The organism is Mycolicibacterium bacteremicum, assembly GCF_002086115.1.
Taxonomy (GTDB): domain Bacteria; phylum Actinomycetota; class Actinomycetes; order Mycobacteriales; family Mycobacteriaceae; genus Mycobacterium; species Mycobacterium bacteremicum.
The window spans coordinates 1-42,060 of record NZ_MVHJ01000037.1; the positions used below are offsets into that span (position 1 = coordinate 1).

Below are 42,060 nucleotides of genomic sequence, written 5' to 3' on the forward strand. Positions count from 1 at the left end.
AAGAGGATCTGGGTGCGTTTGGCCAGGGAGGTGTCGCGCCAGGCCGGGAACGCCGCGGCGGCGGCCTCGATGACCGCCCGGGAGTCCTCGACCGAGGCCAGCGCGACCTGACCGGTCACCGCACCCGACGCCGGATTCGTCACGGGGGCGGTCTGGGCCGAGGTGCCTTCGAAGAAGGTGCCGTTGAGCCAGTGCTGAATGGTGGCCTGCATCGCGATGCGCTCACTTTCTGTGGGTGGTGAGTTCAGTGTGGAACCCCGCAAGCCCACCGGAGCCGACAAACTGTCTCCGATTTCTCTCGGATCGATACAGTATGTAAATGCTGCTGACCGTCGCCGATGTCATCGGGTTGCCCGCGCTGCAGCGCGGACAACCCGAGGTGCTCAGCGCGCGCCGCTTCGACGAGCCGATCCGCTGGGTGCACGTCAGCGATATCGCCGACCTGTCCACCCTCGTCGAGGGTGGCGAACTGGTGCTCACCACCGGTGCCGCGCTGCGCGCCGACCCACGGCGCTATCTGCAGGGCATGGCCGCCGCCGGCGTGCTGGGGGTCGTCGTCGAACTCGGTACCGCCGTGCTGCCGCCCGAGGCGGGGCGCTACGCCGAGGAGTTCGGGCTGGCCCTGGTCGCCCTGCACCAGGAGGTGCGCTTCGTCGAGATCACCGAGGCCGTGCACCGGATGATCGTCACCGACCAGTTCGACCGGGTGGACTTCGACCGGCGCGTGCACGAGACCTTCACCGACCTCAGCATGAAACGCGCCTCCGTCGAGGGCATCGTCGATGCCGCGGCCGGCATGCTCGACGAACCGGTCGTCCTGGAAGATCTGGCGCACCGGGTGCTGGCGGTCGCGGGCGTCCCCGGTGGCGGGCCCACCGCGGTGCTGCTGCGCGACTGGGAGCAGCGGTCGCGCCGTACGGCCGACGCCGAGCACTGGACGATGACCGCGGTCGGCCCACGCACCCAGGAGTGGGGACGCCTCATCGTGCCGCGCCGGCCCGTCGACGCGTCGCGCACCCAGATGGTGCTCGAGCGCGCCGGCGTGGCGCTGGCGCTGCACCGCATGATCGAACGGGACCGGTCCGGTCTGACCCATCAGGCCCAGACCGGTCTGATCGACGATGTGCTGCGCAGCCGCATCACCGACGAGGGGGAGGCCGCCGCGCGGGCACACGCCCTGGGGCTGCGGTCCTCGGCGCGGTACGTGCCCGCCGCGGTCCGCATCGCGCGCACCGCGACGGCCACCGATCCCGTTGTCGGACAGCGCCAGAACATCTCCCTGCTGGACACCGTCATGCACGCCGTGAACGCCGCCGGGCACACCGGGCTGTTCTCCGTCCGGCGCGACGGCGAGATCGGGATGGTGCTGTCGCTGAGCGTCACCCGGCCCGCTGAGACGGCGCTGAGCGCGCTGGGCACCGAACTGCGCCGCGAGATCCGACGGGTCGAGGGCGTGCCGGACAGCACACTGGCCGTGGGGGATTCGGTGAACCGGGTGATCGACGCCGTCTACGGGATGGGGGAGGCCGCCCACATCGCCGAGGTGGCGCTGGCCATGAACGAGGCCCCGCGGCCCTATTACCGGGCCGCCGACGTCCGGCTGCGCGGACTGATCGCGCTGCTGCGCAGCGATCACCGCGTGCAGGCCTTCGCCGAGAGTGAGCTCAAGGAACTGTTGACCGGGGACCAGGCGAATCTCGCGGTGTTGCAGGAGTATCTGCGGCTGGCCGGGAACAAGGCGGCGGTGGCCGCCCGGCTGCACATCAGCCGGCCCGCGCTGTACAAGAAGCTCGCCGCGATCGGATCCGCCCTCGGCGTCGACCTCGACGACGGCGAATCCCGCACCTCGCTGCACGTCGCCCTGATGGTGCTCGACGCCCAACGGCTGCGCCGCCCGGTCGAGGTCAGCACCGAACCCGTCCCCGCCGTGATCGTCGATCCCTACACCTGACCGGCGCGCTGCGGCTAGGTTCGGGCCGTGACCATGCTGGACACGGCACGCAGAGTGCTCGGTTATGAAATGCGGATCGCGGAGTGGATCGGCCTGGCCGTGCTGCTCGCCCTGCCCTATCTCGGTATCGGAATCATCTGGGCCCTCACACATTCCGGTCCCGTCCTCGGCTCGGTGCTGGCCTGGCCGCTGCTGCTGCTGCTCTACACCTTCTGCGGATCATGAGCAGGGTGCTGGCCAAGCCCGTCAAGGTCGAGGCGATGATCGAGACGCTGATGTGGCTGTCCCTGCCCTATATCGTCATCGGCCTGATCTTCACCATCGCGCACCCCGATGACGTGCGCGCTCTGGAACGGCAGGTGCAGACCCAGTTGCCCGCGGGTGCCGATGTGGCGGCCTTCGGCGCGAGCACCCTACTGTGGCCGATGATGCTGATCACCGGCCCGGTAGAGGAGCACTGCCTTGTCAGATGACGATCTCGCCGATTTCGAGCGCGCGGAGTTCACCCACGACGGGAAGACGCGCACGGTGTACCGCACCGGCAGCGGGCCCGCCGTCATCGTCATCGCCGAGATGCCGGGTATCACCCCCAAGGTGGCCGCGTTCGCGCGGCAGGTCGCCGGTCTGGGGTGCACCGCGGTGCTGCCGCACCTGTTCGGGGTGCCGGGCCGGGATCCCAACGCCAGCACGCTGATCGGCCTCAAGACGCTGGCCTCGGCGATGGTGCCCGCCTGCGTCAGCAGGGAGTTCACCGTCTGGGCGACCGGGCGCACGTCACCGGTCGTCGGCTGGCTGCGGGCGCTGGCCCGCGCCGAACACGCGCGGTGCGGCGGACCCGGTGTCGGTGCCGTCGGGATGTGCTTCACCGGCGGCTATGCCCTCGCCATGGCCACCGACGACATCCTGCTCGCGCCGGTGCTCTCGCAACCCTCGATGCCGGTGGCCGCGACCGCGGCGCAGAAACATTCGATCGACATCTCCCCGTCCGACCTGGAGATCGTGAAGGGCCGCTGCGCCCGCGGGCTCACCGTGCTCGGACTGCGGTTCGACTCCGACAAGATGGTGCCCCCGGAGCGGTTCGACTTCCTGCGCGAGCAACTCGGTGACGCCTTCGTGGCGGTGGAACTGCGCGGCGCGGACGCCAATCCGGACGCGATGATGTCGGCGCACTCGGTGCTGACCGAGCACCTGATCGACGAGCCGGGCACACCGACGCGGGCGGCGCTGGATCAGGTGCTCGACCTGTTCCGCAGCCGGCTGCTGACCGCCTGAGCCGACGCGGCCTAGGCCGACCGACCGATATCGGGCCGGTCGTCGGGATCTTCGCCGTCGGTGCTGGCCAGCGCCGGCGACAGCAGCAGCCGGAACTGGTTGCCGCCGGACTTGCGCGCCTCGTACATCGCCCCGGTGCCGATGGTCAGCAGCTCGTCGAGCACATCGTGCGAGGCCTGCTCGGTCAGCGGCTTCAGCGGCGTGCTGACCACCCCGAGGCTGGCCGTCAACTGGAACGGCGCCGATTTGATGGTGCCGAGGATGCGCTCGGCCAGTGGCGTCGGATCGGGGGTGGTGAAGACATCGGCGACCAGATACTCGGAGTCACCCTGATGCCCGATCACCGCGTCGCCGCGCACCGTCTCGCGGAGCCGCTGCCCGATGGCGACCCGGGCCCGGTTGCCGCCCGTCTTGCCCGACATGGCGGTCAGCAGCGAGAAACTGTCCAGGTTGACCACGATCAGGATCAGGTAGCGGTCGTCGTAGCGACTGCGCGATCCGATCAGCGTCGCAACGCTGTCGTAGAACGCCTCCCGGTTGAGCAGACCGGTCAGCGGTTCGATCTCACCGTGCGGCTTCTCCGAGCCGATGATCCGCAACACCAGCTCGCAGGCAAACGCCATGAACACGCTGATGAGCGCCACGAACACCACGCTCGCCACCGCCAGCGTGTAGTTGATCTCGCCCAGTCGCCACGCCAGCACCACCAGGGTGGCCAGCTGGACCACCCACACCCCGATCAGCCACCGCCGGGAATGGAACATCACCGCGTACCCGGTCGTCACCGTGAACGCCACCGAACCGAGCAGGCCGAGCACCGGGTCGGGATCGGTCGCGCAGGTGACGGCGATCAGCGCGGTGCCGGCGATCAGACACACCTTGGACTGGCGTCGGGTCGGCCAGTCCGATCGCGACCACAGCGCGACCATCGACGCGCACACCACGAACAGGATGATCGCCAGCGCGAGCCGGAAGGAGTGCTGCAGGCCGGAACTGGCCGCCGCCACCAGCACCGAGATGATCCCGAGGCTGGCGATGATGCCGGCGACCACCCGCGAGGTGGCGACCTGCAGATCCCGGGCAGCCAGATACGCGGTCAGCCAGTCATAGTGATCGCGCTGGTCACGCCCCCGCCGCATCACCGGAACGCTACCAAATTCAGCCCGTCTAACCTGGCGTTCATGGTGAGCCAATGGAACCCGGCCCGGCTCGGGGATATGACCGGCAAACAGGTGATCGTCACGGGCGCGACCAACGGCGTCGGTCTGGCCACCGCGGCCGCCCTGGCCAAAGCCGGCGCCCACGTGGTGATGGCTGTCCGCAACACCGATCTGGGCGCGCAGCGCGCCGCGGAGATCGGCGGGCACACCTCGGTGGTGAAGCTGGACCTGGCCGATCTGTCCTCGGTGCGTGGCTTTCCAGGCCGGCTCGACGAGCTGGGCATCGACGGTGTCGACATCCTGATCAACAACGCGGGCACACTCACCCAGCACCGCACCGACACCGCCGACGGTTTCGAGGCGACGCTGGCCACCAATCTGCTCGGACCGTTCGCGCTGACCAACCTGCTGCTCGACCGGGTGCGCTCGCAGATCATCAATGTCGGCTCGCAGGCCCACGAGTCGGCGACCCTGCACCTGTCGGACATGCACCTGCGCACCCACAAGTGGACCGTGATGGGCGCCTACGCAGCGTCCAAGCTCGCGGTGATGCTGTGGGGGTTGGAGCTGGACCGGCGACTGCGCACGGCGGGTTCGCCGATCATCAGTCACCTGACCCACCCGGGCTGGGTCGACTCGAATCTGCCCGCACTCTCGGAGACCCCGCTGATGGGCGTGCTGGCGCGCGGGGTGAAGCTGGTCGCCGGTGCGCTGGCCAACGATGCCGCGGCGGGCGCGGCCACCACGCTCTACTGCATCACCGAGCCGATCCCGCCGGGCAGCTATGTCGGCGTCGACGGCCGGTTCGGGCTCAAGGGCGTTCCGGTGTTGATCGGGCGGTCGGCGGTGGCCTGCGATTACGCCACCGCGGCGCGGGTGGTCCAATTCGCCGAGCAGGAGACGGGGACAAGACTCTCCCTTCGTTAGCCGAAAGATAACGAAGGGGTCACCTGCCGATGCGACAGTGTGGCCGTGACGGTGGAATCGGCGCCGGACGGCATCGCCGAACGATTCCACCGGCTGTGTGAGCGGATCGTGGCCCGGCTTCCGTTCGGGCTGAGTTCGGTTGTGGCGCCGACCTTTCTGGGCTTCGCTCTGATCGCCGGCTGCACCTTCAGCATCGACATGGCGTTGTTGACGCTGCTGTACAGCGGGTTCGGGGTGCCGCTGCCGGTCGCGCTGACCGTCGGGTACGTCTGCGCCTTCGCGCTGGCCTATATCGCCAACCGCACGCTGAATTTCCGCTCGCACGCCACCGTCGGCCCGCAGGTCGCGGTCTACATCATCGTGGTCGCGGTGAACTACCTGTTGTTCATCGTCACGCTGCCCACCGCGCTGGTCGCCGCGGGACTGCAGTACCACCTGGCCCGCCTGCTGGCCGGCGGATGCGAGGCCGTCTACATGTACACCGCCATGCGGTGGGTGGTGTTTCGCCGCTGAGCTACCGGCGGCGGGCGCACAATGTCTGCCATGGCGATCGGGCGCAGGCGCATGTTGATCGGTTCGGCCGTCACGGCCGGTGTGGTGGTGGGGTGTTCGCGGGAGGATGGCACCGCCGCGGAGGAGGGGCCCGTCGAGTTGGCCAAGACCGCCGACGTGCCGGTCGGTTCGGCCCTGGTGGTCGACGACATCGTGCTGACCCAGCAACAGCCCGGGCGGATCCAGGGGTTCTCGGCGGTGTGCCCGCACGCCGGCTGCGCGGTGTCGAAGGTGGACGGTGCGAAGGTGGTATGCCCCTGCCACGGCAGCAGCTTCGGCCTGGACGGGGCCGTGTTGACCGGTCCGGCGCGCGAACCGCTGCGGCCGGTGGCGGTCACAGTCCGCGGGGATTCGGTCGTCACCGGCTGAAACGTGGTTACCATCAGCGCTCGTGGTAGACGACGAGGGCGGGACGGCCCCGGCTCCGTGGTATGAGGAGTCCTGGGCCGTCGTCACCGCGGGGGTGGCGGGCGTGCTGGCGATCGGCGTGCTGATCTACGCGGTGCTGCAGACATCGGAGAACTCGATCGACCCGTCCGGTGGCCCGCAGTTCTATCCGAGCACGGCGGCGCCGAGCACGACCTCGAGCTCGCGGACCACCCGGTCCACGACCACCACCACAACCACCACGACGACGACCACCACCACGACTACGACCTCGGAGACGACCTCGGAGACGACCCTGGAGGAGTCCACATCCGAGGACGAGACGACCGAGGACGAGACGGCCGAGGACGAGACGACGACGGAGCCCACCCTGGGCGAGGACAACCCGTTCATCCTCAACCCGTTCGCCACCACCACGACCGCCGGCCAGGGGTAGCCAGGGAGGGTTCGATTAGCTCAGGATGGGAACGTCTGACAGAATCGGCCCCGAGGGGAGTACTCCTGCGCTGCGGTGTCGCCATCACGTTGTCCAATGTCGGACGACCGGTGCCGCGGGCCCGCGCTCACGTTGCGCAGGCGGAAGAGACCTCGGCCGTTTTATCGACGACCGGAGGCTCTTGAATACATGAACGTGTCCACCCTCGAGTGGGGCATCACCCTCGCCGTCACCCTGGGCATCCTGCTGGTGGATGTCCTGGTCTTCGGGCGACGGCCCCACGAACCGTCCACCAGGGAAACCTCGATAGCGCTGACGTTCTACGTCGGTCTTGCCATCGCGTTCGGCATCTGGACCTGGACCTTCCACGGCAGCCAGTACGGTGTCGAGTTCTTTGCCGGCTGGCTCACCGAGTACAGCCTGTCGGTGGACAACCTGTTCATCTTCTTGATCATCATGGCCAGCTTCAAGGTCCCGCGGATCTACCAGCAGCAGGCGCTGCTGGTCGGTATCATCCTGGCGCTGATCTTCCGCGGCATCTTCATCGCTCTCGGCGCGGTGGCCATCGAACAGTTCTCCTGGGTGTTCTACATCTTCGGCGCCTTCCTGATCTACACCGCCATCAAACTGGCCAGGGACACCGACCACGATGACGACGGTGAGAACGGGGTCGTCCGGTTCGCGCGTAACTACCTGAACACCACCGACAAGTGGCACGGCCTGAAGCTGACGGTCAAAGAGAACTCCAAGCGCGTCATGACGCCGATGTTCCTGGTGATCGTGGCGCTGGGCACCACCGACCTGTTGTTCGCCCTGGACTCGATCCCGGCGATCTACGGGCTCACCCAGGAGCCCTACCTGGTGTTCACCGCCAACGTGTTCGCGCTGATGGGGCTGCGCCAGCTGTACTTCCTGCTGGGTGACCTGCTCAAGCGGCTGGTGTACCTGTCTCAGGGCCTGTCGTTCATCCTCGGCTTCATCGGCGTCAAGCTGGTGCTGCACGCGCTGCACGAGAATGAGCTGCCGTTCATCAACGGCGGCGAGCCCGTGCATGTGCCGACCATCCCGACGCTGGCCAGCCTGGGTGTCATCATCGTCACGCTGGTCATCACCACCGTCGCCAGCCTGTACAAGACCCGGGTCGTGGACAAGAAGGCCGACGAGCCGTCCGAGCAGAAGACCGACTGACCCGCATGTCGGGCGGCGGCGACAGCCCCGCCGCCGCCCGACTAAGCGGTTCGCTCAAACCCGTTATGCCGCGGGGTAATTCGTTAACGTAGGTCGGCATGCCGACTGCCGAGCCGTTTCCCCGTCGCTCAGCTCGCCCCGAGTCCTCCGCTGTCCGTCAAGCCGTCGTCGGCGCGTCCATCGGCAATGCCGTGGAGTGGTTCGACTTCGCCATCTACGGTTTCCTGGCCACCTACATCGCCGCGAACTTCTTCCCCGCCGGCGACGACACCGCGGCCCTGCTGAACACCTTCGCGATCTTCGCCGCCGCCTTCTTCATGCGCCCGCTCGGCGGATTCATCTTCGGGCCGCTCGGTGACCGGATCGGGCGGCAGAAGGTGCTGGCCCTGGTGATCCTGCTGATGTCGGCGGCCACCCTGCTGATCGGCCTGCTGCCGACCTACGCCGCAATCGGGGTGGCGGCCCCGGTGCTGCTGCTGGTGCTGCGCTGTCTGCAGGGCTTCTCGGCCGGCGGCGAATACGGCGGCGGTGCGGTCTACCTGGCCGAGTACGGTACCGACCGGCGCCGCGGCTTCGTGGTCACCTTCATGGTGTGGTCCGGTGTGCTGGGCTTCCTGCTCGGCTCGATCACCGTGACCCTGCTGCAGACCGCGCTACCCGCCGCGGCGATGGACAGCTACGGCTGGCGGATCCCGTTCCTGCTCGCCGCGCCGCTGGGACTGGTCGGGCTCTACATCCGGCTGCGCCTGGACGACACCCCGGAATTCACCGAACTCACCCATGCCGACCAGGTCGCCCGCCGACCGCTGCGCGAGGCCGTCACCACCTCATGGCAGCCCATCCTGCAGGTCATCGGCCTGTTCCTGATCTTCAACGTCGGCTACTACGTCGTGTTCACGTTCCTGCCGACCTACCTGATCAAGACGCTGGAATTCTCCAAGACCGCATCGTTCACCTCGATCACGCTGGCCAGTCTGGTCGCGCTGGTACTGACCCTGCCGCTGGCCGCACTGTCGGATCGCATCGGCCGGCGGCCCTTGCTCATCGCCGGGTCGGTGGCCTTCGCGGTCCTGAGCTACCCGCTGTTCCTGCTGCTGACCTCCGGATCGCTGGCGGCCGCGATCACCGCGCACTGCATCCTGGCGGCCATCGAATCGGTCTACATCTCCACCGCCGTCACCGCCGGTGTCGAACTGTTCGCCACCCGGGTGCGCTACAGCGGATTCGCGGTCGGCTACAACGTCTGTGTCGCGGTGTTCGGGGGCACCACGCCCTACGCGGTGACCTGGCTGACCGCTCAAACAGGGAACCCGCGCGCGGCCGCGTTCTATCTGGTGATCGCCGCGGTGCTATCGCTGGGCGCGGTGCTGACGCTGCGGGAATCGGCCGGCAGGCCGTTGGCCGCGATCAGGTGAACTGACCCGGGCGAGCGAACCGCCGGGAAGATCCGCCGGGCCTGCGATGATGTCCGGATGACCACGGGCCGCGAGCCGACAGCGCCGCAGAAGTCGGCTCGGCCGACGGTGCAGAACAAGTCGGCTCGGCCGACGGTGCAGAACAAGTCGGCTCGGCCGACGGTGCAGAACAAGTCGGCTCGGCCGACGAAAGCCGACGTCGCGCGGCTGGCCAACGTCTCCTCGGCAACGGTCAGCTACGTGCTCAACAACGTCAAGGGCCAGACCATCTCGGCGCAGACCCGCGCCGCCGTGCATGCCGCCGCCCGTGAACTGGGCTACCGGCCGAATCTGGCCGCCCGCAACCTGGCCCGGGGCGGCAGCGGCGTGGTGCTCTACGTGGTGCCCCGGTTCTCCCTCGGCGAGCTGCTGCTGGAGGTCGGCAGCAGGTTGACCACCGAACTCGGCAGGCACGGGATCGTGTTGTCGCTGCAATTCGAGACCGACGACGGCCGCAACGTCGTCGACGCCGTCGGCGACCTCAACCCGATCGCCGTCACCAGTGTGTTCCCGCTCGGCGGGGCGGCGGCCGAAGCCGTGGTGGCGGCCGGTGTTCCGCAGATCCACCTGGGCAGCGCGCAGCTGCACGCGATGGGGGCGCTGCATCTGAGCGTCGGCGAGATGCGGGTGGCGCACCTGATGGAGCGGGGGCATCGCCGGCTGGCATTCGCCTATGCCGAGGCCCCGGCGCTGCGCCCGCTCGGGGACTACTGGCTGGCGGGTCTGCAGGTGGCCGCCGCGGAGTTGCCCGAGATCCTCACGGCTGCCGTCGCCGCCGACGGCAGCGATGCCGCCGCGGTGGTGTCGGCGTGGGCGCGCGACGGTGTGACCGCGGTGTGCGCGCAGAGCGATGAGGTGGCGATGGTGGTGCTGCACGGGATCCGGGAGGCCGGTCTGCGCTGCCCGCAGGATCTGGCCGTGATGGGCGTCGACGCGATCCCGCTCGGGGCGGTCGCCGGGCCGCCGCTGACCTCGGTCGGATTCGATGCCAAGACCATCGTCGAGGTGTCCGTCGCGGCGATGATGTCCGAGCTGGGCTACCCCAGCGGACACGAGCCCAGCAGCGCCGACGTCGCCCACCTGATCCAGCGCTCCTCCACCTGACGCGAGCCGAGCTTGCCCAACCTGCTGTGACCCGCGTAACTTACGCGAGTAAGTACCGGTGTGTGAGAGGTGGCAGCAAGGTGACAGTCGACGCGACCCGCGAGGTCTACTTCGATCCGTACAACGTCGAGATCAACGCCGACCCGTATCCGGCGTTCGCCCGGCTGCGCGAGGAGTCGCCGCTGTACTACAACGAGGAGTTCGACTTCTACGCGCTGAGCCGGTTCGCCGATGTGAACAAGGCGCTCATCGACCACGAGACCTTCAGCTCCGCGCGCGGCGCCATCATCGAACTGATCAAGGCCAACATCGACATCCCCTCGGGCGCACTGATCTTCGAGGACCCGCCGATCCACACCACGCACCGCAAACTGCTGGCGCGGATGTTCACCCCGCGCAAGATCGCGGCCCTGGAGCCGAAGATCCGCCAGTTCTGCGCCGAGGCGCTGGACCCGCTGGTCGGCAGCGGCAAGATCGACTTCATCACCGACTTCGGCGCCATCATGCCGATGCGGGTGATCAGCGCACTGCTGGGCATCCCCGAGGACGACCAGGAGATGATCCGCGACCACGGCAACGACCAGATGCGCACCGAGGCCGGCCAGCCGATGAAGGCCGCCAAGGAGGGGTTGATCGACGGCTCGATCTTCGAGACCTACATCGACTGGCGCAAGGACAACCCGTCCGACGACATCATGACCGATCTGCTCAACGTCGAGTTCACCGACGAGCACGGTGTCACCCGCAAGCTCACCCGCGAAGAGCTGCTGATCTTCATCAACGTGGTGGCCGGCGCCGGCAACGAGACGACCACCCGGCTGATCGGCTGGGCCGCCAAGGTACTGGCCGAACACCCCGACCAACGCCGCGAACTCGTGGAGAACCCGGCGCTCATCCCGCAGGCGATCGAGGAACTACTGCGCTTCGAACCGCCGGCCCCGCACGTCGCGCGCTACGTCACCCGCGATGTCGAGTACTACGGGCGCACAGTTCCCGAGGGCAGCGTCATGATGATGCTGATCGGTGCGGCCGTTCGTGACAGCCGCCAGTTCCCGCCCGACGGTGAGGTATTCGACATCCACCGTGAGCAGCGCCAGCACCTGGCGTTCAGCGTCGGCGCGCATTTCTGCCTGGGCTCGGCGCTGGCGCGTCTGGAAGGCCGCATCGCGCTGGAGGAGATCTTGAAGCGCTTCCCGCAGTGGACCCCGGATCTGGCCAACGCCGCGCTCTCGCCGACCTCGACGGTGCGCGGCTGGGACACCATGCCGGCGTTCATTCCGTGACGCAGGCGTCGGCCGTCCCGAAATCCTGGGCGGAGATCACCGGCGAGTGGATGACCGCGGCGCTGGCGACCGACTTCCCCGGCGCGGTGGTCTCCGGCGTGACGCTCACGATGCGCGACGACGGCACCAATCGGCGGGCCCGGTTGTCGCTGACCTACGCCGCTGGGCAGGGGCCGGACACGGTGTTCGTCAAGGCCGTCGACCCGGACCACCGCGAGCTGATCAAGATGACCAGCGGCCTGCTGCACGAACCGCGATTGTTCACCGCCGGGGTGGAGCTGCCGCTGGAGCATCCCCGGGTACATGCAGCGATCATCGACGAGGATGCCGAGGACTTCGTCCTGGTGATGGAGGACTTGACCGCACGCGGTGCCGACCCGCGCGACGCCACCCGACCGCTGACGGTCGAGCAGGCCGCCGACGGGGTGCGCGGGCTGGCCCGGTTGCACGGCGCCTTCTGGGGGGAGCGGCTGGCGACGCCGGGTCTGGACTGGCTGGAACCCTTCGTGGCCTGGGACGGCATGCAGTACGCGCCGCTGCCGGCAGCGCTGGAACGCCTCGGCGACGACGCGCCGGCATCGGTACACGCGCTCACCATCGACGACCTGGTGGACGGCATCTGGAAACCGTTCATCGCCACGCTGACCGGCCCGGGGGTGCCCATTACGCTGCTCCATGGCGACCCACACATCGGCAACACCTATCTGACCGCCGGCGGCGCCGTCGGATTCCTGGACTGGCAGGTCGCGCGGCGCGGCAACTTCGCTGTGGACCTCGGCTACTTCCTGCAGGGCGCGCTGACCACCGCCGACCGCCGGGCCAGTGAGCGTGAACTGCTCGGCGAGTACCGGGCCCACCTCGTCCTGCCGGCCGGGGAGCTGCCCTCGCCGGAAGAGATCTGGCTGCGCTACCGCGCATCGGTGGCGCACGGGCTGACGACCTGGCTGGCCACCGCGAGCGCGGGCGAACTGTGGCAGCGCCCCGACATCGCGCTGGCCCTGGCGCAGCGCTACAGCGCGGCCTACGAGGACCTGGACACCGCACAAGCGCTGGCGGTTCTGAGCACCTAGGGTGGTGGCGTGACGAGGAGGCCGCGCCGTTGATCGACCACCTGCTCGTCGTCGTCTTCGCGTTGTGCGCAGCCATTTTCGCCGCGATCGGCATCGTGGTGCGCCAGCGCGCGACACTCGATGTGCCCGAGGAGCACGGTGTCAGCACCGTCATGTTCGCCACCCTGCTACGCCGGCCACTGTGGTGGGCGGGCACCGCCGCGGCGGTCGCGGGATTCGTCTTCCAAGCGCTGGCGCTGGACAACGGTTCGCTGATCGTGGTGCAGCCGTTGCTGGTGTCGGCGCTGCTGTTCGCGCTGCCACTGAGCGCCCGGCTGGCGCACCGCCGCGTCACCCGCGGGGCCTGGCTGTGGGCCGTGCTGCTGACGGTGTCGTTGGCGGTGTTCGTGTTGCTCGCCCATCCGCGGGTCAACGATCAGGTGGCGCCCGCGCCGACGATCACCGCCGTCATCGCGGTCTGTTCGGTCCTGGTGGTGGGCTGCGTGCTGATCGCGGTACGCAGGACCGGCTGGAAGCGGGCGGTGCCGCTGGCGGTCGCGGTCGGGGTGATGTTCGGTCTGGTGGCGGTGCTGACCAAGATCCTGATGTTCATGCTGGAGCGCGGCAGCGCCGCCGAGGTGCTGACCACCCCGGTGCCCTACGCCCTGGTGTTCCTCGGAGTGGTGGCCACGCTGCTGCAGCAGTCGGCCTTCCACGCCGGGTCGCTGCAGACCTCGGTGCCCACGATGGTGGTCATCGAGCCGGTGGCCGCGGTTCTGCTCGGCGTCTTCATCCTGGGCGAGACGCTCAACGCCAACCGCTGGGAGACGGTGGTGCTGACCTTCGCGGTGCTGGCGATGACGGCGGCGACGATCGCGCTGGGCCGCGACGAGGGTGCCTACGAGGAACAGCTCGAGGCGCAGGTGCACCGGTCCTGATCGCGTGTCACGGCGACTTCGCGACCGACTTTCACAGGAAACCGGCAGGTCACGGACAGTGGGGCATATCTTTAGTTTTGCTAACGTTGTAACCGGTGGTCGGCGCGGACGACGAGGTCCCCGGCCATTGCAATAGACGCGAGTAGAACCGAGGAAGTCCATGTCCGCCGAATTTCTTGATGACCAGCAGCGCCTGGCCGACCTGTACGCCACCGATCCCGAGTTCGCGGCCGCGGCCCCGGATCAGGCCGTCGTCGATGCCGTCAACACCCCCGGGATGCGCCTGCCCGAGATCGTGCGCACTGTGCTCACCGGCTATGCCGACCGGCCCGCGCTGGGCAGCCGGGCCGTCGAGCTCGTCACCGACCCCGCCACCGGGCGCACCCGCACCGAACTGCTCGGCCACTTCGACACCATCACCTTCGGGCAGCTGTGGGAGCGCGTCCGCTCGGTCGCCAACGCCTGGCGCGCCGACGGCGTCCGCCCCGGTGACCGGGTCGCCATCCTGGGCTTCGGCAGCGTCGACTACACGGTCGTCGACATCGCGCTGACCCAGCTGGGTGTGGTCTCCGTCCCGCTGCAGACCAGCGCGACCGCGAGCGCCCTGGCCCCGATCATCGCCGAGACCGAGCCCGCGCTGATCGCCTCCGATGTCGACCACCTCGACGACGCCGTGACGCTGGCCCAGGACGCCGGCGTCGCCACCGTGGTGGTGTTCGACCAGAACCCGGCCGTCGACGACCACCGTGAGGCCATCGCGGCGGCGCGCGCCCGCCTGGGCGCCGAGGCCGTCCAGACCCTCGACGAAGTCCTGGCGCGCGGAGCCGAACATCCCCATGCCGAGGTCGTCGAGCAGGAAAGCGATCCCCTGTCGCTGCTGATCTACACCTCCGGCAGCACCGGCGCCCCCAAGGGCGCCATGTACCCCGAAGGCAAGGTCGCCGACATCTGGCGGCCCGCCGCCAACGCACACTGGGATGCCCGCCAGGGCGTGGTACCCGCGATCGTGCTGAGCTTCATGCCGATGAGCCATGTGATGGGCCGCGGCATCCTGTACGCCGCGCTGGCGAGCGGCGGCACCGTCAACTTCGCCGCCCGCGCGGACCTGTCCACCCTGCTGGAGGATCTGGCCCTGACGCGGCCCACCCAGCTGAACTTCGTTCCGCGCGTGTGGGACATGCTGTTCCAGGACTATCAGAGCCGGGCCGCGCACGGTGGCGCCGAGGCCGAGATCCTCGCCGACATGCGGACCAACCTGCTGGGTGGACGCTATGTCAGCGCGCTCACCGGGTCGGCACCCATCTCACCCGAGCTCAAGGCCTGGGTCGAGCGCCTGCTGGACCTGCACCTGGTCGAAGGCTACGGATCCACCGAGGCCGGCGCGGTGTTCGTCGACGGCCGCATCAGCCGCCCGCCGGTGCTGGAGTACAAGCTGGTCGACGTTCCCGAATTGGGTTACCGCCGTACCGATGTGCCGCACCCGCGCGGTGAGCTGCTGATCCGATCCGAGCAGCTGTTCCCCGGCTACTACAAGCGCCCCGAGGTCACCGCCTCCGTGTTCGACGAGGACGGCTTCTACCGCACCGGGGACATCGTGGCCGAACTCGGTCCCGACCATGTCGCCTACATCGACCGGCGCAACAACGTGCTCAAGCTCTCCCAGGGTGAGTTCGTCACGGTGTCCAAGCTGGAGGCCGCGTTCAACACCGCACCGCTGGTGCACCAGATCTACATCTACGGCAACAGTGCCCGCCCCTATCTGCTGGCCGTGGTGGTGCCCACCGATGCGGACGCCACCAAGACCGAGATCGCCGAGTCGCTCAAGACCGCGGCCCGCAACGCGGACCTGCAGTCCTACGAGCTTCCCCGCGACTTCCTCATCGAGACAACGCCTTTCAGCACCGAGAACGGGCTGCTGACCGGCATCCGCAAGCTCGCCTGGCCCAAGTTGAAGGAGCGCTACGGGGCCGAGCTTGAGCAGCTCTACACCGATCTGGCCGAGGGGCAGGCCGACGAACTGCAGGCACTGCGGGCCAACGGCGCGGACGCGCCGGTGCTGGAGACCGTCGGCCGAGCGGCGGTGGCCCTGCTGGGGGCGGCCAGCTCCGATATCGCACCGGATGTGCACTTCACCGATCTCGGTGGGGATTCGTTGTCGGCGCTGACATTCGGCAACCTGCTCGCCGACATCTTCGGTGTCGAGGTGCCGGTGAGCGTGATCGTCAGTCCGGCGGCGGATCTGGCGTCCATCGCCAAGCACATCGAGGACCGGCGGGCCGGGTCCGGCCTACGGCCGACGTTCGCGTCGGTGCACGGCAAGGATGCCACCGTGGCGCGTGCCGCCGACCTGACGCTGGAGAAGTTCATCGACGCCGAGACACTCTCGGCCGCAGGCGACCTCGCCGGGCCGGCGGCCAACGTCCGGACCGTCCTGCTCACCGGCGCCACCGGATTCCTGGGCCGCTACCTGGCTCTGGAATGGCTGGAGCGGATGGACCTGGTCGACGGCAAGGTGATCGCCCTGGTGCGGGCCCGCTCCGATGCCGAGGCGCGCGCCCGGCTGGACGCGACCTTCGACACCGGTGACCCGAAACTGCTGGCGCACTACCGTGAACTGGCCGACCAGCACCTGGAGGTGCTCGCCGGCGACAAGGGTGAGCACGACCTCGGACTCGATCAGCAGACCTGGCAGCGGTTGGCCGACACCGTCGACCTGATCGTCGACCCGGCCGCCCTGGTCAACCACGTGCTGCCCTACAACGAACTGTTTGGCCCCAACGCGCTGGGCACCGCCGAGTTGATCAGGGTCGCGTTGACCACCCGCATCAAGCCGTTCGTGTACGTGTCGACCATCGGTGTCGGGGCGGGGATCGAGCCGGGCCGCTTCGTGGAGGACGCCGACATCCGCGAGATCAGCGCCACCCGGGTGCTCGACGACAGCTACGCCAACGGATACGGGGCCAGCAAGTGGGCCGGTGAGGTGCTGCTGCGCGAAGCGCACGAGCAATTCGGGCTGCCGGTGTCGGTGTTCCGGTGCGACATGATCCTGGCCGACACCAGCTACGCCGGCCAACTGAACCTGCCGGACATGTTCACCCGGATGATGCTCAGCCTGGTGGCCACCGGCATCGCGCCGAAGTCATTCAATCAGCTTGATGCCCAAGGTGATCGGCAGCGCAGCCACTATGACGGGCTGCCGGTGGAATTCATCGCCGAGGCCATCTCGACGCTGGGCGCCAACGTCGTCGACGGATTCGAGACCTACCACGTGATGAACCCGCACGACGACGGCCTCGGACTCGACGAGTTCGTGGACTGGCTCATCGAGGCGGGCCATCCCATCCAGCGCATCGACGACTACCAGGAGTGGCTCGAGCAGTTCGGCGCCACCCTGCGGACGCTGCCGGACCGGCAACGCCAGGCCTCGCTGCTACCGCTGCTGCACAACTACACCGCCCCGGGCATCCCGGTCAACGGTGCGATGGCGCCGACCGATGTGTTCCGCGCCGCCGTGCAGGACGCAAAGATCGGGCCCGACAAGGATATTCCGCATGTCAGCCGCGAGGTCATCGTCAAGTACGTGACCGACCTGCAGTTGCTCGGCCTGCTGTAGTCAGGCGTGCCAGGAGGCCCAGTGGTGGACGGCGACCGTCACCACTGGGCCGTCCAGTGCGGTGCGCTCGTACTGGGTGTACTTGGCGCGTAGCAATCCATACCCGATGGCCATCTGCTCACCGTCGTGATGTACCTCGGCGATCCCGTCGGCGCGCACCCACCACAGCTGGGTCCAGTCGTCCTCGTAGTGATCCACCAGCAGGCTCACCCGGGGGTTCACCGCGATGTTGGCCAACCGGCGCAGGCGCTGTGTGGATTTCCGCTTGGCGTCCACCGCGGTGTACACGGTGTCGCCCTCGACGGCGAAGACGACCGGCACCAGATGCGGCACCCCCTGATCGTCGGCGGTGGCCAGCGTGGCAACGGGGGCAGCCGAGAACAGGTCGGCAGGTTCAGCCATTCCTCGATGGTAGAACCGGTAGCGTCGAACCCCGTTCACCGAGATGTCAGCTCACCGACACCAACTGGTCGTCTGTCCATCGGAAGGTTCGCGCATGAGGATTTCGATGTTCGGTCCCACTGCTGCGGCTGTGCTGCTGGCTGCCGGTCTGGTCGCCTGTGCTCCGCCCGAGAAGGACCAGGCGCCCGACAGCGGTGGCACCGATGCCCGGGTTGCCACCTCGGCCGCCGACTTCGGCGGCATGGACGGGCTGATCGAAGCGGCCAAGGCCGAGGGCGAACTCAACGTCATCGCGCTGCCCGACGACTGGGCCAACTACGGCCAGATCATCAAGACCTTCGGCGACAAGTACGGGATCAAGGTGAACTCGGCGCAGCCCGGCGCCAGCAGCCAGGAGGAGATCAACGCCGCCGAACAGCAGAAGGGTCGCAGCACCGCCCCGGATGTATTCGACCTGGGACAGTCGGTGGCGTTGGCCAACACCGACAAGTTCGCGCCGTACAAGGTCGAGCACTTCGCCGAGATCTCGGACTCGTTCAAGCATCCCGACGGTCTGTGGGTCAACGACTACGGCGGCTACATGTCCATCGGGTACGACTCCACCAAGGTGCCGACCATCGGCGGCGTCGACGATCTGCTCAAGCCGGAGTTCGCCGGGAAGGTCGCCCTCAACGGCGATCCCACGCAGGCCGGGGCCGCGTTCTCCGGTGTGATGATGGTGGCCGTGGCGCAGGGCGGTTCGCCCGATGACATCGCCCCCGGCGTGGAGTTCTTCCAGAAGTTGCAGGAGGCAGGTAATTTCCTGCCGGTCGACCCGACCCCGGCGACCATTGCCTCCGGGCAGACCCCGGTCGTGCTCGACTGGGATTACCTCAATGTCGAACAGGCCAAGAAGGTTCCGGGCTGGAAGGTCGTCATCCCACCCAATGCGGCCGTGGCCGGCTACTACTTCCAGGCCATCAACAAAGACGCCCCGCACCCCGCGGCGGCGCGGCTGTGGCAGGAATTCCTCTACAGCGATGAGGGACAGAACCTCTACCTGGCCGGCGGTGCGCGTCCGGTGCGGGCGGACTGGATGGTCACCCACGGCACCATCGACCGGGAGACCTACGGCGCCCTGCCGCCGGTCGACGGTGCGGCCACCTTCGTCACCGTCGAGCAGAACGAGGCCGCGACCAAGTACCTGGAAGCCAACTGGGCCAAGGCAATCGGCTGAGCGGTGCGTTTCCTCCGGCAGGCCCTGCCGCTGCTGCCGTTTCTGGCAGTGGTCACGATCTTCCTGCTCATCCCGACCGGCACCGTCATCGTCAACGCCTTCGTCGTCGACGGCCGGTTCTCGCTGGATCTGGTCGGCGCGCTGTTCGGTGCGGCACCGTTGACCGCGCTGGTGCGCTCGCTGGTGCTCTCCGGGGTCAGCGCGGTGATCGGTGCGGTCGGCGGCGCGGTGCTGGCCTGGCTGATCGTGAGCAGCCCGCCGCGCTCGCTGATCCGGCGCGCGGTGCTGGCGCTGAGCAGTGTGCTGGCCCAATTCGGCGGTGTGGCACTGGCGTTCGCCTTCCTTGCCACGGTCGGCATCAACGGTGTGCTGACCCTATGGTTGCAGCACCTGCTGAGTGTGAACATCGCCCCGGGTGGGTGGCTCTACAGCCTGCCGGGATTGATCCTGGTGTACACCTATTTTCAGATCCCGCTGATGGTCATCGTATTCCTGCCCGCGCTGGAGGGTCTGCGCGAGCAGTGGCGGGAGGCCGCGGTGGGCCTGGGGGCGAGCACCTGGCAGTACTGGCGCGAGGTGGCGCTGCCGTTGCTGACGCCGGCCTTCCTGGGTTCGGTTCTGCTGTTGTTCGCCAACGCCTTTGCCGCCTATGCGACCGCCGCGGCACTGGTCAGTCAGGGTAGCCCGATCGTGCCGCTGCTGATCCGGGCGGCGTTGACCAGTGAGGTTGTGCTCGGGCAGGCCGGGCTGGCCTACGCGCTGGCGCTGGAGATGATCGTGGTGGTCGCTGTGGTGATGATCGCCTACAACCTGCTGGTGCGGCGCACGGCGCGGTGGTTGCGATGAACCGCGTGGTGCGGGGTCTGCTGTGGCTGGCCTTCGGGGCCTTCTTCCTGTTCCCGCTGTACGCGATGGCCGATTTTGCCACCCGCGATCCGTTCGGCGGCGGTCGGACCATGGCGGCCTGGGCGAATCTGGGCACCGATGAGGCGCTGCTGAGGGCGATCATCACCTCGCTACTGCTGGCGGTGCTGACGGTGACGGCCATGCTGGCGCTGCTGGTACCGACCATGATCTGGGTCCGGCTACGCGCGCCATGGGCCAACCGGCTGGTGGAGTTCCTGTGCCTGCTGCCGTTGACGATTCCGGCACTGGTGGTTGTCGTCGGCCTGCGCAACGTCTACCTGTGGGTGACCTACCTGCTCGGTGAGTCGGCACTGACGCTGACGTTCGTCTACATCGTGCTGGTGCTCCCGTTCGCCTACCGGGCGCTGGACTCGGCGCTGTCGGCGATCGACCTCACGACCTTGTCGGAGGCGGCCCGTTCGCTGGGGGCGGGGTGGACGTCGACGATCGTGCGGGTGATCGTGCCCAACATCGGCACCGGCATCCTGTCGGCGGCCTTCATCTCGATTGCCGTGGTGCTCGGCGAATACACCGTCGCCTCGCTGTCCGGATTCCAGACGCTGCCGGTGCAGATCGTCGAACTCGGTCGTAGCGACGGCCCGACATCGGTGGCGGCATCGCTGGCCACCCTGATCTTCGGCTTCGGACTGCTGCTGGGGCTGTCGTTGCTGACCGGACGGAAGAGGCGGCGCGGACGTTCATGAGTGTGGCTGTCGAACTACAGGAGCTGACACGGGCCTTCGGGTCGGTGCACGCCCTGGACGGGCTGAACCTGCGGATCGAACCGGGGGAGCTGGTGGCGCTGCTGGGCCCGTCGGGCTGCGGTAAGACCACCGCGCTGCGCATCCTGGCCGGCCTGGAGGAGGCGACGTCGGGATCGGTGCTCGTCGACGGGCGCGATATCGGCCGGGTGCCCGCGAACAAGCGCGATATGGGCATGGTCTTCCAGGCCTACAGCCTGTTCCCGCATCTGAGTGTGCTCGACAATGTCGCGTTCGGACTCAAGATGCGCGGGGTGGGTGCCGGCGAACGGCGGTCGCGGGCCGCGGAGATGCTGGATCTGGTGGGGTTGTCCGCCCAGTCGCAGCGCTACGCCGACGAGTTGTCCGGCGGCCAGCAGCAGCGGGTGGCGCTGGCCCGCGCGCTGGCCGTGCGTCCGCGGGTGCTGCTGCTCGACGAGCCGCTCTCGGCGCTGGATGCCAAGGTGCGCACCCAGCTGCGCGACGAGATCCGCCGGGTGCAGCTGGAGGTGGGCACGACGACATTGTTCGTCACCCATGATCAGGAGGAGGCGCTGGCCGTCGCCGACCGGGTCGGGGTGATGAATGCCGGCCGGCTGGAACAGCTGGCGACCCCGGCCGAGCTGTACGCCAACCCGGCGACCCCGTTCGTGGCGGACTTCGTGGGGCTCAGCAACAAGATCGCGGCCAGCGTGTCCGGCGGCACCGCGGCGCTGCTCGGGGTGTCGGCACCGGCGCTGCCCGGATCGGTGGACGGCGCGGGCGTGGCGATGGTGCGTCCGGAGTCGGTGACCGTACAGGCCGATCCGGCCGGCGCGGCCACGGTGGCCTCGGTGGCCTTCCTGGGCGCGATATCCCGGGTGAACGTCGCGCTGGGAGACGGCTCGACGCTATATGCCCAGATGAACAGCTCGGCGGCCCGCGCGTTCGCACCGGGCGACCGGGTCACCGTCGGGCTGGAAGCGGGCGGGGTGCTCGTCATCGCCGGCTGATACGCGGGTTTCGCGCAGAAAAAGGAGGGCGGGAGTCAGACCGCCTTGACCGGGTCGATACCCAGATCCCGGTAGGTGACCAGGGCCGCGAACGGCACCCCGAGACCGCCGAACAGCTCGGTCGCGACATCGCCGCGGTCGACCATCGGGATCACCCCGGTGACCGTCACCCCGACCTCCAGCACCCGGTCATAGGCCTTCTTGGTGGATCCGCCGGTGCTGATCACGTCGTCGACCAGCAGCACCCGGTCCCCGGGGGAGAGTCGGGTGCCCTCGATCCACTGCTCGCGGCCGCGCTGCTTCTGCTCCTTGCGCACCGAGAACCAGGCCGCGCCGGTGACCATCGCGATGCCGTGGGCCAGCGGGTCGGCACCCATGGTCAATCCGCCGACGGCATCGAACTCGATACCGTGCGCGGCGGCCAGGTCGGCGACGGCGCGGCTGACGGTGGTGAGCCGTTCACCGTTGTCGATGGCGTGCTTGCCGTCGATGTAGTCATGGCTCAGCTGCCCGCTGACCAGCTTGAACGGCTCCTCGCGACGCTCGTGGGCGCGGGTGCGAATCAGATCGAAGGCGGCCTGCCAGCTGTCCGGACGTTGCATACGCAGATCGTATTGCACTGCGTCGGGGTGCCGCGGGACGGTTCAGCCCCGGCGGGCTCGATGGGTCAATTCCACTGCCGCGGACCGTAGTTCACCGATGGAGTCGATCGGCTTGAGATACCCCGCCCGGGTGTAGGCGACGCCGCGCGGCGTGTCGACCCGCAGGTCCAGGCCGTAGCGGTCCGCTCCGGTGCAGGTGGCGGCGGTGGCGTCGGGGTAGCCGCCCAGCGCCTGAGCCATGGCCGTCAGGGCGTCGGCGTGATCGGCGTTGAGATGGGCGATGGCGCCCGCGGCGTGTGGTGCCACCGGGTCGGGTGTGGCGGCGGTGTAGTCGGCGCCGGTGGTCGAGTCCATCCGGCCGTAGCCGCCCACCCAGCGCACCCGCTGCACGTCGAGCACCCAGAGCGTGAAATCGCTGTAGTCGATGTAGTACTTGGCGGCCGGCACCGCGTCCAGATGCGCCTGCCGGGCCGCCTCCAGCGTCGCCCCGGTGGGACGGGTGACGACGCCGGCCAATGTGATGCGCCCCGAGGCCAGCGGATCGTCCGGGGCGTCGGGCGCGACGATGGCGATACTCGCGCGCTGGTCGCCGGCGAGGTTACGGCCGTGCTCGGCCAGGTTGGACACGCACAGCACCGGCGCGCCCGCATGCAGGCCGTAGGTGACGAAGGATGCCCAGGGATCGCCGTCGGCGGTCAGCGTGGCCAGGGTCCCGGTGTTGGTGGACGCCGCGATGGTGCGCGCCTCCTCCGCCGCCGACGGGCGGGTGGCGTCACTCACCGGGGCCGACGGCGGCGGCACCGACGGGGCGTCGCCGGGATCGCCGTGGTCGCGCAGTTCAGCCATAGCGGCACCATACCGAAAGGCAGGGTGGGTGTACGTGGACGCACAGTCGGGTACGAGGATGGCAGGGGTCGGCATCCGGCTACCCCGCGAGAATGTTGGAGACGCGATGACCTTGCCGTTCGACCAGTGGCTGCCCCGACAGCGGTGGTACGGCGGACGCGGCCGCGACCTCACCGACGTCCGCCCCACGGTGGTGCCGCTGGGTGCGGACCTGGAACTCGTCCTGCTCGAGGTCGATTACACCGACGGGTCCGTCGACCGCTATCAGGTCCTGGTGCGCTGGGACACCGGAGCCGAGCACACCGCGATCGGAACCGACGCCGGTCGCACCGGTTACGACGCCATCACCGATCCCGAGGTGGCCGGCCGGCTACTGAACTTGATCGGCGAGTCCGCCGAGGTCGGTCCGGTCCGCTTCCTATCCGAACCCGGCGCCGAACTCGGCCCTGCCACACCGGTGCGCAGCATGGGTGCCGAGCAGTCCAACACCAGCGTGGTGTTCGGGGACCGCACGATCATGAAGGCATTCCGCCGGCTGACGCCGGGCATCAACCCCGATATCGAGCTGACCCGGGCGTTGGCGGGCAACCCGCACATCACACCCCTACTCGGCTCGTACGAGATCAGCTGGGACGGTGAGCAATACACCCTCGGCATGGTCAGCGTCTTCGCCAAGGGATCGTCCGACGGCTGGTCGGTGGCCGAGAACCGCACCGCGGATCTGCGCTCGGCCGACGCCGACTTCACCGAGGAAACGCACCGGCTCGGGGAAGCGGTGGCCTCGGTGCACCTGTCGTTGGCCGAGACGCTGGGCAGCCGGGTGACGGCGTTCCCGGCGCAGACCCTGATCGAACGGGCCCGCTCGGTGGCGGGCCTGGTTCCCGAAGTGCGCGAACGTATCTCGCAGATCGAGGAATGCTACCGGCGGGTGGCCGACGCGCCCACCCCGGAACAACGCGTGCACGGCGACCTGCATCTGGGCCAGGTGCTGCACACCGCGAGTGGATGGCTGGTCATCGATTTCGAGGGCGAACCCGGTCAGCCGCTGGCCGAGCGCCGACGCCCGGACTCACCGCTGCGCGATGTCGCGGGCATGCTGCGCTCCTATGACTACGTCGCCTCACAGCGGTTGCTGTCCGCCCAGGATGACGCGCTGGCGGTGGCGGCCCGGGAGTGGGTGCAGCACAACCGCAAGGCGTTCTGCGACGGCTACGCCTCCGTCGGCGGGCTCAACCCGTGGGATTCGGCGGGCGTGCTGTTGGCCTACGAACTGGACAAGGCCGTCTACGAGGTGGGTTACGAGTCGCGCTACCGGCCGACCTGGTTGCCGATTCCGCTGGGCGCACTCGATCGGCTGCTGGGCAACTAGCGCACCAGCCGGCGCAGCAGCGCCGAGGCGGTGAACACGCCCAGCACCGCGGCGCCCACCAGCACCGCGATATCCAATGCCGCATTGGTGGGCGTTCCGATCAGCAACCCGCGCAGGGCATTCACCTCATAGCTCAGCGGGTTGACCGCCGACAGCCAGCGCAGCCACTGCGGCATCACCTCCACCGGATACAGCGCATTGGAGGCGAAGAACAGCGGCATGGTGATGGCCTGGCCGATGCCCATCAGACGGTCTCGGTTGCGCACCAGCCCGGCCAGCGACATCGACAGGCAGGCGAAGAACGCCGAGCCCAGCACCACGACCGCCATCGCACCGAGGATGCGCAGCGGATTCACCGTCATGTGCACACCGATGAGATACGCCAGTGCGACCACACCGATGACCTGCACCACCGAACGCACCCCGGCGGCGAACGCCTTGCCGGTGATCAGTGCCGACGGCGGCGCCGGGGTGACCATCAGTTTGGCCAGGATGCCCGCATCGCGGTCCCAGATGATCTGGATGCCATAGAAGATCGAGATGAACAGCGCCGACTGCGCGATGATCCCGGGTGCCAGGAATGCCAGATACGGCACGTCACCGGTGTCGATCACGCCGAGCCGGTTGAAGGTCTGGCCGAAGATGAGCAGCCACAGGGCCGGCTGGACCATACGGGTGAACAACTCGGTGCGGTCGTGCCGCAGCTTCTGCACTTCTACGAGGGCGAATGCGCCCATCCGCGAACCGATTCCGGGTATCCGGCGCCAGCCCCGTGGGGCCCGGATCAGGGTGCCGGGGGTATCAACCGACACGGCGGGCCGTCCTTCGCGCGGCGCGGACCTCACGCAGACCGGCCGGTGCCGCATTGTCGAGGTCCGAGCCGGCATAGTGGCGGAACACGTCCTCCAGGGTGGCATCCTTGCCCACGGTCGACTTCAACTCCGACGGTGTGCCCTCGGCCTGCAGCCGGCCGTGGTGCATCAGGACGACCCGGTCGCACAGGGCGTCCGCCTCACCCATGTAGTGCGTCGTCAGCAGTACCGCCATCCCGAACTCCTGTTGCATACGGTCGACCTGATCCCAGACACTGTCGCGGGCAATGGGATCCAGGCCGACGGTGGGTTCGTCGAGGAGCAGTAGCGAGGGGCGATTCACCAGCGCTTGCGCCAGCTCGAGGCGACGGACCATGCCGCCGGAGAAGCTGCCCGCGGGTTTGTCGGCGACCTCGGTCAGTCCCATCGCATCGATCGCCTCGGCCACCCGGGCCGCGCGATCCCGGCGGCCGATGTCGTAGAGGCGGGCGAACAATTCGACGTTCTGCCGGCCCGTCAGCGCCGATTCGATGGAAAGTTGTTGCGGCACATACCCGATGTTGTATCGGATGTCCATGGTGTCGCGGCGGGCGTCGAGGCCGAAGATGTGCACCTGCCCCTGCTGTACCGGGGTGAGCGTGGTCAGCACGCGGATCGCGGTGGTCTTTCCGGCGCCGTTGGGGCCGAGCAGGCCGACCGTCTCGCCGGGGCGGACCAGCAGGTCCAGCCCGTCCACCGCGGTGAACGTGCCGTAGCGGTGGGTGAGTCCGCGGCAATCGATGGCCGGCGGGGTCATGGGGTGTCCTCCTGCAGGATTCGGGTGAGCTCGGAGATGACGTCCAGACCGGCGGTGAGCGCTGCGATCTGGCCGTCGTCGAGGCGGTCGAGCGCATCCGCCAGTGCGGTCCGCCTGGCATGGCGTGACCGGTCGGCGATCTGCTGTGCCGCGGGGGCGAGCCGCAACCGGCCCACCCGGCGATCGCTGCTGTCCACCGAACGGATCAGCAGATCGTCGGCGGCCAGCCGGGATACCAGCGTGGAGGCGGTGTTGGCGGCCAGGCCGAGGTCGGCGGCCGCCTCACGCACCGACACCCCGGGCCGGCGGCCGACGAGTCGTAACAGTTCGATCTGCGACTGGGTCAGTCCGTCGCGGTCGAACCCGGCGGCTGTGCCTTTCGTCGAGCGGCGCAGCTGGCGACGAAACCGGCCGACCACACCGAACAATTCGCCGGCGAGGTCGGTGCGGGTGCGCATACCCGCTACATTACCTCTGTTACAGAGCTATCCGCATGCCATGATGTGCGGATGCCGCAGTACCGCACGCTGCTGACCGCCGTCGACGGCGGCGTCGCGACGATCACGCTGCACCGGCCCGGCCGGCGGAATGCCTTCGGCGACGGTATGGGCGGGGAACTGGCCGATGCGCTGACCCGCTTCGGAACCGACGACGACATCCGGGTCATCGTGCTCACCGGCACGCCCCCGGCCTTCTGCGCGGGCGCCGACCTGGCCGCCGGGGACCAGACGTTCAGCGCGCCCGGGGCGGGCTTCAGTGCCGCGGGGTTGGCGGTGCCGGCCTGGACGCTGTCCAAGCCCGTGATTGCCGCCGTCAACGGCCACGCCATCGGCCTGGGACTGACGCTGGCGCTGCAGTGCGATATCCGGTTCTTCGCCGCCGACGCCCGCTACGGCGTGGTTCAGGTGCGCCGCGGAGTCGTCGGTGACGCCTATTCGCACTGGGTGCTGCCGCGACTGGTCGGTATCGCCAATGCCGCCGAGATCCTCTTGACCGGAGCCACTTTCGACGGCCACCGAGCGGTCGCACTCGGGTTGGGCAGCCGGGCACTGCCGGCCGGCGAGGTGCTGCCCGCCGCGTGGGAGGTGGCCGCCGATATCGCCGCCAACACCGCGCCGATGTCGGTGGCGGCCAGCAAACGCCTGCTCTGGGATTCGTTCGACCTCACCCGCGAGCAGGTCGGCGAGCGGGAAACCGAGATCCACCTGGCGCTGATGGGCCACGATGATGCGGCCGAGGGGGTGCGGGCCCAGGTGGCGGGTCGCTCGCCGCGGTGGACCGGCGCGCCGGTGGACCCTACTCGCTGACCTCGACCCCGCGCGCCCGCAGTAGCGCGACGGCCTCAGCGGTGGAATCGGGGGCCACCCCGGCGCACAGCGGCAGCAGGACCCGGGTGCGCAACCCGGCGGCCGCGGCATCGAGCGCCGTCGCGCGCACGCAGTAGTCGGTGGCGATCCCCACCACGTCCACCGCGTCCACCCGGCGCCGGGCCAGCCAGTCGGTCAGCGAGGTGCCGTCGGCATCGGTGCCCTCGAAACCGCTGTAGGCGGCCGAGAACTCGCCCTTGGTGAACACCGCCTCGACGGCGGCCGGGTCGAGATTCTCATGGAAGTCCACCCCCGAGGTACCGACCACGCAGTGCCGTGGCCAGGACACCCGGTAGTCCGGGGTGTCGGAGAAGTGCTCACCCGGGTCGATGTGGAAATCCATGGTCGCGACCACATGGTCGTAGTCGTGTCCGGCCAGCAGGTCGGTGATGGCACCGGCGACCGCGGCACCGCCGTCGACCGCCAGCGACCCGCCCTCGCAGAAGTCCTTCTGCACATCGACGACGATCAGCGCACGCATGGGTTCAACCGTAGTACCGCCTAGCCGCCGAAGAGCAGGTAGAGGCCCAGGAACGTGTAACCCACCATCACCAGCATCATGGCCAGCTGCCCGGTCATCTGATGCCCCTTGGGCAGCACCCGCAGCGCGCGGTCGTGCGCGGCGACGACACCGGCCACGTGCCCGAGCAGCACGAAACCGACCTTGATCGAGGCCAGCAACGACGGATGGGTCGACAGCAGGTAGTACACCTGCGCGTCCTGCATCCCCAGCAGCGCGTGCACCGTCTGCTGACCCTTCTCGATCAGATAGGTCAGGTAGTGCGCGAACACATATCCGATGACGATCGGGATCAGTGAGTGCGCCATCAACCCGGGCAGTTGCCTGCGCCGCGCAGGGTCGACCCCGCCGGTGGCCGCGGCCGCCAGGCTGAAGGTGACACCGACCGTGACCACGAAGACCAGCAGCCCGATGGTCTTGACCGCGCTGGCGCCCCAGACGCCCGTGGTGTGTCCGTCGACGAAATTGCGCCACCCCGGGATGGCCGAGAAGCTGTCGAAAGCCGTGGAGCCCAACAGTACTGCCAGGACGGCGACCACGCCGGGACGGACCGGCAGCGACAGCAGCCGGTTGAACGGATTTCCGATGGCGATGCGACCGTCCGGGTTGCGCTGCCACGGTGCGCACCGCGAGGCCACCATGCTGTACACCTCGAACGGATCGGCCCGCGCACACCAGCGCGGACCGCATACGAGCGCGCCGGCCAGCGTGACCGCGAGATAGATCAGCAGCCACGCCTTCACCGCGGACAACGATCCCGGGTCGGGGCTGGCGAGTTCCAGCCAGACGAAGGCGAACAGACCCGCCGCCGCCGGCCAGTAGCCGAGGCGGTCCGGGTAGGCGTCCCGGCCGACCCGCAGCAGGCGTGCCACCGTGCGCACCGGGGACAGCGCCCGCCACACCGGCCCGAACAGCAGCGACAGCGCCACCAACCCGACCCACAGCAGCACATAGAACACCCCGGGCAGGGCGTTGCGGGAATCCTGCGGACCGGTCACGGCGGCGACCGCCACCCAGATGCCCACCGCCACCCCGGCACCGGCCAGCACCCACCGCGTGGCCGCGGCGTCGACCGTCCGGGTCACCCAGTCGGGTAGCGCTCTCCCGGGGGTGTCGGCGTCGAATCGCGGTGTGCGCCATGCCAGTGCCACCAGCGCGAAGGTGAAGGTGAGCGTCCAGGCCGCACCCACCAGCGCGTAGCTGAACGGGATCGGCAGATCGGTCGAGCCACCGAGCCCGTGCGCCAGTACGGTCACTGCACCGCGATGGTGGCGACGACGCGGTGCGCGCCGTGCAGTTCCACGTCGACCCGGCCCGGCACCTCCACGGTGAACTGGAAGGTCTGCGGCGGGCCGGGTTTCACCTCGAAGGTGTGCTCGGGCGTGGCATGCACGTGCAACTCGTCGGGGACATCGCTGCGGACGCGGATCAGGATCGGCTGGTCGACGGCGGCCTGCACCTGCTGGTTGGTGGGTGTCACCACACCGTCGGCGATGGTGACGTTGACGAGGACCCGTTCCGGTGCCTCCTGCTGGTCGGTCATCGCCGGCACGCCGGCGGGGGTGGATGCGGCGGGCTGTGCGGACTCGGGGCTGCTGCAACCCACCGATACCAGTGCGGCGGTGGCCAATACAGTCAGTGTCCGCACATCATGTCCCATCATCGGTGGTGTTGGCGTCGTCGACGTCGTCGGTGTCGTCGGGGGTCCGGCGGTCCCGGATGGCCACCCAGGCCACCACGCCGGCCACGACGACCGCCGGAGCGAAGGCCGGCAGCGCCAGCAGCAGCGAGTGGTCGGCCAGGTAGGTCACGTGATCGGCTGAGGTTGTCTCGTCTCGGAACCGGCGTGCGCCCGCATCTCGCGATCGTTGATCCGCCCGGCGCCCCAACTCAACGCCGCGATGAGGATGAGCGAGCACAGCAGAACGACCAGCGAGGCCGTGGTGAACAGCCAACTGGGTACGTCCAGATTGCGTTCCCGCTGCAGGATTTCGATCTCCTGGACGAACGGCCGGTTGTTCGACGCCTCTGCGGGCAGCTCGGTGGCACCGATTCCCGGGTCGGCGGGCAGGAACACCGGCACCGCCGCCATCGTCGCACCGTCCTGGACACGGACCAGCGTCTTCCAGGTGCCCCAGACCGGCATCGGGCGGGTGGTCCGGTAGTGGCCGGGCCCCAGCCGCTCGAGCTTGTCCACGATCAGGCCGCGGTCGTTGTCCAGGCCCCCCTGCCAGGACAGCATCGACACCCATTCCGGGTCATCGCTGATCAGATCCGCGGGGGTGACCCGGATGTCGGCGCTGACGAGCCGTTCGCCGGGCGGGCTGGGCAGCTCGGTCAGGGTGATCTGCGCGCTGGCGTTCTGCGGCACCGAGATGTTGAGGCCGTTGCCCACGGCGGCACCGATGGTCAGCACGGTGAGCACGATGATGCCGATGCTCGCCGCACGGCGCGGCAACGGCCGCCCGGTGAGCACGATGCCCAGCAGGCCGCCGCACATGCCCATGAGGATGGCCACCGGGACCGCGGTGATCAGCGTCTCGACCCACATCGAGGTCGGCCACGGGTACATGAAGACCGCGTCGATCCAGAAGGACTCCAGCCACAGCCCCACCGTTCCGATCCCGGCGCCGGCGACGGCGCCGAACAGGATGGGGCGCTTGATCAATGGGGTCAGGGCGAGCAGCTCGACCACCACGGCCGGCCCGAGATAGAGCGCGAACCAACTGTAGGGCGCGCCGAGCACCGGACCGACCGCGACGGCGACGATGCCACGGATCAGCAGTGCGAACAGCACGGCGGCGATCGCGGCACCGCGACCCATGGTGATCCGCGCGGCGATCAGCGCCAGCGCGGCGGCCGCAGCCACCAGCATCGGGTGCAGCACCAGGCGGAACTGCTCGATACCGAAGTCGTATTCGACCGGGAACACCGACATTCCGATGACCAGACCGCCGAAGGCGAAGTAGCGCAAAATCTTCGGCAGTGAGCTGTCGTCCTCGGCGTCCGACGAGGCGAGGCGGCCCTCATGCTCGAGCAGCAGCACGGCCACCAGCGAGAGTCCGGCGCCGCCGATCAGCATCAGGTGCGTCGGCCCCCAGAGGGTGACGTCCTGTCCGAAGATGCGATGCCAGACGTCGTCGAGGGGGAATCCGATGAGCGCGTACAGGCCGCAGGCGGCCATCAGCACGCCGCCGACCGGCGCGTACCAGCTTCGGGTGATCTTGATGGCGGCCGGACCGGGCTTTTCATGCGGCAGGATGATCGCCATCGAACCCGCGATGAACAGCAGGAACAGTCCGACCAGGATGAAGTAGTGCGCCGGGTTGGCCAGCGGGCCGGAGTCGCGGCCCTTGCCGATGTGCAGGCTGACATCCCAGATGAAGCCGAACATCGCGCAGATGATCGTCGAGGTGAACAACAGCGTCGGCAGGGCCACCCAGGACGGCCGGTTCATCTTGGCGCCGACCTTGTTGGCCAAGGTGTCCAGCCAGGTGATCCGGTGGGTGCGGTGCAGGATGCCGATCCACAACAGCCCGGCGGTGATGATGCCGGTGGCGATCGTGATGCCGATGATCTGATCGAGATCGGCGCCACCGCCCTCGGTGGCCTCCACTGCCAAGACCGACAACGTGCCTGCCATCTTCACCCCCGGTTCTGTCGACGTCGACATCCTTACTGGCCGGTAATGTTGCCAGAATCGGTTATCCGAAACCAGGGGTACCGCGCTTTGGTTAGCCTGGGAGTCGATGAAGCTCGCCGGTTATCGCCTACGGCAGCGAGACGGTTACAGCTGCGGCCCCACGGTCGCGGTGGTCGCCGTCGTGTTGCTGGACGGCCGGTACCGCGCCCGCCTCGATGACGGTCCGGACTGGTTCGCCGCCGAACAGGGTGTCGTGCACCGGCAGGCGAACCGGCTGTGGCCGCGCCGGCTGGGGATGACCCCGGCGGGTCTGGCGGCGGTGCTGAATACGCGCAGTTCCGTGCGTTATCGCTGGCGGATGCACCGCGGGCTGCTGCCCGGGCGGCAGGATCCGGCGACCGATGTGGTGGCCGCCGTGCGGGCCGGCCATCCGGTCGCGATGCTGCTCGGACACGTCATCCCCCGGCACTGGGTGTTGATCGTCACGGCCGACGGGAATCGCCTGCGCTGCTTCGATCCGGCGTCGGGACAGCTGCGCGCGACGACGGTCGGCGCTATCCAGGAAGCGCACGTCGAGGGGCTGGGATTCGGCAGACCGTTCGCTTTGGTGCTGCCCGCGCGCGCCGGGACGCGTTGCGCCCCCCAGAACGTCAAACTATAGTCTGGACACATGTCCAGTGTGCTTCCGCCGCAGTTCAGCGGATTGAGCTGACGTGCGCATCGCCTTACTTTCCTATCGCAGCAAGACACATTGCGGTGGTCAGGGTGTGTACGTGCGTCACCTGTCCCGCGGTCTGGCCGAACTCGGCCACGACGTCGAGGTGTTCTCCGGTCAGCCCTATCCGGAGGGTCTGGACCCGCGGGTCCGGCTCACCAAGGTGCCCAGCCTGGACCTCTATCGCGAGCCCGACCCGTTCCGGGTTCCGCACCCGCGCGAGATCCGCGACCGCATCGACCTGCTCGAGCTGGCCACCATGTGGTCGGCCGGTTTTCCCGAGCCGATGACCTTCTGCATGAGGGTCAAGCGGATCATGGCGCAGCGCGGTGACGAGTTCGACGTGGTGCACGACAACCAGAGTCTGGGCTCGGCGCTGCTCGGCATCGCCGCTCTCGGCCTCCCGGTCGTCGCCACGGTGCACCATCCGATCACCCGCGACCGCGTGCTGGAGGTGGCCGCGGCGAAGTGGTGGCGCAAACCGCTGGTGCGGCGCTGGTATGCATTCGCCGAGACGCAGAAGAAGGTGGCCCGGGCGATCCCGGAGCTGCTGACCGTCTCGTCGACCTCGGCGGCCGATATCGCCGAGGACTTCGGTGTCAGCGCCGACCAGCTGCACGTGGTGCCGCTCGGTGTGGATACCGAGCTGTTCAAGCCGGCCCAGACCCGGGTGCCCGGCCGGATCATCGCGATCGCCAGTGCCGATGTTCCGCTCAAGGGCGTGGGCAACCTGCTGCACGCGGTGGCGCGGCTGCGCGCCCACCACAACCTCGACCTGCAGCTGGTGTCCAAGCTGGAACCCAACGGTCCCACCGAGAAGCTGATCGCCGAGCTGGGCATCTCCGATATCGTGCACATTTCCAGCGGCCTGTCCGACGAGGATCTGGCCGACCTGCTGGCCTCGGCTGAGATCGCTTGTATCCCTTCGCTTTACGAGGGTTTCTCATTGCCCGCGGTGGAGGCGATGGCCAGCGGGACACCGATCGTCGCGAGCCGGGCCGGCGCGCTGCCGGAGGTGCTCGGCGACGAGGGCGAGTGTGCGCGGCTGGTCCCGCCGGCCGATGTCGACAAACTCACCGAGGTCCTCGGTGAACTGCTGGACTCACCGGCCGAGCGGCACCGGCTCGGTGCCGCCGGTCGGCGGCGCGCCGTCGAGGTGTTCAGCTGGGAATCCGTTGCGGCGCAGACCGTCGCCGTCTACGAGCGGGCCGCCGAGAGAATCCAGAAAGGACGCGCCGCGTGCTGACCGTCGATTTCGACCGCCTTGGAGTCGGACCCGGGACATCGGTCATCGATGTCGGCTGCGGTGCCGGCCGGCACTCGTTCGAGGCCTACCGCCGGGGCGCGGATGTCGTCGCCTTCGACCAGAGCGTCCAGGACCTCAACGATGTCGACGCCATCCTGACCGCGATGAAGGAGCAGGGCGAGGCGCCCGCAGCGGCCCGCGCGGAGGCGGTCAAGGGTGACGCCCTGGACCTGCCGTACGCCGACGGCACCTTCGACTGTGTCATCGCCTCGGAGATCCTGGAGCACGTGCCGGCCGACGACGCGGCCATCGCCGAGCTGGTCCGGGTGCTCAAGCCCGGTGGGTCGCTGGCGGTGACGGTGCCCCGCTGGCTGCCCGAGAAGGTGTGCTGGCTGCTGTCGGATGAGTATCACGCCAACGAGGGCGGCCATATCCGGATCTACCGGGCCGACGAACTGCGTGACAAGATCACCGGCCGCGGAATGCACTTCACCCACAGCGAGCATGCCCATTCCCTGCACGCGCCGTTCTGGTGGCTCAAATGCGCTGTCGGCGTGGACAAGCCGGATCACCCGCTGGTGACCGCGTACCACAAGCTGCTGGTCTGGGACATGATGAGCCGGCCCTGGGTGACCCGGCAGGCCGAGGCGGCACTCAACCCGCTGATCGGTAAGAGCGTCGCACTCTACTTCCGGAAACCCACGGTGTGAGATGACCGGCCACGAGATCCCCGGTGTCGCCGGTGTCCTGACCCCGGCGCAGTGCAGGCAGACCGCGGTCTCCATCGCCGAGACCCAGGAGTCCTCCGGTGCCATCCCGTGGTCTGTGGGCGGGCACACCGATCCGTGGGATCACGTCGAGAACGCGATGGCGCTGACGGTCGCGGGCCTGCTGGAGCCGGCCCGGGCGGCGTTCGACTGGTGCCGCACGGCCCAGCGTGCCGACGGCTCCTGGCCGATCCAGTTGCGCAACGGTGTCATCGAGGACGCCAACATCGACAGCAACTTCTGCGCCTATGTCGCCACCGGCGTCTGGCATCACGTGCTCATCACCGGTGACCGCCGGTTCGCCGAGCAGATGTGGCCGACGGTCACCCGCGCCATCGACCTGGTGTTGACGATGCAGCTGCCCGGTGGCGAGATCGCCTGGGCCAGAAGCGATGCCGGCCTGATCGAGGAGGCGCTGCTCACCGGCTGTGCGAGCATCTACCACAGCATCCGGTGCGCACTGGCACTGGCGAACTACCTGGACGACCCGCAGCCGGAGTGGGAGGTCGCGCTCGGACAGCTCGGCCATGCGATCGCCGAACATCCCGAGTCGTTCAACGCCAAGGACACCCACGCGATGGAGTGGTATTACCCGGTGCTGGGCGGCGCACTGCGCGGACCGGCAGCGCGAGCCCGCATCGAAGAGCGCTGGGACGACTTCGTGGTGCAGGGGCTGGGGATCCGCTGTGTGGACCACCGGCCGTGGGTGACCGGCGCGGAAACCTGCGAGCTGGTGATGGCCCTGGACGCCATCGGCGACCGGACCCGGGCGCGTGAGCAGTTCGCAGCCATGCAGCACCTGCGCGAGGAGGACGGCTCGTACTGGACGGGACTGGTCTTCGCCGACGGCAAGCGCTGGCCGGAGGAGCGGACCACCTGGACCGGTGCGGCGATGATCCTGGCCGCCGACGCGCTGTCGAGCACCACGCCGGCGGCGGGCATCTTCCGGACCGATCTGCCGCGCGGACTGGAAGGCGAGTTCGACTGCGCCTGCGCCACATCCGGGCCGGCCGGCCGCTAGCGTCGCTCCAGCAGTCGCAACGACCCGGTCGCGGAGACCTCGGTGAAATCACCGGAGTCCAGGGCGCGGCGGTAGATGTGGAACGGGGCCTGCCCGCCGTCGTTCGGATCGGGGAAGACATCGTGGATGACCAGCCCGCCGCCGGGGGCGACCCACCTGGCCCAACCGTCGTAGTCGCGCTGGGCGGCCTCTTCGGTATGCCCGCCGTCGATGAACAGGAACTGCACCGGGGTGGCCCAGATCTTGGCCACCACGGGCGATTTGCCGACGATGGCCACCACATGGTCGTCCAGGCCGGCCAGGTCCAGGGTGTGCCGGGCGGTGGGCAGCGTGTCGAAACGGCCGGTCACCGGGTCGACCAGGGTGGTGTCGTGGTACTCCCAGCCGGGTTGATGCTCCTCGGAACCGTGGTGGTGGTCGACGGTGTAGATGACACCACCGGTGTGGACCGCGGCCGCGCCGAGCAGGACGGTGGACTTCGCACAGTAGGTGCCGATCTCGACACCGACCCCGCCGGCCAGGTAGCGCACCGCCGCGTCGTAGAGGGCACGACCTTCGTCGGCGGGCATGAACCCGATGACCTGCTCGGCGAAGTCGAACAGGCGGGCGGACTCGGGTGGCAGGTCGGTCTGCGCGGTGCTCATGGCAGACAACCTACCGTTGCTGGTCGCAGGGGGTTACAGTAGTGTCTGGACACGTGTCCGATGCGACTCTGGAGTCGACTCGCCGCAGGCTGAGCGCCAAACAGGCCGACACCGTCGACCGCCTCGGCCGGGCGGCTCTGGACCTGCTTGCCCGGGAGGGTTTCGCCGCGTTGACGGTGCGCCGGGTCGCGGCGCAGGCCGGTGTCGGCGCCGCCACCGCATACACCTACTTCTCGTCCAAGGAACACCTTGTCGCCGAGGTGTTCTGGCGTCGGCTCGCGGAGTCCCCGCTGGCCGCCCACGAGTCCGAGGACCCGGCGACGCGGGTGCTTGAGGTGCTGGAGCACATCTCGGCCCTGGTGGCCGGTGAGCCGGAGTTCGCAGGTGCGGTGACCAACGCGCTGCTGGGCAAGGATCCCGATGTCGACGTGTTGCGCGGCCGCATCGGTGCGGACATCCGCGGCCGGCTGGTCGCCGCCCTGGGTTCGGCGGTGGATCCCGACGTGATCGAGGCTCTCGAGTTGCTCTACACGGGGACGCTGGTGTGGGCGGGCATGGGTTATGAGGACTATCCGGAGATCTCGCTGCGGCTGCTGAAGTCGGCGCGGTTGATCCTGCGTTAGCGACGTCCGGCGCCGAGCACGGCCGCGGCGGCGGTGACGGCCGGTGCCAGGATGCTGTCCACCGGCGCACCGTCCTCGACGGTCAGTGCGGTGAGCTCGCGTAGCCCGCCGAGCAGGATCACCGCCAGTTCGCGGCTCACCGGGGCGATCTCGGCACGCCGGAAGCCCGGGCTGCCGGACAGCTCGACGAGCATCTCGGTGAGTCCGGTCATGGCCGAGCGCTGGATCGTCCGCACGGTGGCGCCCAGTGCGGGTAGTTCCCGTATCCAACTCAGCGTGATCGCCGGGCGGGCGCCGATGTGGGCGACGTAGGCCGCAGCTGCCTGCTCGATCTGCCGGTCCCACAGGGCCTCCGGGTCGACCGCGGCGCGGATCTCGGCGATCAGCTGCTCGTGGTCAGCGCGGAGCAGCTCGACAAAGCACTGTTCCTTGTCCGTGAACTCGGTATAGAAGGTCCGCTTCGAGGTGCGGGCGTGCCGCACGATATCGGCCACCGTGCTGGCGCGGTATCCGCGCTCGCCGATGGAGGCGGCCAGTCCGTCGAGCAGGCGGGTGCGAAACGACATGTCGTCGCTCATACCCACTCCTCGTCGAACGGCTATTGCCCACGGCGGTACCACGGAGTACCGTAACGCAGATCACCGTGGTACAGCGCAGTACCACCAACCGGTCTGGAGTGTTTCATGAGCGAAGTGACCGTCGACCGTACCGACACCCCCGCGGTCAACCTGCCGCCCGGCCCGACGTTCAACCGGGCGGTGCTCGGCATCGGGTTCGCGCTCTTCCGCCGCCCGGTGGTCGCGCGACTGGCCGACCGGTATGGCTCGGCATTCACCATGGCGCTCCCGGTCTTCGGTCCGACCGTCATCGTCACCGACTCCCAGTTGGCCAAGCAGTTGTTCATGGCCAGTCCCGACGACGTCGGCAACATCCAGCCCAACCTGTCCCGGATCCTCGGTGCCGGTTCGGTCTTCGCGCTGGACCGCGCCGAACACCGGCGCAGGCGCAAGCTGCTCACCCCGCCGTTCCACGGCAAGAGCGTCAAGAACTACGAGCAGATCTTCGAGGAGGAGACGCTGCGCGAGTCCGCGAATTGGCCGGTGGGAAGGGAGTTCCCGATCCTCGAGCCGATGATGCGGATCACCCTCAACGCAATCCTGCGGGCGGTGTTCGGCGCCGACGGTGCCCACCTGGACGAACTGCGCCGGATCATTCCGCCGTGGGTGACGCTGGGTTCGCGGTGTGCGACCCTGCCCACCCCGAAGCGGGACTACGGCCGTTGGCATCCGTGGGGACGGTTGGCCGAATACCGCCGCCGCTATGACGAGGTCGTGGGCAGGCTCATCGACGATGTCGCGGCCGATCCGCGCCTCGACCAGCGGGACGACGTGCTGGCGCTGTTGCTGCGCAGCAGTTACGAGGACGGCACCGCGATGTCGCGCCAGGACATCGCCGACGAACTGCTGACCCTGCTGGCGGCCGGCCATGAGACGACGGCCTCGACCATGGGCTGGGTGTTTGAGCGGATCAGCAGGCACCCGCAGGTGCTGGCGAAGCTGGTCGAGGAGGCACAGGGCGACGGCAACGAATACCGCCAGGCCGTCATCCTGGAGACCCAGCGCGCCCGCACGGTCATCGACTTCTCCGGGCGGCACGTCTATTCGCCCACCTTGGAACTCGGTGAATGGGTTGTCCCGCAAGGATATTCAATCGTTGTCAGTCTGTCCCAGCTGCACGAGCGTGAGTTCGAGGATGCCGACCGGTTCGACCCGCAGCGGTTCGTCGGCAACCGCCCGCCGCTGGCCTGGGTGCCCTATGGCGGCGGTACCCGGCGCTGCGTCGGCGCGGTGTTCGCCAATGTCGAGATGGACGTCGTGCTGCGCACCGTGCTGCGGCACTTCACCGTCGCCACCACCACCGCGCCGGGCGAGAAGGTGCACTCACGCGGAGTGGCCTTCACGCCCAAGCGCGGCGGTCGGGTGGTGCTGCACCGGCGGGCCGGAGCGTAGCGACCGGGGATCGATCCCGCGCTGGTCAGACCTCGGCGCGCTTGGGCAGTTTCCAGCCCGGCCGAGGGAAGTGGCAGGTGTAGCCGGTCGGGTAGCGGACCAGGTAGTCCTGGTGCTCGGGCTCGGCCTCCCAGAAGTCGGCCTCCGGGACCACCTCTGTGACGACCTTGCCGGGCCACAAGCCCGAAGCGTCGACATCGGCGATGGTGTCCAGCGCGATCGACTTCTGGTCATCGTCGACGTAGAAGATCGCCGACCGGTAGCTGCTGCCGATGTCGTTGCCCTGACGGTTCTTCGTCGACGGATCGTGGATCTGGAAGAAGAACTCCAGCAGTGCCCGGTAATCGGTCTTGGCGGGGTCGTAGATGATCTCGATCGCCTCCGCATGACCCGGGTGGTTGCGGTAGGTGGCGTGGTCGTTCTGCCCGCCGGTGTAACCCACCCGCGTGGACACCACACCCGGCTGCTTACGAATCAGATCCTGCATGCCCCAGAAGCAGCCGCCGGCCAGAATGGCCTTCTGGAAGTCGCTCATGCGCTATCTCTCCTTCGCTTCGGTTCAGCCTCCATTGTGCTCCGCCGTTACGGTGGAACCCATGCCTAGAGCTGTAACAACGGCCCTTGTCTGTCTAATCCAGGCGTGTGGCCTGCTCATGGCCGGTTTTCCCACCGCCTCGGCCGAGCCGACCCAGGCGCTGCCCGAGGTGCCCGCCGATCCCGGGCGGGCGGTGTTCGTCGACGATCCGCAGATTCTGAATCCGCACGCCACCACCGTGGAGTCGTGGAGCCGCAGCGGAGAGGGCCTGCGGGTGAACTTCGCGTCCGGCGCGCCGGACTGCTTCGGCGTGCACGTGCTGGTGGAGGAGACGCCCGAGGCGGTCACCGTCGACCTCAACGGCGGTATGCCGCCCGCCTCGATCGGCCGGATGTGTATCGCCCTGGCGGTGCCCGGCAGCGTCGATGTGCCCCTGGACCGGCCGCTGGGTGACCGCGTGGTCCTCGCCGTTGCCGACAGTCTCGACAAACCCAGTTAGAACGTGTTCTAGTTCATGGTGTGACGTTGTTCACCCGTGACGAACTGACCGAGGCCTACGCCACCTTCGAGGACACCGTGGCGCGCGCCGCGACCACCCGGGACTGGGATCCGTGGGTGGACCAGTACACCACCGACGTCGAATACGTCGAACACGCCGCCGGCACCATGCGCGGACGTGAGCAGGTGCGGCCGTGGATCTGGAAGACCATGGAGAGCTTTCCCGGCAACCACATGACCGCCTTCCCGTCGCTGTGGTCGGTGATCGACGAATCAACCTCGCGGGTGATCTGCGAACTGGACAACCCGATGCGCGATCCGGGCGACGGCACCGTCATCAGTGCCACCAACATCTCGATCCTGACCTACGCCGGCGACGGACTGTGGCGCCGTCAGGAGGACATCTACAACCCGCTGCGATTCGTCTCGGCGGCGATGAAGTGGTGCAAGAAGGCAGCCGAACTCGGCACCCTCGACGACGAGGCCGCCGAATGGATGAAGGGCATGGCGCGATGACGGAACCATCACCCGTCGCTCCGCTCGGCCGCGGGCCCGTCCTCGTCATCGGGGCCAACGGTTACCTCGGCTCGCATCTGACCCGCCAACTGGTCGCTGACGGGCAGGAGGTCCGGGTGATGGTGCGCGATGGTGCCAACACCATCGGTATCGATGACCTGGATGTGCAGCGCTTCGTCGGCGACATCTGGGACACCGAGGTGCTGCGCAAGGCGATGACGGGCGCGGAGGTCATCTACTACTGCGTCGTGGACACCCGCGGTTGGCTGCGCGATCCGTCCCCGCTGTTCCGCACGAACGTCGAGGGCACCCGCAACGTACTGGAAGTCGCCGTCGAGCCCGAGATCGCGACCGGTCTGCGCAAATTCGTCTTCACCAGCAGCTATGCCACGATCGGACGGCGCCGAGGTCGCGTTGCCACCGAGGACGACATCATCGGTGAGCGTGGGATCACGCCCTACGTGCGGTCGCGGGTGCAGGCCGAGAAGCTGGTGCTGTCGTACGCGCGGGAACGCGGCCTGCCGGCGGTCGCGATGTGCGTGTCGACGACATACGGCGGCAAGGATTGGGGCCGCACGCCACACGGCGCCATCATCGCCGGCGCCGCCTTCGGAAAACTCCCGTTCGTGATGAGCGGTATCGAACTGGAGGCCGTCGGCGTGAACGATGCTGCCCGCGCGTTGATCCTGGCTGCCGAGAAGGGTCGCGACGGTGAGCGATATCTGGTCTCGGAGAAAATGATCAGCAATGCCGAGGTCGCCCGTATCGCCGCGCAGACCGCCGGTGTCGCGCCGCCGGCCCGCTCCATCCCGCTGCCGCTGACCTATCTGCTGGCCGCCGCGGGCACGCTGAAGGGCAGGCTGCGCAAGACCGACGAACGGTTGTCGCTGGCGTCGCTACGGTTGATGCGCGCCGAGGCTCCGGTCGACTGCAGCAAGGCCCGCCGCGAACTGGGTTGGGTGCCAACTCCTGTCGAGGACTCCATCGCCGAATCCGCGCGGTTCTGGGTCGGTTTGCGCGATGCCCGCCGACGGCAGTGAACAGGTCCGGATCGACCTGACCGGCGCGCCGCAGACGATGCTGGCCACGCTGTACGCGAAGGCGCTGGACTGTGCGCTGCCGCAACCGGTTCTCGGTGACCGGTGGGCCGCTGACATCGTATCGCGCATCGACTATGACTGGTCGGCAACGACGATCGATGCCCGCCGGTCGCCGGCGGTCACCACACGCAGTGCGCAGCTGGACACCTGGGTCCGGCAGTTCCTGGCTGTTGAGGCCAAAGCCGTTGTGCTGCACCTGGGTTGCGGTCTGGACAGCCGGTACCTGCGGGTTGCGCCGGGCCCGCAGGTCGAGTGGTTCGATATCGACTACCCCGAGGTATGCGCGCTGCGGCGCCGACTGCTGCCGGTCGGTGAGGCGAACCACCACGAGATCGGCGCGTCGGTGACCGATCCTGGCTGGTTCGCCGATATCCCCACAGGCGCGCCGTTGCTCGCGATCGGCGAGGGGCTGACGATGTATCTCACCGAGCGTGACGGGGTGGACCTGCTGAATCGGATCGTCGGTCACGCCGGTCACGGCGAGTTGCAGTTCGACTTCTTCAGTTCCCTTGGTATCAGGGCCCAGTGGACCAATACCGTGGTCCGCCGATCCGGGGCGACGTTGCACTGGGGTATCGACGATCCCGCCGACATCGTGGCCGCGGTGCCTGGCACCAGGCTGCTGACCCGGGTCGGCGCGTTCGAGGCACCAGGTTTTGACCGCGTCCCGGTGGCGTACCGGGTGCTGGCCCGTGCCATGTCGACGGTGCCGGCGCTGCGCTACATGGCGTCGTATCACCGCTACGCGTTCTAGAAGGGCGGTGGGTCGGCGTCGATGTGGGCGCGGTTGAGTGCGCGTTCGTGGGCTATGCGGTAGGCGCGGTTCTGGGCCCGGGTGCGAGATCGTCTGGGGGCGGCCAG

47 protein-coding genes are annotated in these 42,060 nt (G+C 68.5%); 31 read left to right on the plus strand and 16 right to left on the minus strand.

Annotated features, from left to right (window positions below; genetic code table 11):
- On the minus strand, window positions 1-212 hold a 212-nt coding region (locus tag BST17_RS25755), incomplete at its 3' end, for an aldehyde dehydrogenase family protein (protein WP_133053601.1).
- A gap of 107 nt (window positions 213-319) precedes the next feature.
- Between BST17_RS25755 and BST17_RS25760 the strand changes: the two genes are divergently transcribed.
- From BST17_RS25760 to BST17_RS25775, 4 genes are read left to right on the plus strand one after another with little or no spacing between them, the layout of a single operon-like run.
- Window positions 320-1,951 (plus strand): PucR family transcriptional regulator, encoded by a 1,632-nt coding sequence (locus BST17_RS25760; RefSeq protein WP_083061751.1) that lies wholly within the window; start codon window positions 320-322, stop codon window positions 1,949-1,951.
- A 33-nt stretch (window positions 1,952-1,984) separates the two neighbouring features.
- Complete coding sequence (locus BST17_RS25765; protein WP_083061786.1) at window positions 1,985-2,176, plus strand: hypothetical protein; 192 nt, start codon at window positions 1,985-1,987, stop codon at window positions 2,174-2,176.
- Window positions 2,173-2,424 carry a hypothetical protein gene (locus tag BST17_RS25770; protein WP_083061752.1) on the plus strand — a complete coding sequence of 84 codons (252 nt, stop codon included), beginning with the start codon at window positions 2,173-2,175 and terminating at the stop codon, window positions 2,422-2,424. Before BST17_RS25765 ends, BST17_RS25770 begins: the two co-directional genes overlap by 4 nt.
- The gene (locus BST17_RS25775; protein ID WP_083061753.1) at window positions 2,414-3,223 is read left to right on the plus strand and encodes a dienelactone hydrolase family protein; all 810 of its coding nucleotides are present in this window, start codon (window positions 2,414-2,416) and stop codon (window positions 3,221-3,223) included. Before BST17_RS25770 ends, BST17_RS25775 begins: the two co-directional genes overlap by 11 nt.
- 11 nt (window positions 3,224-3,234) lie before the next feature.
- Here BST17_RS25775 and BST17_RS25780 read toward each other — a convergent pair whose 3' ends face one another.
- On the minus strand, window positions 3,235-4,362 hold the full coding sequence (locus BST17_RS25780) for a GGDEF domain-containing protein (RefSeq protein WP_083061754.1): 1,128 nt from the start codon (window positions 4,360-4,362) through the stop codon (window positions 3,235-3,237).
- Between the two features lie 42 nt (window positions 4,363-4,404).
- Here BST17_RS25780 and BST17_RS25785 point away from each other — a divergent pair, with 42 nt between their 5' ends.
- From BST17_RS25785 to car, 11 genes are all read left to right on the plus strand, one after another.
- The gene (locus BST17_RS25785; protein ID WP_083061787.1) at window positions 4,405-5,310 is read left to right on the plus strand and encodes an SDR family NAD(P)-dependent oxidoreductase; all 906 of its coding nucleotides are present in this window, start codon (window positions 4,405-4,407) and stop codon (window positions 5,308-5,310) included.
- Between the two features lie 45 nt (window positions 5,311-5,355).
- Window positions 5,356-5,823 carry a GtrA family protein gene (locus BST17_RS25790; RefSeq protein ID WP_083061788.1) on the plus strand — a complete coding sequence of 156 codons (468 nt, stop codon included), beginning with the start codon at window positions 5,356-5,358 and terminating at the stop codon, window positions 5,821-5,823.
- A gap of 30 nt (window positions 5,824-5,853) precedes the next feature.
- Window positions 5,854-6,231: a Rieske (2Fe-2S) protein gene (locus BST17_RS25795; RefSeq protein WP_109750304.1), complete on the plus strand. Its 378-nt coding sequence runs from the start codon at window positions 5,854-5,856 to the stop codon at window positions 6,229-6,231.
- A 22-nt stretch (window positions 6,232-6,253) separates the two neighbouring features.
- Entirely contained in the window at window positions 6,254-6,685 is a 432-nt protein-coding gene (locus tag BST17_RS29420; RefSeq protein ID WP_165762351.1) for a hypothetical protein, read from the plus strand.
- Between the two features lie 189 nt (window positions 6,686-6,874).
- The gene (locus tag BST17_RS25805; RefSeq protein ID WP_083061755.1) at window positions 6,875-7,873 is read left to right on the plus strand and encodes a TerC family protein; all 999 of its coding nucleotides are present in this window, start codon (window positions 6,875-6,877) and stop codon (window positions 7,871-7,873) included.
- 98 nt (window positions 7,874-7,971) lie between these two features.
- Entirely contained in the window at window positions 7,972-9,288 is a 1,317-nt protein-coding gene (locus tag BST17_RS25810; RefSeq protein ID WP_083061756.1) for an MFS transporter, read from the plus strand.
- Between the two features lie 57 nt (window positions 9,289-9,345).
- Entirely contained in the window at window positions 9,346-10,431 is a 1,086-nt protein-coding gene (locus BST17_RS25815) for a LacI family DNA-binding transcriptional regulator (RefSeq protein WP_083061757.1), read from the plus strand.
- An 80-nt stretch (window positions 10,432-10,511) separates the two neighbouring features.
- The gene (locus tag BST17_RS25820; protein WP_083061758.1) at window positions 10,512-11,714 is read left to right on the plus strand and encodes a cytochrome P450; all 1,203 of its coding nucleotides are present in this window, start codon (window positions 10,512-10,514) and stop codon (window positions 11,712-11,714) included.
- 50 nt (window positions 11,715-11,764) lie between these two features.
- A complete protein-coding gene (locus BST17_RS25825; protein ID WP_083061792.1) occupies window positions 11,765-12,784 on the plus strand; it encodes a phosphotransferase in 1,020 nt (339 codons plus the stop codon).
- A gap of 29 nt (window positions 12,785-12,813) precedes the next feature.
- On the plus strand, window positions 12,814-13,701 hold the full coding sequence (locus BST17_RS25830) for a DMT family transporter (protein ID WP_083061759.1): 888 nt from the start codon (window positions 12,814-12,816) through the stop codon (window positions 13,699-13,701).
- A 160-nt stretch (window positions 13,702-13,861) separates the two neighbouring features.
- Window positions 13,862-17,314 (plus strand): carboxylic acid reductase, encoded by a 3,453-nt coding sequence (gene car, locus BST17_RS25835; RefSeq protein ID WP_083061760.1) that lies wholly within the window; start codon window positions 13,862-13,864, stop codon window positions 17,312-17,314.
- On the opposite strand, the gene BST17_RS25840 is transcribed toward car, so the two are convergent.
- Entirely contained in the window at window positions 17,315-17,716 is a 402-nt protein-coding gene (locus BST17_RS25840; protein ID WP_083061761.1) for a TIGR03668 family PPOX class F420-dependent oxidoreductase, read from the minus strand.
- Between the two features lie 94 nt (window positions 17,717-17,810).
- On the opposite strand from BST17_RS25840, the gene BST17_RS25845 reads away from it, so the two are divergent.
- Genes BST17_RS25845 through BST17_RS25860 form a run of 4 tightly spaced genes read left to right on the plus strand, consistent with a single transcriptional unit; the run spans window position 17,811 to window position 21,570 of the window.
- Complete coding sequence (locus BST17_RS25845; protein ID WP_083061762.1) at window positions 17,811-18,932, plus strand: ABC transporter substrate-binding protein; 1,122 nt, start codon at window positions 17,811-17,813, stop codon at window positions 18,930-18,932.
- Window positions 18,933-18,935: 3 nt separating this feature from the next.
- Window positions 18,936-19,778: an ABC transporter permease gene (locus tag BST17_RS25850; RefSeq protein WP_083061763.1), complete on the plus strand. Its 843-nt coding sequence runs from the start codon at window positions 18,936-18,938 to the stop codon at window positions 19,776-19,778.
- Window positions 19,775-20,542 carry an ABC transporter permease gene (locus BST17_RS25855; protein WP_083061764.1) on the plus strand — a complete coding sequence of 256 codons (768 nt, stop codon included), beginning with the start codon at window positions 19,775-19,777 and terminating at the stop codon, window positions 20,540-20,542. The genes BST17_RS25850 and BST17_RS25855 overlap by 4 nt, the downstream gene beginning before the upstream one ends.
- Window positions 20,539-21,570 (plus strand): ABC transporter ATP-binding protein, encoded by a 1,032-nt coding sequence (locus BST17_RS25860; protein WP_083061765.1) that lies wholly within the window; start codon window positions 20,539-20,541, stop codon window positions 21,568-21,570. The genes BST17_RS25855 and BST17_RS25860 overlap by 4 nt, the downstream gene beginning before the upstream one ends.
- Window positions 21,571-21,605: 35 nt before the next feature.
- On the opposite strand, the gene BST17_RS25865 is transcribed toward BST17_RS25860, so the two are convergent.
- Window positions 21,606-22,172 carry an orotate phosphoribosyltransferase gene (locus BST17_RS25865; protein WP_083061795.1) on the minus strand — a complete coding sequence of 189 codons (567 nt, stop codon included), beginning with the start codon at window positions 22,170-22,172 and terminating at the stop codon, window positions 21,606-21,608.
- A 42-nt stretch (window positions 22,173-22,214) separates the two neighbouring features.
- On the minus strand, window positions 22,215-23,018 hold the full coding sequence (locus tag BST17_RS25870) for a HugZ family pyridoxamine 5'-phosphate oxidase (protein WP_083061766.1): 804 nt from the start codon (window positions 23,016-23,018) through the stop codon (window positions 22,215-22,217).
- A gap of 106 nt (window positions 23,019-23,124) precedes the next feature.
- Between BST17_RS25870 and BST17_RS25875 the strand changes: the two genes are divergently transcribed.
- Window positions 23,125-24,387, plus strand: a complete 1,263-nt coding sequence (locus tag BST17_RS25875) for a maltokinase N-terminal cap-like domain-containing protein (protein ID WP_083061767.1) — start codon at window positions 23,125-23,127, stop codon at window positions 24,385-24,387.
- Here the strand turns inward: BST17_RS25875 and BST17_RS25880 are convergent.
- From BST17_RS25880 to BST17_RS25890, 3 genes are all read right to left on the minus strand, one after another.
- Complete coding sequence (locus BST17_RS25880; protein WP_234807833.1) at window positions 24,384-25,124, minus strand: ABC transporter permease; 741 nt, start codon at window positions 25,122-25,124, stop codon at window positions 24,384-24,386. The genes BST17_RS25875 and BST17_RS25880 overlap by 4 nt on opposite strands.
- A 64-nt stretch (window positions 25,125-25,188) precedes the next feature.
- Window positions 25,189-25,995: an ATP-binding cassette domain-containing protein gene (locus tag BST17_RS25885; RefSeq protein WP_083061768.1), complete on the minus strand. Its 807-nt coding sequence runs from the start codon at window positions 25,993-25,995 to the stop codon at window positions 25,189-25,191.
- Window positions 25,992-26,453 carry a MarR family winged helix-turn-helix transcriptional regulator gene (locus tag BST17_RS25890; protein ID WP_083061769.1) on the minus strand — a complete coding sequence of 154 codons (462 nt, stop codon included), beginning with the start codon at window positions 26,451-26,453 and terminating at the stop codon, window positions 25,992-25,994. The genes BST17_RS25885 and BST17_RS25890 overlap by 4 nt, the downstream gene beginning before the upstream one ends.
- A 51-nt stretch (window positions 26,454-26,504) precedes the next feature.
- Between BST17_RS25890 and BST17_RS25895 the strand changes: the two genes are divergently transcribed.
- Window positions 26,505-27,302 carry an enoyl-CoA hydratase/isomerase family protein gene (locus tag BST17_RS25895; RefSeq protein ID WP_083061770.1) on the plus strand — a complete coding sequence of 266 codons (798 nt, stop codon included), beginning with the start codon at window positions 26,505-26,507 and terminating at the stop codon, window positions 27,300-27,302.
- Here BST17_RS25895 and BST17_RS25900 read toward each other — a convergent pair.
- Genes BST17_RS25900 through BST17_RS25915 form a run of 5 tightly spaced genes read right to left on the minus strand, consistent with a single transcriptional unit; the run spans window position 27,292 to window position 31,525 of the window.
- On the minus strand, window positions 27,292-27,843 hold the full coding sequence (locus tag BST17_RS25900) for an isochorismatase family protein (protein ID WP_083061771.1): 552 nt from the start codon (window positions 27,841-27,843) through the stop codon (window positions 27,292-27,294). The genes BST17_RS25895 and BST17_RS25900 overlap by 11 nt on opposite strands.
- Window positions 27,844-27,863: 20 nt before the next feature.
- A complete protein-coding gene (locus BST17_RS25905; protein WP_083061772.1) occupies window positions 27,864-29,138 on the minus strand; it encodes a hypothetical protein in 1,275 nt (424 codons plus the stop codon).
- Window positions 29,135-29,530: a hypothetical protein gene (locus tag BST17_RS25910; protein WP_083061773.1), complete on the minus strand. Its 396-nt coding sequence runs from the start codon at window positions 29,528-29,530 to the stop codon at window positions 29,135-29,137. The genes BST17_RS25905 and BST17_RS25910 overlap by 4 nt, the downstream gene beginning before the upstream one ends.
- Before the next feature lies 1 nt (window position 29,531).
- Window positions 29,532-29,693 (minus strand): hypothetical protein, encoded by a 162-nt coding sequence (locus BST17_RS29425; RefSeq protein ID WP_165762353.1) that lies wholly within the window; start codon window positions 29,691-29,693, stop codon window positions 29,532-29,534.
- On the minus strand, window positions 29,690-31,525 hold the full coding sequence (locus BST17_RS25915; protein WP_083061800.1) for a hypothetical protein: 1,836 nt from the start codon (window positions 31,523-31,525) through the stop codon (window positions 29,690-29,692). The genes BST17_RS29425 and BST17_RS25915 overlap by 4 nt, the downstream gene beginning before the upstream one ends.
- A gap of 106 nt (window positions 31,526-31,631) precedes the next feature.
- On the opposite strand from BST17_RS25915, the gene BST17_RS25920 reads away from it, so the two are divergent.
- Genes BST17_RS25920 through BST17_RS25935 form a run of 4 tightly spaced genes read left to right on the plus strand, consistent with a single transcriptional unit; the run spans window position 31,632 to window position 35,274 of the window.
- On the plus strand, window positions 31,632-32,186 hold the full coding sequence (locus BST17_RS25920) for a hypothetical protein (protein WP_083061774.1): 555 nt from the start codon (window positions 31,632-31,634) through the stop codon (window positions 32,184-32,186).
- A gap of 52 nt (window positions 32,187-32,238) precedes the next feature.
- On the plus strand, window positions 32,239-33,486 hold the full coding sequence (locus BST17_RS25925) for an MMP alpha-(1->4)-mannosyltransferase (protein WP_083061775.1): 1,248 nt from the start codon (window positions 32,239-32,241) through the stop codon (window positions 33,484-33,486).
- The gene (locus BST17_RS25930; protein WP_083061776.1) at window positions 33,480-34,196 is read left to right on the plus strand and encodes a class I SAM-dependent methyltransferase; all 717 of its coding nucleotides are present in this window, start codon (window positions 33,480-33,482) and stop codon (window positions 34,194-34,196) included. Before BST17_RS25925 ends, BST17_RS25930 begins: the two co-directional genes overlap by 7 nt.
- A 1-nt stretch (window position 34,197) precedes the next feature.
- The gene (locus BST17_RS25935) at window positions 34,198-35,274 is read left to right on the plus strand and encodes an MMP endo-(1,4)-3-O-methyl-alpha-D-mannosidase (RefSeq protein WP_083061777.1); all 1,077 of its coding nucleotides are present in this window, start codon (window positions 34,198-34,200) and stop codon (window positions 35,272-35,274) included.
- Here the strand turns inward: BST17_RS25935 and BST17_RS25940 are convergent.
- Entirely contained in the window at window positions 35,271-35,918 is a 648-nt protein-coding gene (locus BST17_RS25940; protein ID WP_083061778.1) for a class I SAM-dependent methyltransferase, read from the minus strand. The two genes, BST17_RS25935 and BST17_RS25940, sit on opposite strands and share 4 nt — an antisense overlap.
- Before the next feature lie 53 nt (window positions 35,919-35,971).
- Between BST17_RS25940 and BST17_RS25945 the strand changes: the two genes are divergently transcribed.
- Complete coding sequence (locus tag BST17_RS25945) at window positions 35,972-36,541, plus strand: TetR/AcrR family transcriptional regulator (protein WP_083061779.1); 570 nt, start codon at window positions 35,972-35,974, stop codon at window positions 36,539-36,541.
- On the opposite strand, the gene BST17_RS25950 is transcribed toward BST17_RS25945, so the two are convergent.
- Window positions 36,538-37,119: a TetR/AcrR family transcriptional regulator gene (locus BST17_RS25950; protein ID WP_083061780.1), complete on the minus strand. Its 582-nt coding sequence runs from the start codon at window positions 37,117-37,119 to the stop codon at window positions 36,538-36,540. The two genes, BST17_RS25945 and BST17_RS25950, sit on opposite strands and share 4 nt — an antisense overlap.
- 105 nt (window positions 37,120-37,224) lie before the next feature.
- On the opposite strand from BST17_RS25950, the gene BST17_RS25955 reads away from it, so the two are divergent.
- Window positions 37,225-38,550 carry a cytochrome P450 gene (locus BST17_RS25955; RefSeq protein WP_083061781.1) on the plus strand — a complete coding sequence of 442 codons (1,326 nt, stop codon included), beginning with the start codon at window positions 37,225-37,227 and terminating at the stop codon, window positions 38,548-38,550.
- Between the two features lie 25 nt (window positions 38,551-38,575).
- Here BST17_RS25955 and msrA read toward each other — a convergent pair whose 3' ends face one another.
- Window positions 38,576-39,085, minus strand: a complete 510-nt coding sequence (gene msrA, locus BST17_RS25960; RefSeq protein ID WP_083061782.1) for a peptide-methionine (S)-S-oxide reductase MsrA — start codon at window positions 39,083-39,085, stop codon at window positions 38,576-38,578.
- 118 nt (window positions 39,086-39,203) lie between these two features.
- Between msrA and BST17_RS25965 the strand changes: the two genes are divergently transcribed.
- From BST17_RS25965 to BST17_RS25980, 4 genes are read left to right on the plus strand one after another with little or no spacing between them, the layout of a single operon-like run.
- A complete protein-coding gene (locus BST17_RS25965) occupies window positions 39,204-39,584 on the plus strand; it encodes a hypothetical protein (RefSeq protein ID WP_234807832.1) in 381 nt (126 codons plus the stop codon).
- A 20-nt stretch (window positions 39,585-39,604) separates the two neighbouring features.
- On the plus strand, window positions 39,605-40,099 hold the full coding sequence (locus tag BST17_RS25970; protein ID WP_083061783.1) for a nuclear transport factor 2 family protein: 495 nt from the start codon (window positions 39,605-39,607) through the stop codon (window positions 40,097-40,099).
- Window positions 40,096-41,139, plus strand: a complete 1,044-nt coding sequence (locus BST17_RS25975) for an NAD-dependent epimerase/dehydratase family protein (protein ID WP_083061784.1) — start codon at window positions 40,096-40,098, stop codon at window positions 41,137-41,139. Before BST17_RS25970 ends, BST17_RS25975 begins: the two co-directional genes overlap by 4 nt.
- Complete coding sequence (locus tag BST17_RS25980) at window positions 41,120-41,953, plus strand: class I SAM-dependent methyltransferase (RefSeq protein ID WP_083061785.1); 834 nt, start codon at window positions 41,120-41,122, stop codon at window positions 41,951-41,953. The genes BST17_RS25975 and BST17_RS25980 overlap by 20 nt, the downstream gene beginning before the upstream one ends.
- Window positions 41,954-42,060: the final 107 nt, after the last annotated feature.

What these genes read in the sequence shown, in the direction of transcription:
- BST17_RS25950 (WP_083061780.1), bottom strand. Translation starts at nt 37,119, where the DNA reads ATGAGCGACGACATGTCGTTTCGCACCCGCCTGCTCGACGGACTGGCC.
- BST17_RS25955 (WP_083061781.1), top strand. Translation starts at nt 37,225, where the DNA reads ATGAGCGAAGTGACCGTCGACCGTACCGACACCCCCGCGGTCAACCTG.
- BST17_RS25845 (WP_083061762.1), top strand. Translation starts at nt 17,811, where the DNA reads ATGAGGATTTCGATGTTCGGTCCCACTGCTGCGGCTGTGCTGCTGGCT.
- BST17_RS25805 (WP_083061755.1), top strand. Translation starts at nt 6,875, where the DNA reads ATGAACGTGTCCACCCTCGAGTGGGGCATCACCCTCGCCGTCACCCTG.
- BST17_RS25980 (WP_083061785.1), top strand. Translation starts at nt 41,120, where the DNA reads ATGCCCGCCGACGGCAGTGAACAGGTCCGGATCGACCTGACCGGCGCG.
- BST17_RS25760 (WP_083061751.1), top strand. Translation starts at nt 320, where the DNA reads ATGCTGCTGACCGTCGCCGATGTCATCGGGTTGCCCGCGCTGCAGCGC.
- BST17_RS25785 (WP_083061787.1), top strand. Translation starts at nt 4,405, where the DNA reads ATGGTGAGCCAATGGAACCCGGCCCGGCTCGGGGATATGACCGGCAAA.
- BST17_RS25900 (WP_083061771.1), bottom strand. Translation starts at nt 27,843, where the DNA reads ATGCGTGCGCTGATCGTCGTCGATGTGCAGAAGGACTTCTGCGAGGGC.
- car (WP_083061760.1), top strand. Translation starts at nt 13,862, where the DNA reads ATGTCCGCCGAATTTCTTGATGACCAGCAGCGCCTGGCCGACCTGTAC.
- BST17_RS25885 (WP_083061768.1), bottom strand. Translation starts at nt 25,995, where the DNA reads ATGACCCCGCCGGCCATCGATTGCCGCGGACTCACCCACCGCTACGGC.
- BST17_RS25765 (WP_083061786.1), top strand. Translation starts at nt 1,985, where the DNA reads ATGCTGGACACGGCACGCAGAGTGCTCGGTTATGAAATGCGGATCGCG.
- BST17_RS25975 (WP_083061784.1), top strand. Translation starts at nt 40,096, where the DNA reads ATGACGGAACCATCACCCGTCGCTCCGCTCGGCCGCGGGCCCGTCCTC.
- BST17_RS25940 (WP_083061778.1), bottom strand. Translation starts at nt 35,918, where the DNA reads ATGAGCACCGCGCAGACCGACCTGCCACCCGAGTCCGCCCGCCTGTTC.
- BST17_RS25920 (WP_083061774.1), top strand. Translation starts at nt 31,632, where the DNA reads ATGAAGCTCGCCGGTTATCGCCTACGGCAGCGAGACGGTTACAGCTGC.
- BST17_RS25770 (WP_083061752.1), top strand. Translation starts at nt 2,173, where the DNA reads ATGAGCAGGGTGCTGGCCAAGCCCGTCAAGGTCGAGGCGATGATCGAG.
- BST17_RS25865 (WP_083061795.1), bottom strand. Translation starts at nt 22,172, where the DNA reads ATGCAACGTCCGGACAGCTGGCAGGCCGCCTTCGATCTGATTCGCACC.
- BST17_RS25890 (WP_083061769.1), bottom strand. Translation starts at nt 26,453, where the DNA reads ATGCGCACCCGCACCGACCTCGCCGGCGAATTGTTCGGTGTGGTCGGC.
- BST17_RS25855 (WP_083061764.1), top strand. Translation starts at nt 19,775, where the DNA reads ATGAACCGCGTGGTGCGGGGTCTGCTGTGGCTGGCCTTCGGGGCCTTC.
- BST17_RS25840 (WP_083061761.1), bottom strand. Translation starts at nt 17,716, where the DNA reads ATGGCTGAACCTGCCGACCTGTTCTCGGCTGCCCCCGTTGCCACGCTG.
- BST17_RS25935 (WP_083061777.1), top strand. Translation starts at nt 34,198, where the DNA reads ATGACCGGCCACGAGATCCCCGGTGTCGCCGGTGTCCTGACCCCGGCG.
- BST17_RS25810 (WP_083061756.1), top strand. Translation starts at nt 7,972, where the DNA reads ATGCCGACTGCCGAGCCGTTTCCCCGTCGCTCAGCTCGCCCCGAGTCC.
- BST17_RS25875 (WP_083061767.1), top strand. Translation starts at nt 23,125, where the DNA reads ATGACCTTGCCGTTCGACCAGTGGCTGCCCCGACAGCGGTGGTACGGC.
- BST17_RS25780 (WP_083061754.1), bottom strand. Translation starts at nt 4,362, where the DNA reads ATGCGGCGGGGGCGTGACCAGCGCGATCACTATGACTGGCTGACCGCG.
- BST17_RS25825 (WP_083061792.1), top strand. Translation starts at nt 11,765, where the DNA reads ATGACCGCGGCGCTGGCGACCGACTTCCCCGGCGCGGTGGTCTCCGGC.
- BST17_RS25895 (WP_083061770.1), top strand. Translation starts at nt 26,505, where the DNA reads ATGCCGCAGTACCGCACGCTGCTGACCGCCGTCGACGGCGGCGTCGCG.
- BST17_RS25880 (WP_234807833.1), bottom strand. Translation starts at nt 25,124, where the DNA reads ATGGGCGCATTCGCCCTCGTAGAAGTGCAGAAGCTGCGGCACGACCGC.
- BST17_RS25815 (WP_083061757.1), top strand. Translation starts at nt 9,346, where the DNA reads ATGACCACGGGCCGCGAGCCGACAGCGCCGCAGAAGTCGGCTCGGCCG.
- BST17_RS25915 (WP_083061800.1), bottom strand. Translation starts at nt 31,525, where the DNA reads ATGGCAGGCACGTTGTCGGTCTTGGCAGTGGAGGCCACCGAGGGCGGT.
- BST17_RS25965 (WP_234807832.1), top strand. Translation starts at nt 39,204, where the DNA reads ATGGCCGGTTTTCCCACCGCCTCGGCCGAGCCGACCCAGGCGCTGCCC.
- BST17_RS25795 (WP_109750304.1), top strand. Translation starts at nt 5,854, where the DNA reads ATGGCGATCGGGCGCAGGCGCATGTTGATCGGTTCGGCCGTCACGGCC.
- BST17_RS25860 (WP_083061765.1), top strand. Translation starts at nt 20,539, where the DNA reads ATGAGTGTGGCTGTCGAACTACAGGAGCTGACACGGGCCTTCGGGTCG.
- BST17_RS25870 (WP_083061766.1), bottom strand. Translation starts at nt 23,018, where the DNA reads ATGGCTGAACTGCGCGACCACGGCGATCCCGGCGACGCCCCGTCGGTG.
- msrA (WP_083061782.1), bottom strand. Translation starts at nt 39,085, where the DNA reads ATGAGCGACTTCCAGAAGGCCATTCTGGCCGGCGGCTGCTTCTGGGGC.